The sequence below is a fragment of the Spiribacter pallidus genome (assembly GCF_040838495.1).
GTDB lineage: Bacteria > Pseudomonadota > Gammaproteobacteria > Nitrococcales > Nitrococcaceae > Spiribacter > Spiribacter pallidus.
The window spans coordinates 534806-578277 of sequence record NZ_JBAKFM010000001.1 but is presented as its reverse complement, the minus strand read 5'-3'; the positions used below and the strand labels follow the sequence as shown (position 1 = coordinate 578277).

Annotated in this window: 49 protein-coding genes, 5 tRNA genes and 2 rRNA genes (2 of these 56 running past the window's edge); 54 read left to right on the top strand and 2 right to left on the bottom strand. The window is 63.6% G+C overall.

Annotated elements, in window-relative coordinates; all coding sequences use genetic code 11:
- The 51 genes from V6X73_RS02915 to V6X73_RS02665 form a co-directional block, all read left to right on the top strand.
- Positions 1–2178: ribosomal RNA gene (locus V6X73_RS02915) — 23S ribosomal RNA — on the top strand; it begins 712 nt to the left of the window's first position.
- A 95-nt stretch (positions 2179–2273) separates the two neighbouring features.
- A 5S ribosomal RNA gene (gene rrf / locus V6X73_RS02910) occupies positions 2274–2390 on the top strand.
- 79 nt (positions 2391–2469) lie between these two features.
- A complete protein-coding gene (locus V6X73_RS02905; protein ID WP_367957823.1) occupies positions 2470–3276 on the top strand; it encodes a biotin--[acetyl-CoA-carboxylase] ligase in 807 nt (268 codons plus the stop codon).
- Positions 3273–4019 (top strand): type III pantothenate kinase, encoded by a 747-nt coding sequence (locus tag V6X73_RS02900; protein ID WP_367957824.1) that lies wholly within the window; start codon positions 3273–3275, stop codon positions 4017–4019. The genes V6X73_RS02905 and V6X73_RS02900 overlap by 4 nt, the downstream gene beginning before the upstream one ends.
- Positions 4020–4068: 49 nt before the next feature.
- Positions 4069–4144: transfer RNA gene (locus V6X73_RS02895), tRNA-Thr, on the top strand.
- 71 nt (positions 4145–4215) lie between these two features.
- Positions 4216–4300 (top strand) — tRNA-Tyr (locus V6X73_RS02890).
- A 69-nt stretch (positions 4301–4369) separates the two neighbouring features.
- A tRNA-Gly gene (locus V6X73_RS02885) sits at positions 4370–4443 on the top strand.
- A 9-nt stretch (positions 4444–4452) separates the two neighbouring features.
- A tRNA-Thr gene (locus tag V6X73_RS02880) sits at positions 4453–4527 on the top strand.
- 34 nt (positions 4528–4561) lie between these two features.
- Positions 4562–5752, top strand: a complete 1191-nt coding sequence (tuf, locus tag V6X73_RS02875) for an elongation factor Tu (RefSeq protein ID WP_367957825.1) — start codon at positions 4562–4564, stop codon at positions 5750–5752.
- A 101-nt stretch (positions 5753–5853) separates the two neighbouring features.
- Positions 5854–5929 (top strand) — tRNA-Trp (locus V6X73_RS02870).
- A 31-nt stretch (positions 5930–5960) separates the two neighbouring features.
- The gene (gene secE, locus V6X73_RS02865) at positions 5961–6338 is read left to right on the top strand and encodes a preprotein translocase subunit SecE (RefSeq protein ID WP_367957826.1); all 378 of its coding nucleotides are present in this window, start codon (positions 5961–5963) and stop codon (positions 6336–6338) included.
- Between the two features lie 6 nt (positions 6339–6344).
- Positions 6345–6878 (top strand): transcription termination/antitermination protein NusG, encoded by a 534-nt coding sequence (gene nusG / locus V6X73_RS02860; RefSeq protein ID WP_367957827.1) that lies wholly within the window; start codon positions 6345–6347, stop codon positions 6876–6878.
- Between the two features lie 73 nt (positions 6879–6951).
- On the top strand, positions 6952–7383 hold the full coding sequence (gene rplK, locus V6X73_RS02855; RefSeq protein ID WP_367957828.1) for a 50S ribosomal protein L11: 432 nt from the start codon (positions 6952–6954) through the stop codon (positions 7381–7383).
- Between the two features lie 3 nt (positions 7384–7386).
- Complete coding sequence (rplA, locus tag V6X73_RS02850) at positions 7387–8079, top strand: 50S ribosomal protein L1 (RefSeq protein ID WP_367957829.1); 693 nt, start codon at positions 7387–7389, stop codon at positions 8077–8079.
- A gap of 223 nt (positions 8080–8302) precedes the next feature.
- Positions 8303–8824, top strand: a complete 522-nt coding sequence (gene rplJ / locus V6X73_RS02845) for a 50S ribosomal protein L10 (protein ID WP_367957830.1) — start codon at positions 8303–8305, stop codon at positions 8822–8824.
- 64 nt (positions 8825–8888) lie between these two features.
- Positions 8889–9269, top strand: coding sequence for a 50S ribosomal protein L7/L12 (gene rplL, locus V6X73_RS02840; protein WP_367957831.1), 381 nt, complete (start codon positions 8889–8891; stop codon positions 9267–9269).
- A gap of 205 nt (positions 9270–9474) precedes the next feature.
- On the top strand, positions 9475–13542 hold the full coding sequence (rpoB, locus tag V6X73_RS02835; RefSeq protein ID WP_367957832.1) for a DNA-directed RNA polymerase subunit beta: 4068 nt from the start codon (positions 9475–9477) through the stop codon (positions 13540–13542).
- Positions 13543–13555: 13 nt separating this feature from the next.
- Positions 13556–17803 (top strand): DNA-directed RNA polymerase subunit beta', encoded by a 4248-nt coding sequence (rpoC, locus tag V6X73_RS02830; protein WP_367957833.1) that lies wholly within the window; start codon positions 13556–13558, stop codon positions 17801–17803.
- A gap of 111 nt (positions 17804–17914) precedes the next feature.
- Entirely contained in the window at positions 17915–18289 is a 375-nt protein-coding gene (gene rpsL, locus V6X73_RS02825) for a 30S ribosomal protein S12 (RefSeq protein ID WP_367957834.1), read from the top strand.
- A gap of 14 nt (positions 18290–18303) precedes the next feature.
- On the top strand, positions 18304–18774 hold the full coding sequence (gene rpsG / locus V6X73_RS02820) for a 30S ribosomal protein S7 (protein ID WP_367957835.1): 471 nt from the start codon (positions 18304–18306) through the stop codon (positions 18772–18774).
- A gap of 22 nt (positions 18775–18796) precedes the next feature.
- On the top strand, positions 18797–20890 hold the full coding sequence (gene fusA, locus V6X73_RS02815) for an elongation factor G (RefSeq protein WP_367957836.1): 2094 nt from the start codon (positions 18797–18799) through the stop codon (positions 20888–20890).
- A 50-nt stretch (positions 20891–20940) separates the two neighbouring features.
- Positions 20941–22131: an elongation factor Tu gene (gene tuf, locus V6X73_RS02810; RefSeq protein WP_367957825.1), complete on the top strand. Its 1191-nt coding sequence runs from the start codon at positions 20941–20943 to the stop codon at positions 22129–22131.
- A gap of 6 nt (positions 22132–22137) precedes the next feature.
- The gene (gene rpsJ, locus V6X73_RS02805) at positions 22138–22455 is read left to right on the top strand and encodes a 30S ribosomal protein S10 (RefSeq protein ID WP_367957837.1); all 318 of its coding nucleotides are present in this window, start codon (positions 22138–22140) and stop codon (positions 22453–22455) included.
- 190 nt (positions 22456–22645) lie between these two features.
- A complete protein-coding gene (rplC, locus tag V6X73_RS02800) occupies positions 22646–23299 on the top strand; it encodes a 50S ribosomal protein L3 (protein ID WP_367957838.1) in 654 nt (217 codons plus the stop codon).
- A complete protein-coding gene (rplD, locus tag V6X73_RS02795) occupies positions 23299–23907 on the top strand; it encodes a 50S ribosomal protein L4 (protein ID WP_367957839.1) in 609 nt (202 codons plus the stop codon). The genes rplC and rplD overlap by 1 nt, the downstream gene beginning before the upstream one ends.
- Entirely contained in the window at positions 23904–24203 is a 300-nt protein-coding gene (rplW, locus tag V6X73_RS02790) for a 50S ribosomal protein L23 (RefSeq protein ID WP_367957840.1), read from the top strand. The genes rplD and rplW overlap by 4 nt, the downstream gene beginning before the upstream one ends.
- Before the next feature lie 20 nt (positions 24204–24223).
- A complete protein-coding gene (rplB, locus tag V6X73_RS02785) occupies positions 24224–25048 on the top strand; it encodes a 50S ribosomal protein L2 (protein ID WP_367957841.1) in 825 nt (274 codons plus the stop codon).
- Positions 25049–25067: 19 nt separating this feature from the next.
- Complete coding sequence (gene rpsS, locus V6X73_RS02780; protein ID WP_367957842.1) at positions 25068–25343, top strand: 30S ribosomal protein S19; 276 nt, start codon at positions 25068–25070, stop codon at positions 25341–25343.
- Positions 25344–25346: 3 nt separating this feature from the next.
- Positions 25347–25679: a 50S ribosomal protein L22 gene (gene rplV, locus V6X73_RS02775; RefSeq protein ID WP_367957843.1), complete on the top strand. Its 333-nt coding sequence runs from the start codon at positions 25347–25349 to the stop codon at positions 25677–25679.
- 10 nt (positions 25680–25689) lie between these two features.
- Positions 25690–26355: a 30S ribosomal protein S3 gene (gene rpsC, locus V6X73_RS02770; protein ID WP_367957844.1), complete on the top strand. Its 666-nt coding sequence runs from the start codon at positions 25690–25692 to the stop codon at positions 26353–26355.
- A gap of 26 nt (positions 26356–26381) precedes the next feature.
- A complete protein-coding gene (gene rplP, locus V6X73_RS02765) occupies positions 26382–26795 on the top strand; it encodes a 50S ribosomal protein L16 (protein WP_367957845.1) in 414 nt (137 codons plus the stop codon).
- Complete coding sequence (gene rpmC, locus V6X73_RS02760; RefSeq protein WP_367957846.1) at positions 26795–26998, top strand: 50S ribosomal protein L29; 204 nt, start codon at positions 26795–26797, stop codon at positions 26996–26998. Before rplP ends, rpmC begins: the two co-directional genes overlap by 1 nt.
- The gene (gene rpsQ, locus V6X73_RS02755; protein WP_367957847.1) at positions 26995–27258 is read left to right on the top strand and encodes a 30S ribosomal protein S17; all 264 of its coding nucleotides are present in this window, start codon (positions 26995–26997) and stop codon (positions 27256–27258) included. Before rpmC ends, rpsQ begins: the two co-directional genes overlap by 4 nt.
- A 28-nt stretch (positions 27259–27286) precedes the next feature.
- Complete coding sequence (gene rplN, locus V6X73_RS02750) at positions 27287–27655, top strand: 50S ribosomal protein L14 (protein ID WP_367957848.1); 369 nt, start codon at positions 27287–27289, stop codon at positions 27653–27655.
- Positions 27656–27658: 3 nt separating this feature from the next.
- Positions 27659–27976 carry a 50S ribosomal protein L24 gene (gene rplX / locus V6X73_RS02745; protein ID WP_367957849.1) on the top strand — a complete coding sequence of 106 codons (318 nt, stop codon included), beginning with the start codon at positions 27659–27661 and terminating at the stop codon, positions 27974–27976.
- 9 nt (positions 27977–27985) lie between these two features.
- A complete protein-coding gene (gene rplE / locus V6X73_RS02740) occupies positions 27986–28525 on the top strand; it encodes a 50S ribosomal protein L5 (RefSeq protein ID WP_367957850.1) in 540 nt (179 codons plus the stop codon).
- A gap of 12 nt (positions 28526–28537) precedes the next feature.
- Positions 28538–28843 (top strand): 30S ribosomal protein S14, encoded by a 306-nt coding sequence (gene rpsN / locus V6X73_RS02735; RefSeq protein WP_367957851.1) that lies wholly within the window; start codon positions 28538–28540, stop codon positions 28841–28843.
- Positions 28844–28889: 46 nt separating this feature from the next.
- Positions 28890–29285, top strand: coding sequence for a 30S ribosomal protein S8 (gene rpsH, locus V6X73_RS02730; protein WP_367957852.1), 396 nt, complete (start codon positions 28890–28892; stop codon positions 29283–29285).
- 18 nt (positions 29286–29303) lie between these two features.
- Positions 29304–29840, top strand: coding sequence for a 50S ribosomal protein L6 (rplF, locus tag V6X73_RS02725; RefSeq protein ID WP_367957853.1), 537 nt, complete (start codon positions 29304–29306; stop codon positions 29838–29840).
- 5 nt (positions 29841–29845) lie between these two features.
- A complete protein-coding gene (gene rplR, locus V6X73_RS02720) occupies positions 29846–30199 on the top strand; it encodes a 50S ribosomal protein L18 (protein ID WP_367957854.1) in 354 nt (117 codons plus the stop codon).
- Between the two features lie 17 nt (positions 30200–30216).
- Positions 30217–30717: a 30S ribosomal protein S5 gene (gene rpsE / locus V6X73_RS02715; protein WP_367957855.1), complete on the top strand. Its 501-nt coding sequence runs from the start codon at positions 30217–30219 to the stop codon at positions 30715–30717.
- Positions 30718–30719: 2 nt separating this feature from the next.
- Positions 30720–30908: a 50S ribosomal protein L30 gene (gene rpmD / locus V6X73_RS02710; RefSeq protein WP_367957856.1), complete on the top strand. Its 189-nt coding sequence runs from the start codon at positions 30720–30722 to the stop codon at positions 30906–30908.
- A 3-nt stretch (positions 30909–30911) separates the two neighbouring features.
- Entirely contained in the window at positions 30912–31346 is a 435-nt protein-coding gene (gene rplO / locus V6X73_RS02705) for a 50S ribosomal protein L15 (protein WP_367957857.1), read from the top strand.
- 30 nt (positions 31347–31376) lie between these two features.
- Positions 31377–32690: a preprotein translocase subunit SecY gene (gene secY / locus V6X73_RS02700; protein WP_367957858.1), complete on the top strand. Its 1314-nt coding sequence runs from the start codon at positions 31377–31379 to the stop codon at positions 32688–32690.
- 87 nt (positions 32691–32777) lie between these two features.
- Entirely contained in the window at positions 32778–32891 is a 114-nt protein-coding gene (gene rpmJ / locus V6X73_RS02695; protein WP_367957859.1) for a 50S ribosomal protein L36, read from the top strand.
- 91 nt (positions 32892–32982) lie between these two features.
- Entirely contained in the window at positions 32983–33339 is a 357-nt protein-coding gene (gene rpsM, locus V6X73_RS02690) for a 30S ribosomal protein S13 (protein WP_367957860.1), read from the top strand.
- Positions 33340–33361: 22 nt separating this feature from the next.
- A complete protein-coding gene (rpsK, locus tag V6X73_RS02685; protein ID WP_367957861.1) occupies positions 33362–33751 on the top strand; it encodes a 30S ribosomal protein S11 in 390 nt (129 codons plus the stop codon).
- Positions 33752–33766: 15 nt separating this feature from the next.
- Positions 33767–34387 (top strand): 30S ribosomal protein S4, encoded by a 621-nt coding sequence (gene rpsD / locus V6X73_RS02680; RefSeq protein ID WP_367957862.1) that lies wholly within the window; start codon positions 33767–33769, stop codon positions 34385–34387.
- Positions 34388–34426: 39 nt separating this feature from the next.
- Positions 34427–35425: a DNA-directed RNA polymerase subunit alpha gene (locus tag V6X73_RS02675; protein ID WP_367957863.1), complete on the top strand. Its 999-nt coding sequence runs from the start codon at positions 34427–34429 to the stop codon at positions 35423–35425.
- 11 nt (positions 35426–35436) lie between these two features.
- Entirely contained in the window at positions 35437–35850 is a 414-nt protein-coding gene (gene rplQ, locus V6X73_RS02670; RefSeq protein WP_367957864.1) for a 50S ribosomal protein L17, read from the top strand.
- A 23-nt stretch (positions 35851–35873) separates the two neighbouring features.
- Positions 35874–36854, top strand: coding sequence for a malate dehydrogenase (locus V6X73_RS02665; RefSeq protein ID WP_367957865.1), 981 nt, complete (start codon positions 35874–35876; stop codon positions 36852–36854).
- A 41-nt stretch (positions 36855–36895) separates the two neighbouring features.
- Here V6X73_RS02665 and uvrA read toward each other — a convergent pair whose 3' ends face one another.
- Positions 36896–39733, bottom strand: a complete 2838-nt coding sequence (uvrA, locus tag V6X73_RS02660) for an excinuclease ABC subunit UvrA (RefSeq protein WP_367958375.1) — start codon at positions 39731–39733, stop codon at positions 36896–36898.
- A gap of 101 nt (positions 39734–39834) precedes the next feature.
- Between uvrA and V6X73_RS02655 the strand changes: the two genes are divergently transcribed.
- The 3 genes from V6X73_RS02655 (at position 39835) to ssb (ending at position 43318) form a co-directional block, all read left to right on the top strand.
- Positions 39835–41037, top strand: coding sequence for an MFS transporter (locus tag V6X73_RS02655; RefSeq protein WP_367957866.1), 1203 nt, complete (start codon positions 39835–39837; stop codon positions 41035–41037).
- Positions 41034–42758 carry a bifunctional sulfate adenylyltransferase/adenylylsulfate kinase gene (locus tag V6X73_RS02650; protein WP_367957867.1) on the top strand — a complete coding sequence of 575 codons (1725 nt, stop codon included), beginning with the start codon at positions 41034–41036 and terminating at the stop codon, positions 42756–42758. Before V6X73_RS02655 ends, V6X73_RS02650 begins: the two co-directional genes overlap by 4 nt.
- A 101-nt stretch (positions 42759–42859) precedes the next feature.
- Positions 42860–43318, top strand: a complete 459-nt coding sequence (gene ssb, locus V6X73_RS02645; protein ID WP_367957868.1) for a single-stranded DNA-binding protein — start codon at positions 42860–42862, stop codon at positions 43316–43318.
- On the opposite strand, the gene V6X73_RS02640 is transcribed toward ssb, so the two are convergent.
- Positions 43315–43472: the 3' portion of an AMP-binding protein gene (locus V6X73_RS02640; RefSeq protein ID WP_367957869.1), read on the bottom strand. It continues 2437 nt past the right edge of the window; only the last 158 of its 2595 coding nucleotides appear in the window; its start codon lies off the right edge, out of view; it ends in the stop codon at positions 43315–43317. The genes ssb and V6X73_RS02640 overlap by 4 nt on opposite strands.

Sequence of the window (43472 nt, the reverse complement as noted above, 5' to 3'; positions counted from 1 at the left end):
AGGCGCGAACCCACTAACGTTGAAAAGTTAGGGGATGAGCTGTGGATCGGAGTGAAAGGCTAAACAAGCCCGGAGATAGCTGGTTCTCCCCGAAAGCTATTTAGGTAGCGCCTCGTGTCTCACTCTCGGGGGTAGAGCACTGTTTCGGCTAGGGGGCTCCCAGGAGCTTACCAAACCGATGCAAACTCCGAATACCGAGAAGTGCAATCACGGGAGACAGACAGCGGGTGATAACGTTCGTTGTCAAGAGGGAAACAACCCAGACCGCCAGCTAAGGTCCCAAAATCATGGCTAAGTGGCAAACGATGTGGGAAGGCAGAGACAGCCAGGAGGTTGGCTTAGAAGCAGCCACCCTTTAAAGAAAGCGTAATAGCTCACTGGTCGAGTCGGCCTGCGCGGAAGATTCAACGGGGCTAAGTCATGTACCGAAGCTGCGGACGCAAGCTTGCTTGCGTGGTAGGGGAGCGTTCCGTACGTCAGTGAAGGCGGACCCGAGAGGGCCGCTGGAGATATCGGAAGTGCGAATGCTGACATGAGTAACGATAAAGGCGGTGAAAAACCGCCTCGCCGAAAGCCCAAGGTTTCCTGCGCAACGCTAATCGGCGCAGGGTTAGTCGGCCCCTAAGACGAGGGCGAAAGCCGTAGTCGATGGGAAACAGGTTAATATTCCTGTACCGCACACAACTGCGATGGGGGGACGGAGTAGGCTAGATGATCCGGGTGACGGATATCCCGGTTTAAGCGTGTAGGGAGTGTGTTTAGGCAAATCCGGACACACAATCCTGAGACGCGACGACGAGTGCCCACGGGCGCGAAGTCATTGATGCCATGCTTCCTGGAAAAGCCTCTAAGCTTCAGGTTGTGCGCGACCGTACCGTAAACCAACACAGGTAGGCAGGGTGAGAATCCCAAGGCGCTTGAGAGAACTCGGGTGAAGGAACTAGGCAAAATGGTACCGTAACTTCGGGAGAAGGTACGCCTGTATTAGGTGAAGCTCTTCGCGAGCGGAGCCGAGGCAGGCCGCAGTGACCAGGGGGCTGCGACTGTTTACTAAAAACACAGCACTCTGCTAACTCGTAAGAGGATGTATAGGGTGTGACGCCTGCCCGGTGCCGGAAGGTTAAGTGATGGGGTTAGCTCTTCGGAGCGAAGCTCTTGATCGAAGCCCCGGTAAACGGCGGCCGTAACTATAACGGTCCTAAGGTAGCGAAATTCCTTGTCGGGTAAGTTCCGACCTGCACGAATGGCGTAACGATGGCCCCGCTGTCTCCACCCGAGACTCAGTGAAATTGAAATCGCTGTGAAGATGCAGCGTTCCCGCGGCAAGACGGAAAGACCCCGTGAACCTTTACTACAGCTTCACACTGGACTTTGAATATGCTTGTGCAGGATAGGTAGGAGGCTTTGAAACCGGAGCGCCAGCTCGGGTGGAGCCATCCTTGAGATACTACCCTTGCATGTTTGAGGTTCTAACCTAGGCCCGTTATCCGGGTCAGGAACAGTGTGTGGTGGGTAGTTTGACTGGGGCGGTCTCCTCCCAAAGAGTAACGGAGGAGTGCGAAGGTACCCTCGGCGCGGTCGGAAATCGCGCTATGAGTATAAAAGCACAAGGGTGCCTGACTGCGAGACTGACAAGTCGAGCAGGGGCGAAAGCCGGCTTTAGTGATCCGGTGGTTCTGTATGGAAGGGCCATCGCTCAACGGATAAAAGGTACTCCGGGGATAACAGGCTGATTCCTCCCAAGAGTCCACATCGACGGAGGAGTTTGGCACCTCGATGTCGGCTCATCACATCCTGGGGCTGTAGCAGGTCCCAAGGGTATGGCTGTTCGCCATTTAAAGTGGTACGCGAGCTGGGTTTAGAACGTCGTGAGACAGTTCGGTCCCTATCTGCCGTGGGCGTCGGAGATTTGAGAGGATCTGCTCCTAGTACGAGAGGACCGGAGTGGACGAACCTCTGGTGTTCCGGTTGTCACGCCAGTGGCACTGCCGGGTAGCTACGTTCGGAAGGGATAACCGCTGAAAGCATCTAAGCGGGAAGTCCACCTCAAGATAAGATCTCCCCGAGGACTTGATCCTCCTGAAGGGCCGTGGAAGACGACCACGTTGATAGGCTGGGTGTGGAAGCGCAGTAATGCGTGAAGCTAACCAGTACTAATTGCCCGTGAGGCTTGGCCATATAACCCCAAGGGGGCTGTATGGCATCGGTTTGCATGCCAACGACAACGTTCCTGAAGCCGCCGGCGTGGTAAGCGCCGTCGGTTAACCGGTTTGCCTGGCGAGAATAGCGCGCGGGAACCACCCGACCCCATTCCGAACTCGGAAGTGAAACCGCGCAGCGCCGATGATAGTGCCGCCCCGCTGTGGTGCGAAAGTAGGTCATCGCCAGGTTCTTACACCCAAACCCCCGCGTTCTTCGGAGCGCGGGGGTTTTCTTTTATCTGCCCGCCGAACGCCGGATAATCCCCCAATGACGATGAATCCTCGATCGATCGCCGAGCAACTCGGGCCCCCGTGGGCCCATGTGGCGATCGAGTGCCTTGACCGGGTGGACAGCACCAGTGCGTGGCTGGCGCGGACCGAGTTAAAGCGCCCCACGCTGGTGGCCGCCAACGAGCAGACTCAGGGCCGTGGCCGGCGCGGACGCCCCTGGACGTCCCCACCGGGCGGTCTCTATGTGAGCGTGGGCTGGCAGATCCTGCCGGGCACATTGATCCCGCCCGCTCTGCCGTTGGTCGTGGGGATGGCTCTCTGTGACGGGCTGGAGGCATTGGGGATCACGGGGCCTGCGCTCAAATGGCCCAACGATCTTCTTGTCAACGGCGCCAAACTTGCCGGCATCCTCGTCGAAAACGTCGATAAAGCGACAGAAGGGCGAACCCTTGTGATCGGGATCGGCCTCAATCTCCAGACACCGTCGGAGACCGCAGACCTTCCTGAGGACCGCCATGCCATCGGGCTCGAGGATATCGCCGTCGTCCCGCCGCGCGAGCGCCTGGTTGCCGTCGCGGCAAAAGCGGCCCTGGAGGCCGGGGCCCTGGCGCCGGCCGCCGTCTCGGCCCGTTTGGCCGAGCAATGGCCGGTGCGGGATGCGCTCACCGGACGGGTGTGCACAATCGAGCACGCCAGCGGTGAAACCTGTCAGGGTGTCGTGCAAGGCGTCACCGACGAGGGCGCCCTTCGGCTGGAAACATCAGATGGCCTGCGCATCTTCTGGAGCGGTGAGTGCCGCGTGCGAGGCGGCTGGCCGCAGAATGAGAGCGAGGAGCGTTCATGAGCGAATTGTTAATCGATGTCGGGAACAGCCGAACCAAGTGGATTCTGGCCGAGGGTGGCCATGTCCGCGGCGCGGCCCGTGCCGTGGGTCATGACAATCCCACGGGCCTGTTCGAGGAATGGGGCGGGCTCCGATCACTCCCGCAGCGCGTTCGTGGGGTCCGTGTCGGCGGCGGCGAAGCGGTGGCCGCGATCGAGCGATGGGTCGCGGACCATTGGGGCATCACGCCGCGATGGATCGACACACCGGCGCTCGGCGGTGGCATACGTCTCGCCTATGATGACCCTGCCCAGCTCGGCGCCGATCGCTGGCTCGCCATGGTGGGCGCGCGGGCGGCCAATTACCTGCCCGCCTGTATCGTTGATTGCGGCAGTGCGATCACGCTGGATGGGGTGGACAGCCAGGGCCGGCATCAGGGCGGGATGATCCTCCCGGGGCTCGCGGCCCAGCAGGCGGGTCTTGCCAGCGTCGCGCCGAGCCTGCCCACCGCGGAGCTCGCCACGAAAACGCCGTTTCTCACCACCAACACCCGTGATGCGCTTGCCAGCGGTCATCTGCATGGCACGGCCATGGCGCTCCAGGGCCTCATCCGCCGCTGCGTGGCCGAGTCCGCCGAGCGCCTGACCCCGCTGTTGACAGGCGGTGATGCGACCCTTCTGGCTCGTTACCTCGACATGGATGTTCGTCTTCGCCCGGACCTCGTCCTCGAAGGTCTGGCCGCCGTGGACGTCCCCACCGGTTGAATTGCCTTTGAAGGTCCAGCACAGGTACCCTTTGACGTCCTGCAACAACGCTGGCGTAGCTCAGTTGGTAGAGCAGCTGATTTGTAATCAGCCGGTCGGGGGTTCGAATCCTCTCGCCAGCTCCAATCTCGATGGCAGCCACGGGCCCACCCTTGACGATGTCCCGTCAACGCAGCAAACTTACCGGCTTGTTTTTGGAGGGTTACCCAAGCGGTCAACGGGGGCAGACTGTAAATCTGCTGGCTTAGCCTTCGGAGGTTCGAATCCTCCACCCTCCACCAGGATTGAGGCGGTGATGGCCGGGCGAAGGCCCGCCCGTCACGCAGCCCGCGAACAGCGGGCGCGGGCATGCGGGTGTAGTTCAATGGTAGAACCTCAGCCTTCCAAGCTGATGATGTGGGTTCGATTCCCATCACCCGCTCCAAGGCAAAAGGCCCATGTAGCTCAGGGGTAGAGCACTCCCTTGGTAAGGGAGAGGCCGGCGGTTCAAATCCGCCCATGGGCTCCAGTTATTCACGACGAAGTGCAGGGGGAACACCACCGTGTCCAAGGAGAAGTTTGAGCGCACGAAGCCGCATGTGAACGTCGGCACGATTGGTCATGTTGACCATGGTAAGACGACGCTGACGGCGGCGATGACGAAGGTGCTGGCGTCTGAGTACGGTGGTGTGGCGCAGGATTTCAGTCAGATTGACAATGCGCCGGAGGAGCGTGAGCGGGGCATTACGATTGCCACCGCGCATGTGGAGTATGAGACGGACAAGCGTCACTATGCGCATGTGGACTGCCCGGGTCATGCCGACTATGTGAAGAACATGATCACCGGTGCCGCGCAGATGGACGGGGCGATTCTGGTGGTCTCGGCGGCGGACGGTCCGATGCCGCAGACGCGTGAGCACATTCTGCTGGCCCGTCAGGTGGGGGTGCCCTCGATTGTGGTGTTCCTGAACAAGGCGGACATGGTGGACGATGCCGAGCTGCTTGAGCTTGTGGAGATGGAGGTTCGCGAGCTGCTGTCGAGCTATGACTTCCCGGGGGATGATATTCCGATTCAGACCGGCTCGGCGCTGAAGGCGCTCGAGGGGGATACCTCGGAGATGGGCTCGCAGGCGATTGTGGGTCTGGTGCAGTCGATGGACGAGTACATTCCCGAGCCCGAGCGTGCGGTGGACGGGGCGTTTTTGATGCCCATCGAGGATGTGTTCTCGATCTCTGGCCGCGGCACGGTGGTGACCGGTCGTGTGGAGCGCGGCATTGTGAAGACCGGCGAAGAGGTGGAGATCGTTGGCATCAACGACACCACCAAGACGGTGGTCACGGGTGTGGAGATGTTCCGCAAGCTGCTCGATGAGGGGCGTGCGGGGGATAACATCGGTGCGCTTTTGCGTGGCACCAAGCGTGATGAGGTCGAGCGGGGTCAGGTGCTTTGCAAGCCTGGTTCGATCACGCCGCACACCAAGTTCGAGTGCGAGGTCTATGTCCTTGGCAAGGACGAGGGGGGTCGTCACACGCCGTTTTTTGATGGCTACCGGCCGCAGTTCTACTTCCGCACCACGGATGTTACCGGTGCCTGTGACCTGCCCTCGGGCACGGAGATGGTGATGCCCGGAGACAATGTGCAGATGACGGTCTCGCTGATTGCGCCGATCGCCATGGAAGAGGGGCTGCGCTTTGCGGTGCGCGAAGGCGGCCGCACCGTCGGCGCCGGCGTCGTCTCGAAGATCCTCGAGTAATCCCCGACCCATACGCGGTACCAGGACGCGGGGCTTCCATTGCCCCGCGTCTTTGCGTAGACTGCCGGGCTCGCCGTTTGACGGCCGGTCCGGCGGGGAATAGGCCAGTAGCTCAATTGGCAGAGCAACGGTCTCCAAAACCGTAGGTTGGGGGTTCGAGTCCCTCCTGGCCTGCCATTAAGCCGGCCACCAACAGCGTTACGGGTTCATGAGCGCAAACGAACAGGTCACAACCACCACCACCGACAAGGCCAAGCTGGCGCTGGCCGCCGGGACGTTCCTGGCCGGGGTCGTGGGCTTTTATCTGCTCGAGGGGCAGTCTGATCTGATCCGCGTGATTGGCATGGTGGCGGTGGCGGCGTTGGCGATTGCCATTGCCATGACCAGCCAGCCCGGCCGCAACGCCTGGGCGTTCGCCCAGGAGGCCCGTCAGGAGCTGCGGCGCGTCGTCTGGCCGACCCGGCAGGAGTCATTGCAAACCACACTGATCGTGTTGGTGATGGTGTTCATCGTGGCCATTCTGCTGTGGTTGATGGATATGTTTTTCATGTGGGGCGTCGGCGCCCTGGTACGCCCTGGAGGCTGATCACTCATGACGAAGCGCTGGTACGTGGTCCATGCGTATTCCGGTTTTGAGAACCAGGTCAAAAAGGCGCTGGAAGAGCGCGTTGCGCGTGCCGGCATGGAAGATGAGTTTGGCGAGATCCTCGTGCCCACTGAAGAAGTGGTGGAGATGAAAGAGGGTCAGCAAAAGCGCAGCGAGCGCAAGTTTTTTCCCGGTTATGTCCTGGTGCAGATGGACATGACCGATGACTCCTGGCACCTGGTCAAGGACGTACCCCGGGTGATGGGGTTCATCGGGGCCTCGCGGGGGCGGCCGACGCCCATCTCGGATGCCGAGGCCGATCAGATCCTCAACCGGGTGCAGGAGGGGGTCGAGAAGCCCCGTCCCAAGGTGTTGTTCGAGGTGGGCGAAGTCGTTCGCGTCACCGACGGACCGTTCAACGACTTCAACGGCGTGGTCGAAGAGGTCAACTACGAGAAAAGCCGGCTGCGTGTGGCCGTGCTGATCTTTGGTCGCTCCACACCGGTGGAGCTCGATTTCAGTCAGGTCGAGAAGGCCTAACGGCGGCGTCGGGCCGTCCGGGGAGCCAGGGTGAGAGTCCCTGGCGTTACCACCCACATCAGGAGTCCACTAGATGGCAAAGAAAGTCGAAGCCTATATCAAGCTGCAGGTCCCGGCCGGGGCCGCCAATCCCAGCCCGCCGGTGGGGCCGGCGCTGGGTCAGCATGGCCTGAACATCATGGAGTTCTGCAAGGCGTTCAACGCCCAGACCCAGGAGATGGAAAACGGCCTGCCCATTCCGGTGGTCATCACGGTCTACTCGGACCGCAGCTTTACCTTCATCACCAAAACGCCACCGGCGGCGGTGCTGCTGAAAAAGGCGGCCGGGCTGAAATCCGGCAGTGGCACGCCCAATACGCACAAGGTGGGCAGCGTCAATCGCGAGCAGCTCGAGGAGATCGCCAAGACCAAGTGGCCCGATCTCAACGCCGCTGATATGGATGCGGCGGTGAAAACCATCGCCGGTTCTGCCCGCAGCATGGGCCTCGAAGTGGAGGGGGTGTAAGCCATGGCCAAGCTGACCAAACGCCAGAAGGTGTTCGCCGAGAAGATCGACAGCGAGCGCCTCTACCCCGCTGAAGAGGCTTTTGCCCTGCTCAAGGCGCTCTCCACCGCCCGGTTCACCGAGTCGGTGGATGTGGCGGTGAACCTCGGCATCGACCCCCGCAAGGGCGATCAGATGGTGCGCGGTTCCACCGTGCTGCCCAACGGCACGGGCAAGACCGTGCGCGTGGCGGTGTTCGCTCAGGGCGCCAATGCCGAAGCGGCCCAGGCCGCCGGCGCCGATGCCGTGGGTATGGACGATCTGGCCGAGCGGATGCAGGGCGGCGAGCTCGACTATGACGTGGTCATCGCAAGCCCCGACGCCATGGGCGTGGTGGGCAAGCTCGGTCGGGTGCTGGGCCCGCGTGGCCTGATGCCCAACCCGCGGGTGGGGACGGTGACCGCCGAGGTGGGTGAAGCCGTGAACAATGCCAAGGCCGGTCAGGTGCGCTATCGCGCCGACAAGGGCGGGCTGATCCACTGCAGCCTGGGCAAGGCCGATTTCGAGCCCGGGGCGCTGGTGGAGAACCTGCAGGCGCTGATCAGCGATCTGCAGAAGGTTAAGCCGGCATCCTCGAAGGGGGTTTACCTCAAACGCGCCACGGTCTCGACGACCATGGGGCCGGGGGTGCCAGTGGATCTGAGCGCGCTGGCCTAGGCCGGTACGCTCGGGAATCGGCCGCCCGCGGGCGGCCGAGGCTGTCGTCAAGACGGCCGTCAAAGACCGTTTGGTGCGGGCAACCGCCGAAAGGCCCTCGGGCCGCCAGCGGTAGACGGTGTGACCGGGACAGGACGGGTTTCCTGCGCGGGTTCACCGTTAGGGGGTGTGTCGGCTTTCGGGCCGCATACCGTGACCAACCGCCGTTCCAGGAGGCATTTGGATGGGCGTAAGTCTGGAACAGAAAAAGCGGATGGTGCAGGAAGTCGCCGAAGTAGCCAACGGAGCGCACTCTGCCCTGGCGGCAGAGTACCGTGGCCTGAGTGCCGGCGAGATGGACGCCCTGCGTGTGCAGGCCCGCGATGCGGGTGTCTATGTGCGTGTGGTCAAGAACAGCCTGGCCAAACGCGCCGTAGAAGGCACGGACTTTGAGTGCATGAGCGATGAGCTCGAGGGTCCGCTGCTGCTGGCATTCTCGCAGGAAGATCCGGGCTCGGCGGCCCGTGTTCTCAAAGGCTTTGCCAAAGAACACGAGCAGCTTGTGGTCAAGATGCTGGCCGTGGGCGGGGAGAAGTTCCCCGGCTCGGAAATCGACCGGCTTGCCACACTGCCGACCTACGATGAGGCGATCAGTCGCCTGATGGCGACCATGCAGGCGCCGGTGCAAAAGCTTGCCACCACCCTCAACGAGGTGCCGGGCAAGCTGGTGCGCACCGTCTCTGCGGTCAAGGACGCCAAACAGTAGGCCGCGACCTCCGTCACTGCCGTAACGCATTTTTATTGAACCGAATCAGCCAGGAGAAAAGACGATGGCCGTTTCCAAGGAAGATATTCTCGAGACCATCTCCAACATGAGCGTCATGGAGGTCGTCGACCTCATCGAGGCCATGGAAGAGAAGTTTGGTGTCACTGCCGCGGCCGCCGTGGCCGCCGCGCCGGCTGCCGCCGGTGGGGGCGAGGCCGAGGCTGCCGAAGAGCAGACCGAGTTCGACGTCATCCTCGCCGGCTTTGGCGACAACAAGGTGGGCGTCATCAAGGCCGTTCGCGGCGCCACCGGCCTGGGCCTCAAGGAGGCCAAGGAGCTTGTCGAGGGTGCCCCGGCACCGGTCAAGGAAGGCGCCAGCAAGGAAGAGGCCGACGAGCTGAAGTCCCAGCTCGAAGAGGCCGGCGCCACTGTCGAGCTCAAGTAAGGGCTCGGTGGCGGCGACGCCGCAAGCCGGCGTTGGCAGGGCTGGTGGCCGTTATGGCCACCGGCCTTTTGCCGTTTACACACAATGCATGGACGACCGGCGGAATCCCCGCCCCGGCCGGCATGTCCAAGTCTGCGGGGGTTTGCACGCGGCAAGCACCCGAAGCCTTGCACATGGCGGAACCCAACCTGGTTGAGGAACCTCGATGGCCTACTCTTACACTGAAAAGAAGCGCATCCGCAACGATTTCGGCAAGCAGCCGAACATTCTGGATGTCCCCTATCTGCTGGCCTCGCAGATCGAATCCTATCGGGATTTTCTGCAGCTCGATCATGACCCGGACAGCCGCGAGGCCAAGGGCCTGCATGCGGCCTTCGATTCGGTCTTTCCGATCGAGAGCTACTCCGGCAGCGCGCGGCTTGAGTACGTGCGCTACCGCATCGGCGAGCCGGCCTTCGACGTCAAGGAGTGTCAGCTCCGCGGGTTGACTTACGCCGCGCCGCTGCGGGTGCTGGTCCGTCTGGTCATCAATGACAAGGACACCCGCACGGTCAAGGACATCCGCGAGCAAGAGGTCTACATGGGCGAGATGCCGCTCATGACCCGCAATGGCACCTTTGTGGTCAATGGCACCGAGCGGGTGATTGTCCAGCAGCTGCATCGCTCGCCTGGAGTGTTCTTTGACCACGACAAGGGCAAGACCCACAGCTCGGGCAAGCTGCTGTTCTCGGCCCGGGTGATCCCCTACCGCGGGTCATGGCTCGATTTCGAGTTCGATCCCAAGGACGCCATCTATGTGCGCATCGACCGGCGCCGCAAGCTGCCGGCGACGGTGCTGTTGCGGGCGCTGGGGTATGACAACCAGCAGATCCTCGATCTTTTCTTCGAGAAAAACACCTTCACCCTGCGCAAAAAGGGTGCCGACCTGGAACTGGTCCCGGAGCGTCTGCGCGGCGAGACGGCGACCTTCGATATCAAAGACGGCGAGGGCAATGTCATCGTCGAGTCGGGCCGGCGCATCACCGCCCGACACATCCGTCAGATGGACAAGGCCGGGCTGAAAAAGCTGCAGGTGCCGGATGACTATCTAGTCGGCTGCATGCTGGGTGAAGACCTCATCGACAAATCCACCGGCGAGGTGCTCGCTGCCGCCAACACCGAGATGACCGAAGAGCTGATCGGCACGCTGCGTGAGGCCGGCATCAAGAAGTTCCAGACGCTTTTCATCAACGATCTGGACCAGGGGCCGTATATGTCCAACACCCTGGCCATTGATACCACCACCACGCAGCTCGAGGCGCTGGTGGAGATCTATCGGATGATGCGCCCGGGCGAGCCGCCGACCAAGGACGCGGCCGAGACGCTTTTCGCCAACCTGTTCTTCAGCGAGGACCGGTATGATCTCTCCGCCGTGGGGCGGATGAAGTTCAACCTCCGCGTCGGTGGCGAAGAGGTGGAAGGCAGCGGCGTTTTGAGCAACGACGACATCCTCGCCGTGCTCAACGAGCTCATCAACATCCGCAATGGCAAAGGCACGGTCGATGACATCGACCACCTGGGCAACCGTCGGGTGCGCTGTGTCGGCGAGATGGCCGAGAACAACTTCCGCGTCGGGCTGGTCCGTGTCGAGCGGGCCGTGCGCGAGCGCTTGAGCCTGGCGGAAAGCGAGGGGTTGATGCCCCAGGAGCTCATCAACGCCAAGCCTGTGGCGGCGGCGATGAAAGAGTTCTTCGGCTCCTCGCAGCTCTCGCAGTTCATGGACCAGAACAACCCCCTCTCCGAGGTGACCCACAAGCGCCGGGTCTCGGCGCTGGGCCCGGGCGGGCTGACCCGCGAGCGGGCCGGCTTCGAGGTGCGCGACGTCCATCCCACCCATTACGGCCGGGTCTGCCCCATTGAGACCCCCGAGGGGCCCAACATCGGGCTGATCAGTTCGCTGGCCTGCTATGCGCGATTGAATAGCTACGGTTTTCTCGAGACCCCCTATCGCCGGGTCGAGGACGGCCGGGTCACCGATCAGGTGGAGTATCTCTCGGCCATCGAGGAGAGCCGCTACATCATCGCCCAGGCCAACGCCCGGGTGGATGAGAACGGCCACCTGGTGGACTCGCTGATCTCCATCCGCCACCAGAACGAATTCGGCATGTCCTCGCCGGACAAGGTCCAGTACATGGACGTCTCGCCGAAGCAGATCGTCTCGGTGGCCGCTTCGATGGTGCCCTTCCTCGAGCATGATGACGCCAACCGGGCGCTCATGGGCTCGAACATGCAGCGCCAGGCCGTCCCGACACTGCGGGCCGAAAAGCCCCTGGTGGGGACCGGCATGGAGCGGGCCGTGGCCATCGACTCCGGGGTCACCGTGGTGGCCGACCGCGGCGGTGTGGTCGACCAGGTCGACGCCGCCCGGGTGGTGGTGCGGGTCAATGATGACGAGACCCAGGCCGGTGAGCCGGGTGTCGATATCTACAACCTGACCAAGTACACCCGCTCCAACCAGAACACCTGTCAGAACCAGAAGCCGCTGGTCCAGCCGGGGGATACCGTCGCCCGGGGCGATGTGCTGGCGGACGGGCCGTCCACGGACATGGGCGAGCTGGCGCTGGGGCAGAACATGCGTGTGGCGTTCATGCCCTGGAACGGCTACAACTTCGAGGACTCCATTCTCATTTCCGAGAAAGTGGTCGAAGAGGATCGCTACACGACGATCCACATCGAAGAGCTCACCGCCGTGGCGCGGGATACCAAGCTCGGCCCGGAAGAAATCACCGGGGATATCCCCAATGTGGGCGAGAGCGCGCTCTCCAAACTGGATGAGTCGGGCATCGTCTATGTCGGCGCCGAGGTCAAGGCCGGCGACATCCTGGTGGGCAAGGTCACGCCCAAGGGCGAGACCCAGCTCACCCCCGAGGAAAAACTCCTGCGGGCGATCTTTGGCGAGAAGGCCTCGGATGTGAAGGACAGCTCGCAGCGGGTGCCTTCGGGCATGGACGGCACCGTGGTGGACGTCCAGGTCTTCACCCGGGATGGGGTCGAGAAGGACGCCCGGGCGCTTTCCATCGAGGCCGATGCCTTGGCCGACGTCAAAAAGGATCTGGACGATCAGTACCGGATCTTCGAGGACGACGCCTTTGCCCGGCTCGAGCAGGCGCTCATCGGCCAGGTCGCCGAGGGCGGTCCGGACAAGCTCAAGGCCGGCAGCAAGATTACCGCCGAGTATCTGCAGGGCGTGGATCGGCAACGCTGGTTCGAGATCCGGTTGCGCGACGAGGCGGCCATGAACCAGCTCGAAGCGGTCCAGGCCCAGCTCAAGGCCCAGCGCGAAGCCTTTGACGAGCGCTTTGAGGAGAAAAAGGCCAAGATCACCGCCGGTGACGATCTGGCACCGGGTGTGCTCAAGATGGTCAAGGTGTATCTGGCCGTCAAACGCCGCATCCAGGCCGGTGACAAGCTCGCCGGCCGCCACGGCAACAAGGGCGTGATCTCGCGGGTGGTGCCCGTCGAGGACATGCCCTATTCCGCCGATGGCGAGCCCATCGATGTGGTCCTCTCGCCGCTGGGTGTGCCATCTCGCATGAACGTCGGCCAGGTCCTCGAAGTGCATCTGGGCTGGGCGGCCAAGGGGCTGGGGCGGCGCATCGCCGAGATGCTCGATGCCCAGCACAAGGTCGCCGAGCTGCGGGACTTTCTGGCCAAGGTCTACAACTCCAGCGGCAAGCAGGAGGCACTGGATAGCTTGAGCGACCAGGAGGTCATCGAGCTCTGCGAGAACCTGCGCGAGGGTGTGCCGATGGCCACGCCGGTCTTTGACGGCGCCAACGAGGACGAAATCAAAAACATGCTTCGTCTGGCGGGACTGCCCGAGACCGGCCAGGCCCAGCTCTGGGACGGCCGCACCGGCGATGCCTTCGATCGGCCGGTGACCGTGGGCTATATGCACATCCTCAAGCTCAACCACCTGGTGGATGACAAGGTGCACGCCCGCTCCACCGGGCCTTACAGCCTGGTCACCCAGCAGCCGTTGGGCGGCAAGGCGCAGTTTGGCGGCCAGCGCTTCGGCGAAATGGAGGTCTGGGCCCTTCAGGCCTACGGCGCCGCCTACACGCTGCAGGAAATGCTCACGGTCAAGTCCGACGACGTGGCCGGGCGCACCAAGATGTACAAGAACATCGTCGACGGCGAGCACCAGATGGAAGCGGGCATGCCCGAATCCTTCAACGTGCTGGTCAAGGAGATTCGCTCCCTCGGTATTGATATCGAGCTCGAGCAGGACTGAACGGGTAGCCGATATGAGAGACCTACTGAATCTGTTCAAGCAGCCGGGCGCGCAGCTCGACGATTTCGACGCCATCCGTATCGGACTGGCTTCTCCGGAGAAGATCCGGTCGTGGTCGTTTGGCGAGGTGAAAAAGCCCGAGACCATTAACTACCGCACCTTCAAGCCGGAGCGGGACGGGCTTTTCTGCGCCAAGATCTTTGGCCCGGTCAAGGACTATGAGTGCCTTTGCGGCAAGTACAAGCGCCTCAAGCACCGGGGTGTGGTCTGCGAGAAATGCGGTGTCGAAGTCACCCTGGCCAAGGTCCGGCGCGAGCGCATGGGCCACATCGAGCTGGCCAGCCCGGCGGCCCATATCTGGTTTCTGAAGTCGCTGCCCTCGCGCATCGGCCTTTTGATGGATATGACGCTGCGCGATATCGAGCGCATCCTCTACTTCGAGGCGTTCGTGGTCATCGAGCCCAACATGACCCCGCTCAAGAAGGGGCAGCTGCTCACCGACGACCAGTATCTGGACGCCATGGAGCAGTACGGTGACGAGTTCGATGCCCGCATGGGCGCCGAGGCGGTCTATCACCTGCTCAAGAACCTGGATCTGCAGGAAGAGACGGACAAGCTGCGCGAGCAGATGGACGCCACTAACTCCGAGACCAAGATCAAGCGGTTGTCCAAGCGGCTCAAGCTGGTGGAGTCATTCCTCGAGTCGGGTAACCGCCCCGAGTGGATGATCATGACCGTGCTGCCGGTGTTGCCGCCGGATCTGCGGCCACTGGTGCCGCTGGATGGTGGCCGGTTTGCCACCTCCGATCTCAACGATCTCTACCGGCGGGTGATCAACCGCAACAACCGCCTGCGCCGGCTGCTGGATCTCTCGGCACCGGACATCATCGTGCGCAACGAAAAGCGCATGCTGCAGGAGTCGGTGGACGCCATGCTCGATAATGGCCGTCGCGGGCGGGCGATTACCGGCACCAACAAGCGGCCGCTGAAATCGCTGGCGGACATGATCAAGGGCAAGCAGGGCCGTTTCCGGCAGAACCTGCTTGGCAAGCGTGTGGACTACTCGGGCCGCTCGGTCATCGTCGTGGGGCCGACGCTCAGGTTGCACCAGTGCGGCTTGCCCAAGCGCATGGCCCTGGAGCTTTTCAAGCCGTTCATCTTCTCGCGGCTGCAGCGGCTCGGGCTTTCCACCACCATCAAGGCGGCCAAGAAGATGGTCGAGCGCGAAACCCCCGAGGTGTGGGATATCCTCGAGGAGGTCATCCGCGAGCATCCGGTGATGCTCAACCGCGCGCCGACGCTCCACCGGCTGGGCATCCAGGCCTTCGAGCCGGTGCTCATTGAGGGCAAGGCCATTCAGCTGCATCCGCTGGTCTGCCCGGCGTTTAACGCCGACTTTGACGGTGACCAGATGGCCGTCCACGTGCCGCTGTCGCTGGAGGCCCAGCTCGAGGCGCGGTCGCTGATGATGGCGACCAACAACGTCCTCTCGCCGGCCTCCGGCGAGCCGATCATCGGTGCCTCGCAGGATGTGGTGCTGGGGCTTTACTACATGTCCCTGGCGCTGGAGGCCCAGCGCGGCGAGGGCATGCATTTTGCCGACCTCAACGAGGTGCATCGGGCCTATGAAAGCGGTTCGGTGGATCTTCAGGCCCGGGCCAGCGTGCGCATCCACGAGGTCATCGTGGATGATCAGGGCAACCGCAGCGAGGCCACCAAACGGTTCGAGACCACGGTGGGCCGGGCGCTGCTCTACGGCGCCGTCCCCGAGGGGCTGCCCTTCGAGCTCGTCGACCGGGACATGACCAAAAAGGCCATCTCCGAGGTCATCGACCAGTGCTACCGGCGCCTGGGGCTGAAAGCAACGGTCATCTTTGCCGACCAGCTGATGTATCTGGGTTTTCGCATGTCCACCCGGGCGGCGGTGTCCATTGGCATGGAAGACATGGTGGTGCCCGGCGAGAAGGAGACCATCCTCACCGAGGCCGAGTCCGAGGTGAAGGACATCGAGGATCAGTACGCCTCGGGGCTTGTCACCAACGGCGAGCGCTACAACAAGGTAGTCGACATCTGGTCGCGGACCAACGATGAAGTGGCCACGGCCATGATGGATAAGCTCGGCAAGGAGACGGTGACCGACCGGGAAGGCAACGAGGTGGTGCAGAAGTCCACCAACTCCATCTTCATGATGGCCGACTCCGGCGCCCGTGGCTCGGCGGCGCAGATCCGTCAGCTCGCCGGCATGCGGGGGCTGATGGCCAAGCCGGACGGCTCGATCATCGAGACGCCGATTACCGCCAACTTCCGTGAAGGGTTGAACGTGCTGCAGTACTTCATCTCCACCCACGGGGCCCGTAAAGGTCTGGCGGATACGGCGCTGAAGACGGCCAACTCCGGTTATCTGACCCGTCGTCTGGTGGATGTCTCGCAGGATCTGGTGGTCACTACCGATGATTGCGGAACCCACCGCGGCCTGCGCATGACGCCGCTCATCGAAGGCGGCGATGTGGTCGAGGCCCTGGGCGAGCGGGTGCTCGGCCGGGTGGTCGCTCAGGACGTGGTGCGTCCCGGCACCGGCGAGGTCCTCGTCGAGCAGGGGACCTTGCTGGATGAGCGACTGATCGAAGGCATCGAAAGCGAGGGCGTCGACGAGATCTGGGTGCGCTCGCCGATTACCTGCGAGACCCGCCACGGCGTGTGCTCGGCCTGCTACGGCCGTGACCTGGCCCGCGGTCATCGGGTCAGCGTGGGCGAGTCGGTGGGTGTGATCGCCGCCCAGTCCATTGGCGAGCCGGGGACCCAGCTCACCATGCGGACCTTCCATATCGGCGGCGCGGCCTCGCGGGCCGCGGCGGTTAGCAACGTCCAGGTCAAATCGGCGGGGACGGTGCGGCTGCACAACCTCAAGACCGTGGCCCATCACTCGGGCAACCTGGTGGCGGTGTCGCGGTCTGGTGAAATCACCGTGATCGACGAGGCCGGCCGCGAGCGCGAGCGCTACAAGGTGCCCTACGGGGCGACCATCGCGGTGGCCGATGACGAGGCGGTGGAAGCCGGCCAGATCGTCGCCAACTGGGATCCGCACACCCACCCGATCATCACCGAGGTCAAGGGCCGGCTTAAGTTCTACGACTTTGTCGAGGGCGTGACGGTCAACCGCGAGACCGATGAGGTGACCGGGCTGAGCAGCCTGGTGGTGACCGATCCCAAGAGCCGCGGCAACGGCGAGCATGTCCGCGAGAACACCGGCGAGAAGGTCGCTTACAAGGACCTGCGGCCGATGGTCAAGCTGGTAGACGAGAAGGGCAACGACCTCAATCTGGCGGGCACCGATATCCCGGCGCATTATTCGCTGCCGGCGGGGGCCATCGTCAGTGTCGAGGACAACGCCGAGGTGGATGTGGGGGATGTCATCGCCCGGATTCCGCAGGAGTCGTCCAAGACCCGTGACATCACCGGCGGTCTGCCCCGGGTGGCGGATCTGTTCGAGGCCCGCAAGCCCAAGGAGCCGGCCATCCTGGCCGAGGTCTCCGGCACCGTGTCGTTTGGCAAGGACACCAAGGGCAAGCAGCGGCTGGTGATCACCACCACCGATGGCGAGCACTACGAGGAGCTCATCCCCAAGTGGCGTAACGTCACAGTGTTCGAGGGCGAGCATGTCGAGAAGGGCGAGGTCATCGCCGATGGCGAACCCAACCCCCATGACATCCTCCGGCTGCTTGGCATCACCGAGTTGGCGGCCTACATGGTCAAGGAAATCCAGGATGTCTACCGGCTGCAGGGTGTGAAGATCAACGACAAGCACATCGAGGTGATTTCGCGGCAGATGTTGCGCAAGGTCGAAATCCGCGATCCCGGCGATACCCGCTATCTGCGCGGCGAACAGGCGGACTGGGCCCGGGTCGAGGAAGAGAACGAGCTGCTCGTCGAGCAGGGCAAGGCGCCGGCGCGGTGGGAGCCCCAGCTGTTGGGCATCACCAAGGCATCGCTGGCGACCGACTCGTTCATCTCGGCGGCGTCGTTCCAGGAGACCACCCGTGTGTTGACCGAGGCGGCCACCCGTGGCGCCAAGGACGATCTGCGTGGGCTCAAGGAAAACGTCATCGTGGGTCGTCTGATCCCGGCGGGGACCGGCTATGCCTACCACCAGGATCGCCAGCGCCAGCGGCGCGAAGCCCCGGCGCCGATGATCCCCATGGCACCGCAGTTCGGGCTCAACGCCACCGCGGCGCCGGACCCGGCGGATCTGCCGGAAACCTAACGGGGATGGGGCGTTTGGTTGACACCCTTATGCCCCCATCCTAAACTGCTCGGCCCTCGTCAGGCCGGAGAACCCGGCCTGACGTCTGTTTAAGGACTGGAGTCAAACTCTATGGCCACGATCAACCAGCTGGTGCGCAAGCCTCGCAAGCGCCCGCACGAGAAAAGCAATGTGCCGGCGCTCGAGGCCTGTCCGCAGCGCCGCGGCGTTTGCGCCCGCGTCTACACCACAACGCCCAAAAAGCCGAACTCGGCGCTGCGTAAGGTCGCCCGTGTGCGGCTGACCAACGGTTATGAGGTCTCGAGCTACATCGGGGGCGAGGGCCATAACCTGCAGGAGCATTCCGTGGTGCTGATCCGCGGAGGCCGTGTTAAGGACTTGCCCGGTGTCCGCTACCACGTGGTGCGTGGGTCGCTGGATACCGCCGGCGTCAGCAATCGCCGCCAGGGCCGTTCCAAGTACGGCGCCAAGCGGCCCAAGGGATAAGCGGGTAGACGACAATGCCAAGAAGAAGAGAAGTCCCCAAGCGCAAGGTGCTCGCGGATCCGAAATACGACAGCGAGATGCTCACCCGCTTTGTGAACATGATCATGCGCGATGGCAAACGGGCCGTCGCCGAGAAGATCGTCTACGGTGCCCTGGACCGGATCGCCGAGAAAAACGCCGGCGACCCCATGGAAGTCCTGGAGACCGCGCTCGAGAACGTCCGGCCGGTGGTCGAGGTCAAGTCCCGCCGGGTGGGTGGTGCGACCTATCAGGTGCCGGTCGAGGTGCGCCCGCAGCGGCGTAATACGCTGGGCATGCGCTGGGTGATCGAAGCCGCCCGCAAGCGCAGCGAGGCCACCATGGGCAACCGACTCGGCAACGAACTGCTCGAGGCCGCCGAAGGCCGGGGCAGCGCCGTGAAAAAGCGCGAAGACACGCATCGTATGGCAGAGGCCAACAAGGCCTTTTCGCACTTCCGCTGGTAATAACCGCTTAGGGGTATACGTTTTGGCACGCAAGACACCGATCGAGCGCTACCGCAACATTGGCATCATGGCCCACATTGATGCCGGCAAGACGACAGTTACGGAGCGCATCCTGTTCTACACCGGTATCTCCCACAAGATGGGCGAGGTCCATGAGGGCGCCGCCGTCATGGACTGGATGGAGCAGGAGCAGGAGCGTGGCATTACGATCACCTCCGCTGCGACCACCACCTTCTGGCGCGGCATGGACCAGCAGTACCCGGAGACCCGGGTGAACATCATCGACACCCCGGGGCACGTTGACTTCACCATCGAGGTCGAGCGGTCGCTGCGGGTGCTCGACGGCGCCGTCTGCGTACTTGATGCCAACGCGGGTGTCGAGCCCCAGACCGAGACGGTCTGGCGTCAGGCCAACCGTTATGGCGTGCCGCGCATGGTCTTCGTCAACAAAATGGACAAAATGGGCGCGGACTTCTTCCGCTGTGTGGACATGGTCAAAGAGCGGCTGGGTTGTAACGCCGTGCCGGTCCAGCTGCCCATCGGTGCCGAGGATCAGTTTGCCGGGGTGGTCGATCTGATCCGCCAGAAGGCCATCTACTGGAACGAAAAGGACATGGGGGCCACCTACGATGAGGTGGATATCCCCGATGAGCTCGCCGATCAAGCGGCCAGCTATCGCGAGGCGCTGATCGAGGCCGCCGCCGAGGCCAGCGAAGCGCTCATGGACAAGTACATCGGCGGTGAAGAGCTCACCGTTGAAGAGATCAACCACGGGCTTCGGGTGCAGACCATCGCCAACGATGTCGTGCCGGTGCTCTGCGGCTCGGCGTTCAAGAACAAGGGCGTGCAGGCGATGCTCGATGCCGTGGTCGAGTACATGCCTTCGCCGGTGGATGTGCCGGCCATCGAGGGCGAGCTCGAGGACGGCAGCACGGCCACGCGCGGGCCGGATGATGACGAGCCCTTCGCGGCGCTGGCCTTCAAGATCGCCACCGACCCCTATGTAGGGACGCTGACCTTCTTCCGGGTCTACTCCGGCGTGGTCAAGTCAGGGGATACGGTCTTCAACCCGGTCAAGGGCAAGAAAGAGCGGCTCGGGCGCATCGTGCAGATGCACTCCAAGGAGCGCAAAGAGATCGACGAAGTCCGCGCCGGCGATATCGCCGCGGCGATCGGGCTCAAGGATGTCACCACCGGTGACACCATTTGCGATAACAGCAACAAGGTCACCCTCGAGCGCATGGAGTTCCCGGACCCGGTGATCTCGGTGGCCGTCGAGCCCAAGACCAAGAGCGACCAGGAGAAAATGGGCATTGCGCTGCAGAAGCTGGCGCAGGAGGACCCGTCGTTTCAGGTGCGCACCGATGAAGAGTCCGGCCAGACCATCATCTCGGGCATGGGCGAGCTTCATCTCGAGATCATCGTCGACCGGCTCAAGCGCGAGTTCAAGGTCGAGGCCAACGTGGGTCAGCCCCAGGTGGCCTACCGCGAGGCGATCCGCAAGCCGGTCGAGGTCGAAGGCAAGTTTGTCCGTCAGTCCGGGGGCCGTGGCCAGTACGGTCATGTCTGGATTCGCATGCGGCCGCGGGAGCGCGGCGAGGGTTACGAGTTCAACAACAAGATTGTTGGCGGTGTGGTGCCCAAGGAATATATCCCCTCGGTGGATAAGGGCATTCAGGAGCAGATGGAAAACGGCGTGCTTGCCGGCTTTCCGGTGGTCGACCTCGAAGTCGAGCTCTTCGACGGCTCCTACCACGATGTGGATTCCTCGGAGATGGCATTCAAGATCGCCGGCTCGATGGCCTTCAAGGATGGATTCATGCAGGGCGATCCGGTGCTGCTCGAGCCCATCATGAAGGTCGAGATCGTCACCCCCGAGGAGTTCATGGGGGATGTCATGGGTGACGTCAACCGGCGTCGCGGGACGGTCGCCGGCATGGAAGACGGCCCCGCCGGCAAGATCATCCGCGCCGAAGTCCCGCTGAAGGAAATGTTCGGGTATGCTACCGATCTGCGGTCGGCCACCCAGGGGCGCGCGGCTTACACCATGTTCTTCGATGGGTATGCCGAGGCACCGGCGAGCATCGCCGACGAGGTCATTAAGAAGGCCGGCTGATTCGTTTGCCGGGCATTGGTTTTTGGTATTTGACGGGTAAGAGGTGAATCGTGTCCAAGGAGAAGTTTGAGCGCACGAAGCCGCATGTGAACGTCGGCACGATTGGTCATGTTGACCATGGTAAGACGACGCTGACGGCGGCGATGACGAAGGTGCTGGCGTCTGAGTACGGTGGTGTGGCGCAGGATTTCAGTCAGATTGACAATGCGCCGGAGGAGCGTGAGCGGGGCATTACGATTGCCACCGCGCATGTGGAGTATGAGACGGACAAGCGTCACTATGCGCATGTGGACTGCCCGGGTCATGCCGACTATGTGAAGAACATGATCACCGGTGCCGCGCAGATGGACGGGGCGATTCTGGTGGTCTCGGCGGCGGACGGTCCGATGCCGCAGACGCGTGAGCACATTCTGCTGGCCCGTCAGGTGGGGGTGCCCTCGATTGTGGTGTTCCTGAACAAGGCGGACATGGTGGACGATGCCGAGCTGCTTGAGCTTGTGGAGATGGAGGTTCGCGAGCTGCTGTCGAGCTATGACTTCCCGGGGGATGATATTCCGATTCAGACCGGCTCGGCGCTGAAGGCGCTCGAGGGGGATACCTCGGAGATGGGCTCGCAGGCGATTGTGGGTCTGGTGCAGTCGATGGACGAGTACATTCCCGAGCCCGAGCGTGCGGTGGACGGGGCGTTTTTGATGCCCATCGAGGATGTGTTCTCGATCTCTGGCCGCGGCACGGTGGTGACCGGTCGTGTGGAGCGCGGCATTGTGAAGACCGGCGAAGAGGTGGAGATCGTTGGCATCAACGACACCACCAAGACGGTGGTCACGGGTGTGGAGATGTTCCGCAAGCTGCTCGATGAGGGGCGTGCGGGGGATAACATCGGTGCGCTTTTGCGTGGCACCAAGCGTGATGAGGTCGAGCGGGGTCAGGTGCTTTGCAAGCCTGGTTCGATCACGCCGCACACCAAGTTCGAGTGCGAGGTCTATGTCCTTGGCAAGGACGAGGGGGGTCGTCACACGCCGTTTTTTGATGGCTACCGGCCGCAGTTCTACTTCCGCACCACGGATGTTACCGGTGCCTGTGACCTGCCCTCGGGCACGGAGATGGTGATGCCCGGAGACAATGTGCAGATGACGGTCTCGCTGATTGCGCCGATCGCCATGGAAGAGGGGCTGCGCTTTGCGGTGCGCGAAGGTGGCCGCACCGTCGGCGCCGGCGTCGTCTCGAAGATCCTCGAGTAATCGGGAATGGCGGCAACTAACCAGAAAATCCGCATCCGGCTCAAGGCGTTCGACCACCGGCTGATCGACCAGTCGGCCCGGGAGATTGTCGAGACGGCGAAGCGTACCGGGGCCCAGGTCAAGGGCCCCGTCCCCTTGCCTACCAAAAAGGAAAGGTATACGCTTCTCATCTCGCCGCACGTCAACAAGGATGCGCGGGATCAGTACGAAATACGGACTCACAAGCGGTTGATGGACATCGTCGACCCCACGGATAAGACGGTCGACGCGCTTATGAAGCTCGACCTCGCCGCGGGTGTGGACGTACAGATCAAGCTCTCCTGAGTTTCGGGGAACTACCTCGGTTCTGGTGGTTGACCAGTCCGCCGGGGCGGGCCCTAAACAGCCGACGCCGCAGGCGTCGGCGTCATTGATGAAGAGACAATTCGGGTAAAAGTCCGCGTCGATCGGTGGGTCCGGTGGCAGCCGGCGCCGGTGGGCGAAGGCTTTTGTTCGTTAAAAGAGGAAGGCGACGATGGCAATCGGAATCGTCGGCCGCAAACGCGGCATGACGCGAATTTTTATGGAAGATGGCGCCTCCGTGCCGGTCACGGTGGTCGAGGCCACGCCCAATCGCGTCACTCAAATCAAAACGGCCGACAACGACGGCTACAGCGCCGTGCAGGTGACCGCCGGGACGCGGCGCCCCAATCGGGTGTCGAAAGCGGCCGCTGGGCACGTGGCGAAGGCAGGCGTCGAGATGGGCCGGGGGCTGTGGGAATTCCGCCTTGGTGATAACGATGCCGTCGAGCCCGGGGGTGAGCTGACAGTCGAGCAGTTCGAGGCCGGTGCGGTGGTGGATGTCACCGGCACCTCCAAAGGCAAGGGCTACGCGGGCACGGTCAAGCGCCACAACTTCCGCACCCAGGACAACAGCCACGGCAACTCCACCGCGCATCGGGCGCCGGGCTCGATTGGGCAGGCTCAGGATCCGGGGCGCGTGCTGCCGGGCAAGAAGATGTCGGGGCAGATGGGCAACGTGCGCACCACCACGCAGAACCTCGAAGTCGTCCGGGTGGATGCCGAACGCAACCTGCTGCTGATCCGGGGTGCGGTGCCCGGCAGTCGCAATGGCGATGTCATCATCCGGCCGGCGATCAAAGCCGCGGCCGTGGCGGGAGGTAACTGATGGAAGTCAAGATCACGGGCGGCCGCAGTAACGTCGAGGTCTCCGAGGCGATTTTCGCCACCGAGTACCGTGCGCCGCTGGTCCACCAGGTGGTGGTCTCGTATCTGGCTGGAGCCCGCGCGGGCACCAAGGCGCAGAAGACCCGCTCGGAAGTGCGCGGTGGCGGCAGCAAGCCGTGGCGGCAGAAGGGCACCGGGCGCGCCCGGGCCGGCACCATCCGTAGCCCATTGTGGCGCAGCGGTGGCCGGGCCTTCGCCGCCAAGCCGCGCAACCACGCGGTTAAGGTCAACCGCAAGATGTACCGCGGTGCGCTGCGCTCGATCCTTGCCGAGCTGCTGCGCCAGGATCGGTTGCACGTGGTGCGCTCGTTCGATGTCGACGCGCCCCGGACGAAGGACGCCAAGGCGAAGGTCGAGAAGCTGGTCAAAAGTGACGATGCACTGGTCGTCACGAAGTCGGTCAGCGAAAACCTCTACCTGGCAGCACGCAATCTGCCCCGGGTGGATGTGCGCGACACCGAGGGGCTCGACCCGGTGACATTGCTCACCCATGAGCATGTGATCGTCACCGTGGACGCCCTGGGGCAGATCGAGGAGTGGCTGGGATGAATCAGGAACGCGTCTATCAAGTGCTGCGCGGGCCGCATGTCTCGGAGAAGAGCACGGTCATTGCCGATGAGGCCAATCAGGTCGTCTTCAAGGTCGCCGTGGATGCGACCAAGCGAGAGGTCAAGGCCGCCGTTGAGCAGCTCTTCGAGGTCAGGGTCCGGGACGTGCGCGTTGCCAATGTCAGCGGTAAACGCAAGCGCTTTGGCCGACTCGAAGGCCGCCGGCCCGATTGGAAAAAGGCCTACGTGGCGCTGGAGCCGGGCAACGAGCTCGACTTCATCGGCGGCGTGGAATAAGCGAACAGGACTGAACGAACATGGCACTGCGTAAAGCAAAACCCACTTCCCCCGGCCGGCGGTTTGTCGTCCAGCCGACCAAGGAAGGGCTGTACAAAGGCGAGCCCCATGCGCCGCTGGTCCGCAAGCTGAGCAAAAGTGGCGGGCGCAACAACCATGGCCGCATTACCACGCGCCATATCGGCGGCGGGCACAAGCGTCGTTATCGCACCATCGATTTTCGGCGCAACAAAGACAGTGTGGCCGCCCGCGTGGAGCGGATCGAGTACGATCCCAACCGCAGCGCCAACATCGCGCTGGTGCTCTACCGGGACGGCGAGCGGCGCTACATTATCGCGCCCAAGAATCTGAAGGTGGGCCAGGAAATCCGCTCGGGGGTGGGTTCGCCGATCAAGCCCGGCAACAGCCTGCCGTTGCGCAATATCCCGCTGGGGACGCAGGTCCACTGCGTCGAGCTGCGGCCCGGCAAGGGCGCGCAGATGGCCCGGTCGGCCGGGGCAAGCGTCCAGCTGGTGGCCCGCGAGGGGGCCTACGCAACACTGCGGCTTCGCTCCGGCGAGATGCGCAAGGTGCTGAGCGACTGCCGGGCGACGGTGGGCGAGGTCAGCAATGCCGAGCATTCCCTGCGCTCGCTGGGCAAGGCCGGCGCTGGTCGCTGGGCCGGGCGTCGTCCCACCGTTCGCGGTGTGGTGATGAACCCGGTAGACCATCCGCACGGCGGTGGCGAGGGCCGGACCTCCGGTGGTCGTCACCCGGTCACGCCCTGGGGCGTGCCCACCAAGGGACACAAGACACGCAGCAACAAGCGCACGGACAAGCTCATCGTGCGCCGTCGCAAACGCTAAGAACAGGGGTGGATGAACTGTGCCACGCTCGATTCGTAAAGGCCCGTTTATTGATACCCACTTGCTGAAGAAGGTTCAGCAGGCGGCAGAGGCCAACAGCAAGCGTCCGATCAAGACCTGGTCGCGTCGCTCCATGGTGGTGCCGGAAATGGTCGGGCTGACCATTGCCGTGCACAACGGGCGCCAGCACGTGCCGGTGCTCGTCAACGAAAACATGGTCGGACACAAGCTCGGCGAGTTTGCGCCGACGCGGACCTTCAAGGGTCATGACGCCGACAAAAAGGCGAAGAGGTAAGCAATGGAGACCGCGGCCAAACTTCGATACGCCATCATCTCGCCGCAGAAAGTGCGGCTGGTGGCTGATCAGATCCGCGGGCTGCCTGTCGGCCGGGCGCTCGAAATCCTCGAGTTCAGTCCGCGCAAGGCGGCCGGCATTGTGCGCAAAGTTGTCGATTCGGCGATCGCCAACGCCGAGCACAACAACGGCGCCGACATTGATGAATTGCGCATCGCCCGTATCCAGGTGGATGAAGGGCCGATGTACAAGCGCATTCAGCCCCGGGCGAAGGGCCGGGCAAATCGTATTCTCAAGCGCACCAGCCACATCGTTGTGGCGGTAGCCGAGGACTAGGGGTCAAGGCATGGGTCATAAGGTTCATCCCACGGGTTTCCGGCTCGGTATCACCGAGGAGTGGCGATCCATGTGGTACGCCGACAGCAATCGGTTTGGCGATCAGCTGCATACCGATCACCGGATTCGCGAGTTCATTCGCGCCCGGCTGTCGCATGCATCGATCAGCCGGATCCGCATCGAGCGGCCGGCCAAGAACGCGCTGATCACCATTCACACGGCCCGGCCGGGCATTGTGATTGGCAAAAAGGGCGAGGACATCGACCGGCTGCGTCGGGAGCTGACCCAGCGCATGGGCATCCCGGTGCACGTCAACATCGAGGAAATCCGCAAGCCCGAGCTCGACGCCCAGCTGGTGGCCGAGAGCGTGGCCCAGCAGCTCGAGCGTCGGATTATGTTCCGGCGTGCCATGAAGCGGGCGGTGGGTAATGCCATGCGGCTCGGGTCCCAGGGCATCAAGATCCAGGTGGGTGGTCGGCTCAACGGCGCCGAGATCGCCCGGACCGAGCGCTACCACGAGGGCAGCGTGCCGTTGCATACCCTGCGTGCCGACATCGACTACGGGTTTGCCGAGGCAAAGACCACCTACGGCGTCATCGGGGTCAAGGTCTGGGTGTTCAAGGGCGAAATCCTCGATACAGACACCGCGCCCAATCAGCGGGCCGCGGCCGGCTGAGGCGGTAGCAAGGGAGTCAGACAGGCATGTTGCAGCCAAAACGCACCAAATTCCGCAAGCAGCAGAAAGGCCGGAATACCGGTCTCGCGAGCCGCGGCGACAAGGTCAACTTCGGCGAGTTCGGGCTCAAGTCGACGACGCGCGGGCCGGTGACCGCGCGGCAGATCGAGGCGGGGCGCCGGGCGATCAACCGTCACGTCAAGCGTGGCGGCAAGATCTGGATCCGGATCTTTCCGGACACGCCGGTGACCTCCAAGCCCCTGGAAGTCCGTCAGGGCAAGGGCAAGGGCAACGTCGATCACTGGGCCGCGAAGGTTCAGCCGGGTCGGGTGATTTACGAAATCGAAGGGGTTTCCGAAGAGGTGGCGCGCGAGGCGTTCCGCCGTGCTGCCGCCAAGCTTCCGGTGCAGACCCGCTTCGTTGAACGGACGGCGATGTGATGAAGGCAAGCGAGTTGCGCGATAAGGACATCAAGGCCCTGGAGGCCGAGCTGCTGGAGAAGCGCAAAGAGCAGTTCAACCTGCGCATGCAGCAGGCGACCGGGCAGCTGGCGCGGCCCGATCAGATGACACGGGTGCGGCGGGATATCGCCCGCATCAAGACCGTGATCAACGAGAAGATCAAGGCAGGCGAAACGGCATGAGCGAGACAAAAAGCGTCAAGCGCACGGTCAATGGTCGGGTGATCAGCACGGCCATGAACAAGACGATCACGGTGGCGGTCGAACGCCAGGTGCAGCACCCGCTGTATGGCAAGTACATCCGCCAGACCACCAAGGTCCAGGCCCACGACGAGGACAACAGTTGCCATAAGGGCGACTGGGTGGCTGTCGAAGAGTGCCGGCCGCTATCCAAGCGCAAGAGCTGGCGTCTGGTGGAAGTGCTGGTCCGGCAAGCGCAATAAGCAACGAACATACAGAGAGCTAATCGCCATGATTCAGATGCAGACGCTGCTTGGCGCGGCGGATAACAGCGGGGCGCGGGAGGTTCAGTGCATTAAGGTGCTGGGCGGCTCGAAGCGTCGCTACGCCGGCATCGGCGACATCATCAAGGTAAGCGTCAAGGATGCGATCCCCCGGGGGCGTGTCAAAAAAGGTGAGGTCTACTCGGCGGTCGTGGTTCGCACCCGGCGCGGTGTCCGCCGCCAGGACGGATCGCTGATCCGCTTTGACGGCAACGCAGCGGTGTTGTTGAACAACAACCTCCAGCCCATTGGCACCCGCGTGTTCGGGCCGGTGACACGGGAGCTGCGCACCGAGCGTTTCATGCGGATTATCTCGCTTGCTCCGGAGGTGCTGTAAGTCATGCGCAAGATCAGAACCGGTGACGAAGTGATGGTCATTGCCGGCAAGGACAAGGGCCGGCGCGGCCGCATCACCCGGGTCATCCCCGAGCGGGACCGCGTGGTGGTCGAGAATGCAAACATGGTGAAAAAGCACCGGCGGGCCAACCCCCAGGCGAACGACGCCGGCGGGATCATCGAAAAGGAAATGCCGCTGCACCGCTCGAACGTTGCCATCTACAACCCCAATACGGGCAAGGCCGACCGCGTCGGCGTCCGTGTCGAGGAAGACGGCAGCAAGGTGCGCTTTTTCAAATCCGACAACAATCCGATTGACTAGGGTGCCGTGATGGCCAGATTGCGGGAACAATACAACAGCGAAATCATCTCGGCGCTATCCCAGCGCTTCGAGTACGCCAATGCCATGCAGGTGCCGCGGCTCGAGAAGATCGTGATCAATATGGGTCTCGGTGAGGCGGTTCGCGACAAGAAGGTGATCGACAATGCGGCAGAGGACCTGGCGGCGCTCGCCGGCCAGAAGCCCATTGTCACCTACACGCGCAAGGCCGTAGCCGGATTCAAGATCCGCGAGAACTGGCCGATCGGTGTCAAGGTCACGCTGCGGCGGGAGCGGATGTACGAGTTCCTCGACCGGCTGATCAACATCGCCGCCCCGCGGATTCGGGACTTTCGGGGTTTTTCGCCGCGGTCGTTTGATGGGCGTGGCAACTACAACGTCGGGCTCAAGGAACAGTTGGTGTTCCCGGAGCTCGAATTCGACAAGATCGACGCCATTCGCGGCATGGATGTCTCGATTGGCACGACCGCAGAAACGGACGAGGAAGCCCAGGCCCTGCTCGAGGGTTTTGGCTTTCCTTTCCGGAAGTAAAGAGGGCAGGAAATGGCCAAGGTTTCCATGGTCCAGCGTGAGCTCAAGCGCGAGCGGCTTCGCAACAAATACGCGACCAAGCGCGCCGAGCTCAAGGAAATTATTCGCAGCCCCGGATCCTCGGACGAGGAGCGGGCGGCGGCCCAGGAGCAGTTGCAGAATCTGCCCCGGAACGCCAGCCCGGTGCGTGGGCGCAACCGGTGCAATGTCTCGGGACGGCCGCGGGGTTACTACCGCAAGTTCGGTCTCGCCCGGAACATGCTCCGCCAGGCCGCCATGCGCGGTGAGATCCCCGGCCTGAAGCTGTCCAGCTGGTGATTGGCATGGGCAAGGGTAATCAGGCAAGGAACCAGGTGACGCGAACATGAGCATGACCGATCCCATCGCGGATATGCTGACCCGCATTCGCAACGGTCAGTCCGCCGAGAAGACCGAGGTGACAATGCCGGCTTCCAAGTTGAAGACCGCTATCGCCCGGGTGCTGAAGGATGAAGGTTACATTCACGACTACCGCACCGAGGGCGACGAGAAAAAACCCTCGCTGGTGGTGTCGTTGAAGTACTACGAAGGGCGGCCCGTGATCGAGGAGATCCAACGGGTGAGCCGGCCGGGCCTGCGCCGCTTCGAGGGCAAGCGGTCACTGCCGCGGGTCCGCGGCGGACTCGGGACTGCCATTATTTCCACCTCGCAGGGGGTTATGACCGACAAGGCGGCACGTGATGCCGGCCATGGCGGCGAAGTCCTCTGCGTTGTGTTTTAACGACGGGGCGAGCACGTCATGTCGAGAGTAGCGAACAACCCAGTGACCATCCCGAGCGGTGTCGAGGTCAACCTTGGCGCCGATCGCGAGATCAAGGTCAAAGGCAGCAAGGGCGAGCTGGCCCATACCATCCACGATTGGGTGGATGTGGGGCAGCAAGAGCAGACGCTGACGTTTGCCGCCAACCAGAAGCGCCAGGATGCAGTGGCGCTGGCGGGGACCACCCGGGCACTGGTCAACAACATGGTCCGGGGTGTCAGCGAGGGGTTTGAAAAACGCCTCCAGCTGGTGGGTGTGGGCTATCGGGCCCAGGCCCAGGGCAATAAGCTCAATCTCACGCTCGGGTTTTCCCACCCGGTGGACTACTCGGTGCCCGAGGGCATCAGCGTCGAGACGCCCAGCAACACCGAGATCGTGATCAAGGGTATCGACAAGCAGCAGGTCGGCCAGGTGGCGGCGGAGATCCGCGCCTACCGTCCGCCGGAACCCTACAAGGGCAAGGGCGTTCGGTATGCCGATGAGCGAGTCATCATGAAAGAAGCCAAGAAGAAGTAATGGCGATGGAGAAGAAGGCAGCAAGACAGCGGCGGGCGCGCAAGGCGCGGGCCAAGATGCGGGAGCTGGGGACGGTTCGGTTGACCATCCACCGGACGCCGCGCCACACCTATGCTCAGGTGATTTCCAGCGATGCCAGTCGCACGCTGGTGGCCGCCTCGACGCTCGAGAAGGACGTCCGCGGCGAACTGAGCAATGGCGGCAATATCGAGGCAGCCAAAGCGGTTGGCCGCGTCATTGCCGAGCGGGCATCGGCGGCCGGGATCACCGAGGTGGCCTTCGACCGCTCGGGCTTCAAGTATCACGGGCGGGTGCAGGCGATTGCCGATGCGGCCCGCGAAGCCGGACTCAAATTCTGAACAGAGGCACGTAGGCGATGGCGACCAGTGATGTAAGCGGCGAGGGCCTTCGCGAGAAGCTCGTCACGATTAACCGCGTGGCCAAGGTGGTCAAGGGCGGACGGCAGTTCGGCTTTACCGCCCTGACCGTGGTCGGTGACGGAGAAGGCGCGGTTGGCTTTGGGTATGGCAAGGCGCGCGAAGTGCCGCTGGCCATCCAGAAAGCCATGGAAAAGGCACGGCAGAACATGCGCACCGTCAATCTCAGCGGGCCGACGCTGCAGTATCCGATCACCGCCAACCATGGCTCGAGCAAGGTATTCATGCAGCCGGCCTCCGAGGGCACGGGCATCATCGCCGGGGGCGCCATGCGCGCGGTCTTCGAGGTGGTCGGTGTGCAGGACGTGCTGGCCAAGGCCATCGGCTCGCGCAACCCGGTCAATGTGGTCCGGGCGACGATCAACGGACTGAGTGGCTACAGCTCGCCGGAGCTTGTCGCCGCCAAGCGGGGCAAGACCGTCGAAGAGGTGCAGGGCTGATCATGGCAAAGGCAAAGCAGTTACGCGTGACCCTGGTGCGCAGCCTGTCCGGGCGCCTGGCCGGGCACAAGGCCTGCGTCGCGGGGCTTGGGCTGCGTCGGATGCATCACAGCGTCGTCGTGGCGGATACACCGGAGAACCGGGGCATGATCAACAAGGTCAACTACATGCTCGCGGTCGAGGAGGTCTGAGGCATGCGACTGAACAAACTCCGCCCCGCCGAGGGGTCCCGGCCTGACGCCGAGCGCGTCGGACGCGGGGCCGGATCGGGCATGGGGAAGACTGCCCGGCGCGGTCACAAGGGCCAGAAAGCCCGCAGCGGCGGCTTCCACAAGGTGGGATTTGAGGGCGGTCAGATGCCGCTCCAGCGGCGGGTGCCCAAGGTCGGGTTTCGCTCGCGCAAAGGCCAGTACGTGGCCGAAATCCGGCTCTCGGAACTCGGCGCCGTTGAGGGGGACGTGGTCTCGATGGCGACCCTTCGGGCCGCCGGGCTGATCACTCGCAACGCACGCTCGGTCAAGATCATCGCCTCGGGCGAGGTGAGCCGCAGCCTGACCGTCGAGGGTGTGCGCACCACCGCCGGTGCGCGGGCCGCCATCGAGAAGGCCGGCGGCAAGGTCGAGGCCTAAGTGGCGGGACCCGGCGCAACGGCGGGAGCCATGGGCGGACTGGGTCGGCTGACCGAGGTCCGCCAGCGGCTGACGTTTGTCGTGCTGGCACTGGTGATCTATCGGCTGGGCGCCCATATCACCATTCCGGGGATTGACCAGGCCGCACTCGCCGAGATGTTCGAACAACAGGCCGGCACCATCCTGGATATGTTCAACATGTTCTCCGGTGGCGCGCTGGGTCGTTTGTCGATCTTCGCCCTCGGGGTGATGCCCTATATCTCGGCATCGATCATCATGCAGTTGATGACCGCGGTGATCCCCTCGCTGCAACAGCTCCGCAAGGAGGGTGAGCAGGGTCGCCGGCAGATCACCAAGTACACGCGCTACGGCACCCTGGGCCTGGCACTGGTTCAGGGGATCGGGATTACGGTGGCACTGCAGAATCAGGGCGTTGTCCTGAGCCCCGGGCCGAGCTTTGTGTTCATCGGCACAGTCACCCTTGTTACCGGCACCATGTTCCTGATGTGGCTTGGCGAGCAGATCACCGAGCGCGGCATCGGCAATGGCATCTCGTTGATCATCTTCGCCGGCATCGTCGCCGGGCTGCCGGCGGCGCTGGGGGGCACCCTCGAGCTTACGCGCACCGGCGAGCTGGGGATCCCGACGGTCTTGATCCTGCTGGCATTGGCGATGGGTGTGATCTGGTTCATCGTGTTCATGGAGCGCGGCCAGCGTCGCATCACGGTGAACTACGCCCGTCGTCAGCAGGGCCGCAAGATGTATGCCGGGCAGACCAGCCATCTGCCGCTCAAGATCAACATGGCCGGCGTCATCCCAGCGATTTTTGCCTCCAGCATCATCCTCTTTCCCGCCACCATCGGGCAGTGGTTCGGCGAGATGGAGGGGCTTAGTTGGATGCAGCGCCTGGGCCAGACCCTGAGCCCGGGGCAGCCGCTGTACATCGCCTTTTATGCCGCGGCGATCATCTTCTTTTGTTTTTTCTACACCGCGCTGGTGTTCAACTCGCGGGATACCGCCGATAATCTCAAGCGCTCCGGCGCGTTCATCCCGGGGGTTCGCCCGGGTGAGCAGACCTCGCGCTACATCGACAAGGTGATGACACGGCTCACCTTGGTCGGGGCGGGTTACATCACCGCGGTGTGTCTGCTGCCGGAGTTCCTCATTCTGTACTGGAACGTGCCGTTCTATTTTGGCGGGACATCCCTTTTGATCATCGTGGTGGTGGTTATGGATTTCATGTCCCAGCTCCAGGCCCATCTGGTTTCGCATCAGTACGAGCCGTTGATGAAAAAGGCCAACCTCCAGGCGCATGGGGGTGCCGGCGGCGGCATGCTGCGCTAGAGACAATGACCGACCGTGCATGGCGGCACGGTCTTTGCTAATATTCGCGCCCTTTTGCGGGGCGACAGAACACTCGGAGACAGGACGATGAAGGTAAGGGCATCGGTTAAGAAAATCTGCCGGAACTGCAAGGTCATCAAGCGGGGCGGCACCGTCCGTGTGATCTGCTCGGATGCCCGGCACAAGCAGCGTCAGGGCTGATCGTCCATCGCTTTCGGCTTGAACCCAATCGGATAACCCGGCTACACTAGCGGGTTTCCGCGAGAAAAGAACAAATTCGGAGTAACGGCTCATGGCCCGTATTGCTGGCGTCAATATCCCCGCCAACAAGCACACGGTAATCGCGCTGACCTCGATCTACGGGGTGGGGCGGACGCGTGCGGCGCAAATCTGTCAAACGGCATCGGTGGCTCCGGACCGCAAGGTCAGCGAGCTCAACGATGACGAGCTCGAAAAGATCCGCGCAGCGGTCAACGAATACGCCGTCGAAGGCGACCTGCGTCGTCAGGTGGCCATGGATATCAAGCGTTTGATGGACATGGGCTGCTACCGAGGCATCCGGCATCGGCGCGGCATGACGGTCCGGGGTCAGAGCACCCAGACCAACGCCCGCACCCGCAAGGGGCCGCGGCGCGCCGTTACCCGCTAACAACTAACAGGACTGAGCAGACATGGCCAAGCCGACCACCCGCACCCGCAAGCGCGTCAAGCGCACGGTTGTCGACGGGATCGCGCACGTCAACGCGACCTTTAACAACACCGTGATCACCATCACCGACCGTCAGGGCAACGCCCTCGCCTGGGCCAGTGCTGGCGGCAGTGGCTTCCGCGGTTCGCGCAAGAGCACGCCCTTTGCCGCCCAGGTGGCATCGGAGCGCGCCGGCGAGGCGGCCAAGGATTACGGGCTCAAGAACCTGGAGGTGCGCGTCAAGGGACCGGGCCCGGGGCGGGAGTCGGCGGTCCGCGCACTGAACAACGTGGGTTATCGGGTCACGAACATCGAGGACGTGACACCCATTCCGCACAACGGATGCCGGCCGCCTAAAAAGCGGCGCGTCTAAGCAGGGGTTTAATCAATGGCACGGTACATCGGACCGACTTGCAAGCTGGCCCGCCGTGAGGGCACTGACCTTTACCTGAAAAGCGGCGTCCGCCCGCTCGACAGCAAGTGCAAGCTCGACACACCGCCGGGGCAGCACGGCCAGCGCCGGGGCAAGATCTCCGACTATGGTCTGCAGCTGCGTGAAAAGCAGAAAGTCCGCCGGATGTACGGCGTGCTCGAGCGTCAGTTCCGCAAGTACTACAAAGAGGCGGACCGCCGGAAAGGCAATACCGGCGAGAACCTGCTGCAGCTGCTCGAGTCGCGGCTGGACAACGTGGTCTACCGGATGGGCTTTGCGGCGACCCGCGCCGAGGCGCGTCAGTTGGTCGCCCATCGCGCGGTGGAGCACAACGGGCGCGTGACCAACGTGGCCTCCGCGGAGGTCAAGCCCGGCCAGACGGTAAGCATCCGCGAGCGGGCGCAGAAACAGCTGCGCATCCAGGCGGCCATCGAGATGGCCCAGCAGAGCGGCATCCCCGAGTGGCTCGAGGTGGATACCAAGGCATTCAAGGGGACGTTCAAGCAGTTGCCGGATCGCGCGGATCTTGCCGCCGAGATCAACGAGCATCTGATCGTCGAGCTTTATTCCAAGTAAAGGCGCGATTGGCGTCTTTGCCGAGCAGGAGTGTTTTACATGCAGGGTCAGTTTAAGGATTTCCTTAAACCTCGGGTGGTCGATGTGGACGCGGTCAGCGACAAGCGCGCGCGGATCACGTTGGAGCCCCTGGAGCGCGGTTTCGGTCACACGCTGGGCAACGCGCTGCGGCGGGTGTTGCTCTCCTCGATGCCGGGTTATGCGGTCACCGAGGTCGAAATCGATGGCGTGCTCCATGAGTACACCGCCATCGAAGGGGTTCAGGAGGATGTCGTCGACATTCTGCTCAACCTCAAGAACCTGGCGGTGCGGCTGACCGGCCGCGATGAGGCCACCCTGCGGCTGCAGAAAAAAGGCCCCGGTGTGGTGACGGCCGCCGACATCGCCGCCGAGCAGAACGTCGAGGTCAAAAACCCCGAGCTGGTGATCTGTAATCTCACCCAGGAGGGCGAGATCAGCATGTCCATTACCATCGGCAGTGGCCGGGGCTACGAGCCGTCGACCGCCCGGGATCCAGAGGAAGAGCGCACCATTGGCCGTCTGGCGCTGGATGCGACCTACAGTCCGGTGCGTCGGGTGGCCTACAACGTAGAAAGCGCCCGTGTCGAGCAGCGGACCGATCTGGACAAACTGGTCATGGATATCGAGACCAGTGGGGTGATCGAGCCGGAAGAGGCGATTCGCCTGGCCGCGGGCGTGCTGCGGGACCAGCTTTCGGTATTCGTCGACCTGGAAGGCGGCGAGAGCGAGGTGGCGCCCAAGCGGCAAGAGCCCGAGGTGGATCCGGTGCTGCTTCGGCCCATCGATGATCTGGAGCTCACGGTACGTTCTGCCAACTGCCTCAAGGCCGAGGCCATCCACTATGTGGGTGATCTGGTGCAGAAGACCGAGGTCGAGCTGCTCAAAACACCGAACCTTGGCAAGAAATCACTCAACGAAATCAAGGAAGTCCTGGCACAGAACGGGCTTCAGCTGGGTATGCGTCTCGAGAACTGGCCGCCGGCCAGCCTCGCGGGTCGCGACCGGGCAACAGGTTAAGGGGTAGCGGCATGCGACATCGCAAGTCCGGAAGGAAACTCAACCGCAACAGCGCCCACCGTCAGGCGATGTTCCGTAACATGTCGGCATCGCTGATCGAGCACGAGGCGATCCGTACCACGCTGCCCAAGGCCAAGGAGCTTCGCCGGGTGGCAGAGCCGCTGATCACCCTCGGTCGCAAAGACACGGTGGCGAACCGGCGGCTGGCGTTTGCCCGGCTGCGCAACAAAGAAGCGGTCAGCAAGCTGTTTGATGAGCTGGGGCCGCGCTACCAGGAACGCCCCGGGGGCTATCTGCGTATCCTAAAGGCCGGGTTTCGGGCCGGGGATAACGCGCCCATGGCCTTCGTGGAGCTGGTGGATCGACCCGCTGCCGAGGCAGTCACCGACGAGCCGGACGACGAAGCGGTGGCCGAAGCCTCTTGATCAGGCTCTAGGGAGGGGATTGCATGAAAGCACCTGTTCGTGTCGCGGTCACCGGCGCAGCCGGCCAGATCGGTTACAGCCTTCTGTTTCGCATTGCCTCGGGCGATATGCTCGGCCCGGATCAGCCGGTTGTCCTTCAGCTACTCGAGGTGCCGCCGGCGATGGACGCCGTGCAGGGCGTGATGATGGAACTCGAGGATTGCGCGTTTCCGCTGGTCGCGGGGATGAGTGCCAGTGATCAGGCCGAAGAGGCGTTCAAGGACGCCGACTACATTCTGCTTGTGGGCGCCAAGCCCCGGGGGCCGGGCATGGAGCGCAAGGACCTGCTCGAGGCCAACGCCGCCATCTTCTCGGCGCAGGGCAAGGCCATCAACGATGTGGCAAGCCGGAACGTGCGCGTGCTGGCTGTGGGTAATCCGGCCAACACCAACGCCATGATCGCCCAGCGCAATGCGCCGGATCTGGATCCACGCTGCTTTACGGCCATGACCCGGCTCGACCACAACCGGGCGCTGGCGCAGCTTGGCAACAAGACCTCCAGCCATGTCACCGACATCAAGCGCATGACCATCTGGGGCAACCACTCGGCCACCCAGTATCCGGATATCAGCCACGCCACCGTGGCGGGCACACCGGCGGCTGATCAGGTCGACCAGAGCTGGCTGGAAGAGAGCTTCATCCCCACGGTGCAGCAGCGGGGCGCGGCCATCATCAAGGCCCGGGGGCAGTCCAGCGCGGCCTCGGCAGCCAGTGCCGCCATCGATCACATGCGCGACTGGACCCTGGGCACTCCTGCAGATGATTGGGTCAGCATGGCCATCCCGTCCGATGGCAGCTATGGCATCAGCGAGGGCATCATTTATTCTTTCCCGGTTCGCTGCGTGGATGGCCGTTACGAGATCGTCCAGGGGCTGGATGTGGATGATTTCTCGCGCGAGCGGATGAACGCCACCGAGCAGGAGCTCGTCGAGGAGCGCGACGCGGTGAAGCACCTCCTGCCCTGAATCCGTGGCGGTCAATCGTCCGCGCACACAGGCCGGCGCCGTTAACCCGGGGCCGGCCTTTTTGTATCCAGTACCTCAGCAAGGAACCGTCCGGTATGCGAATCCGGGCATCGGGCCACGGCCTCCGGGGTGCCGGTGGCCATGACCCGGCCGCCGCCACTGCCCCCCTCGGGGCCCAGGTCGATGAGGTGGTCGCAGCTTTTGATGACATCGAGGTTGTGCTCGATGACCACCAGGGTATTGCCCTCATCCCGAAGCCGTTGCAACACGCCCAACAGCTGGGCGATGTCCTGGAAATGCAGGCCGGTGGTGGGCTCATCCAGTATGTAGAGGGTCTGGCCGGTGCCGCGTCGGGAAAGCTCGCGAGCCAGCTTCACGCGCTGGGCCTCGCCGCCGGATAGCGTGGTGGCGCTCTGGCCGAGTTGCACATAACCCAGCCCCACCTCCATGAGGGTCTCGAGCTTGCGGGCCAGCACCGGGATGCTGGCGAAGACCTCGGCCGCCTCGCTGACACGCAGCGCCAGGACTTCGGCCATGTTGTAGCCCCGGTAACGGATCTCCAGGGTCTCGCGGTTATAGCGTCGGCCTTCGCAGATATCGCAAGGGACAAAGATATCCGGCAGAAAATGCATGGCCACCCGGGTGACCCCCTCACCCTGACAGGCCTCGCAGCGGCCGCCCTTGAGGTTGAAGCTGAATCGCCCGGGGCCGTATCCGCGCGAGCGGGCCTCGGCGGTGGCGGCAAAAAGCTCGCGGATGGGGGTGAACAATCCGGTATAGGTGGCCGGATTGGATCGTGGGGTCCGGCCGATCGGGCTCTGGTCGATATCCACCACCTTGTCCAGATGCTCGAGCCCCTCGACCGCATCGCAGTCCACCGATGCCGCTGCGGCCCCGTTGAGTCGGTGGGCGGCCACCGGATAGAGGGTGTCATTGATCAGCGTCGATTTGCCGGAGCCGGAAACGCCGGTGATCCCGATCATCAGCCCCAGTGGCAGGGTGACATCCAGCGACTGGAGGTTATGGCCATGGGCGCCACGCAGCGTAATGGCCTTCTCGCCGGGCGGAAAGCGCCGCGGGACGGGGATGGTGCGTCGGCCCGAGAGGAAATCGCCGGTCAGTGACCCTGGATGCGCCATGACCTCGTCCGGTGTGCCGGCGGCGACAATGGCACCCCCCTCGCGGCCGGCCCCGGGGCCCATGTCGAGGACGTAATCGGCGGCGCGGATCGCCTCCTCGTCATGCTCGACCACAATCACCGTATTATCCAGATCGCGCAGGTGGCGCAGGGTGTCGAGCAGGCGCTCATTATCCCGCTGGTGCAGCCCGATGGAGGGCTCATCGAGGACATACATCACCCCCACCAGCCCCGCGCCGATCTGACTGGCCAGCCGGATGCGCTGCGCCTCGCCGCCCGAGAGGGTCTCGGCGCTGCGATCGAGACTCAGATAGTCCAGCCCCACATTGTTGAGAAACCGCAGCCGCTGGCCGATTTCACCAATAATCCCCTCGGCAATGGTGGCCCGGGCGCCCGTGAGCCCCAGGTCGTCGAACACCTCGGCCGCCGCACCGACCGAAAGCCGGTTGATGGCGGGCAGATCCCACGCCCCGACCCGGACATGACGCGCCGCCTGGGTAAGCCGCGAGCCGCTGCAGGCCGGGCAGACGCGGCGGGTCAGAAAACGCCCGAGCTCCTCGCGGACCGCCGCCGAGTCGGTCTCGCGGTAGCGCCGGGCCATGTTGTTCACCACCCCTTCGAAGGGATGCTGGCTTACCGCCCGGCCGCCGCGGCTGCCGGCATAGTGGAAGTCGATGGCCTCTTCGCCGCTGCCATAGAGGATAATCTGGCGGATCGACTCGGGCAGTGACTGCCAGGGAGTGTCGACGTCAAAGCCGTAGTGGTTGGCGAGGTCATTGATGATCTGGCCGTAGTAGGCATTGCGTCGATCCCAGCCCCGGACCGCGCCACCGGCCAGCGACAGCGAGGGCTGGCGGACGATGCGCTCGGGGTCGAAGAACTGCTCCACCCCCAGGCCTTCGCAGTCGGGACAAGCCCCATGGGGGCTGTTGAACGAAAAAAGCCGGGGCTCGAGCGCATCCAGCGCATAGCCGCATTCCGGACAGGCATACCGGGCCGAGAAGACCCGTTCGGGCCAGGTCGGATCATCGATATCCGCTAGACAGGCCATGTCATCGCCCAGCGCCAGGCAGGTCTCGAGCGAATCGGCCAGGCGGGTGGCAATATCGCCACGCACCCGAAAGCGATCGACCACCGCTTCGATGCGATGGCTGCGCTGACCGTCGAGCCGCTCCAGCTCGTCGAGTTCGACTACCTCGCCGTCCACCCGGACCCGGATGAATCCCTGACGACGCAGCTCGGCGAGGGTCTCGCGGTGTTCGCCCCGGCGATCCCGGACCACCGGCGCCAGCAGCATGAGTCGCCGTTCGTCTTCCAGGCCCATGATCTGGTCGACCATCTCGCTGACACTCTGGGCTTCGAGGGCATGGCCATGATCCGGGCAGTAGGGTGTGCCGGCCCGGGCAAAGAGCAGACGCAGATAGTCGTGGATCTCGGTGACCGTGCCCACGGTCGAGCGCGGATTGTGCGAGGTGGATTTCTGCTCGATGGCGATGGCCGGTGAAAGGCCCTCGATGCGGTCGACATCGGGCTTTTCCATCATCGAGAGAAACTGCCGGGCGTAGGCCGAGAGGGACTCGACATACCGGCGCTGGCCCTCGGCATACAGGGTGTCGAAAGCCAGCGAGGACTTGCCCGAGCCGGACAGCCCGGTGATAACGATCAACCGACCGCGCGGCAGCTTGAGATGGAGGTCGCGCAGGTTATGGGTACGCGCCCCCTCAATGACGATGGCGTCCATGGGCTTTCCGGTCAAAACAATTTGTTAGTATACCGCCGTTGATCAAGACCGACCGAGCGGGAGCAGCAGTGCACGGGAAGAGCGGATCCGGCGCCGGGCCGATGACCACCGACGAACGCCGGGCCACCGCTGGATTGTCCATTATCTTTGGGCTGCGCATGCTGGGGCTGTTTTTGATCCTGCCGGTGTTCGCCCTCTACGGCCAGGACCTGGCGGGCGCGACGCCGACGCTCATTGGCCTTGCCATCGGCGCCTATGGCCTGACCCAGGCCGTGTTGCAGATCCCATTCGGCATGCTCTCCGATCGCATCGGCCGTCGTCCGGTCATCATGCTCGGCTTGCTGTTGTTTGCCGCCGGCAGTGGGGTGGCCGCCGAGGCCGAGAGCATTGTCGGCGTCATCGCGGGCCGGGCCCTGCAGGGTTGTGGCGCCATCGCCGCCGCGGTGATGGCGCTGGCCGCCGATCTCACCCGCGAGCAGCAGCGCACCAAGACCATGGCGCTGATCGGCATCAGTGTCGGGGCCGCTTTTCTGGCCGCGCTGCTGATCGCCCCGGCGGTTGCCGCCGGGCTGGGGCTGCCCGGGGTGTTCTGGACCACCGCCGGCTTTGCGGTGTTGGCGATGCTGCTTTTGTTTTTATTAGTGCCCGCCGGTGGCGAGGCCCGCTTTCGTCCCGAGGTCAACGCCCGGGCGGGTGGCTTGCCGGTGGTGCTCCGGCACCCGGATTTACTCAGGCTTGATCTCGGGGTGCTGGTGCTGCATCTAGTGCTCACCGCCAGCTTTGTCGTGCTGCCAATCATCCTCGAGCAGCGGCTGGGGATCGGCCGGGGTGATCACTGGATGGTCTATGTGCCGGTTCTGGTGCTGTCGGTCGGCGGGATGGGGCTTTTGATCAGCATCGGCGAGCGACGTCGCATCCTTCATCGCCTTCTCGCCGGCGTGGCCATTCTGGTGATCGCCGCCGATCTGCTCCTGGCCGGCTTTTCCCATCAGCTTTGGTTGGTGGTGCTGGCCCTTTTTGTGTTTTTTGTCGGGTTCAACACCCTCGAGGCCAGCCTGCCATCGCTTTTGACGCGCTTTTCGCCGGCGGGCCTGCGTGGGACGGCGCTGGGGGTGTATGCCACCGCGCAGTTCATGGGGGCATTCCTCGGTGGGCTGCTGGGCGGGATGATTCAGGGCGCCTTTGGCGTCTCCGGCGTGTTTGTTTTTTGTGCCATCGCCGCGGCGATATGGCTGGTAGTGGCCCTGGGACTGCGGCCACCGGCGGATTTCCGCGCCCAAGCGGATCAAATGGAGACCCCATGAGTGATTTGATACCGCCCTATGGCGGCACCCTCAAGGACCTGAGACTGGACGCGGCGGCTGCCGATGAGGCCCGGGGACGGGCACTCGAGCTGCCCGGCTGGGACCTCACCGAGCGACAGCTCTGCGACCTGGAGCTGCTGGCCAACGGCGGGTTTTCGCCGCTGGATGGTTTTATGAACCAGGCCGACTACGAGCGGGTCGTCACCGACATGCGGCTTGCCGACGGCACCCTCTGGCCCATGCCCATTACGCTGGATGTCAGCGAGGCGTTTGCCGGCCGCCTGGCCACCGGCGACCAGGTGGTCCTTCGCGATCCCGAGGGTGTGGCGCTTGCCATCCTCACCGTATCGGATACCTGGCGGCCGGACCGTGCGGCCGAGGCCGAGGCGGTTTTTGGCACCCGTGATACCGCGCACCCGGGCGCGGCCTACCTGCTGCAGCGCAGTCATCCGGTGTATCTGGGCGGCCGGGTCGAGGCGCTCGAGCTGCCGTCGCATTATGATTTCCCGCATCTGCGGCTTACCCCGGCCGAGACCCGGGCCCGCTTTGCACGCAGCGGATGGCGGCGGGTGGTGGCCTTTCAGACCCGCAACCCCATGCATCGCGCCCATGTCGAACTGACCTTTCTGGCGGCGCGACAGGCCGAGGCCAATCTGCTGATCCACCCGGTGGTGGGCATGACCAAGCCGGGTGATGTGGACCATTACTCACGGGTGCGCTGCTACGAGCATGTCCTCAAGAAATACCCCGAGCAGACCACCGCGCTGTCCCTTCTGCCGCTTGCCATGCGCATGGGAGGGCCGCGTGAAGCGGTCTGGCATGCCATCATCCGCCGCAACTACGGCTGTACGCATTTCATCGTGGGTCGCGATCATGCCGGCCCCGGCAAGGACAGTCAGGGCGACGAGATCTACGGCCCCTATGACGCCCAGGCGCTTGTCACCGAGCATGCCGCGGAGCTCGGCATCGAAATGGTGCCGTTTCGGATGATGGTCTACGTCCAGGAGCGGGCCGGGTATGCCCCCATCGACGAAGTGGACGAAGCACGCGAGACGGTGATGAACATCTCCGGGACCGAGTTTCGCCGCCGAATGCGGGAGGGGCTCGAGATCCCCGACTGGTTCGGCTACCCCGAGGTGGTGGCGGAGCTGCGGCGGACCTATCCGCCCCGCGCGCGCCAGGGGTTCACGCTTTTTTTCACCGGGCTTTCGGGCTCGGGCAAGTCCACCGTGGCCAATGCGGTCATGGTCAAGTTAATGGAGCGGGGCGGCCGGGCGGTCACCCTGCTGGATGGCGATGTGGTGCGCAAGCACCTCTCCAGCGAGCTGGGCTTTTCCAAGGAACACCGCGATCTCAACATTCGCCGCATCGGCTTTGTTGCCGCCGAGATCACCCGCAACGGCGGGGCGGCAATCTGCGCGCCGATCGCCCCCTATGCCTCGACACGCCGGGATGTGCGGGCGATGGTCGAGGCCGCCAACGGCGGGTTTATCGAAATCCACGTGGCCACGCCCATCGAGGAGTGCGAGCGTCGCGATCGCAAGGGGCTCTACGCCAAGGCGCGGGCGGGACAGATTACCGGGTTCACGGGGATTGATGACCCCTACGAGGCCCCGGTGGAACCGGAGCTGCGGATCGATACCACCGACTGCACGCCGGACGAGGCGGCCCAACAGGTGCTGCTCAAGCTCGAGTCGCTGGGCTACATCGATCTGCGTTAACCGTCCGTCGTAAGGCGTTTGGCTTTGTTCGCCGAACGGGTAGAGTGCAGAGGTCAAGCGGGCGGTCGAAATCGCCCGGTCATCCGTCAAGGGAGGTCAATATGGCTCGTGGAGTGAATAAGGTCATTCTCATTGGCAATCTGGGGGCCGATCCGGAGGTGCGCTATTCCGCCGCCGGCAGCGCCATCACCAATGCCCGGGTTGCCACCACCGATCAGTGGAAGGATCGTCAGACCGGTGAGCAGCAAGAGCGCACCGAATGGCACCGGCTCGTTTTCTTTGGCCGGCTTGCCGAAATCGCCGGCGAGTATCTGAAAAAGGGCTCGAAGGTGTATGCCGAGGGTCGGCTACAGACCCGCAAATGGCAGGGTCAGGATGGGCAGGATCGTTACACCACCGAGGTAGTGGTCAACGACATGCAGATGCTCGATGGTGCCGGCGGCGGTATGGGGGGCGCCCCCCAGAGCGGTGGCATGGATCAGTCGGCACCGGCGGCCAGTGCCGAGCCGGCGCCTCAGGCCGCACCGGCGGACGACTTCGACGACGACATCCCGTTTTAATCGGCACGCGCCGATGACGACAGCGAGCGCATGGCCTGCTCGATGCGGGCCACGATCGCTCGCTCATCGGCACCATCCTCACCCGGCTCGATGGGCGCGCCAATGCGGATCACCACCCGGCCACGTCGCGGCCAGAGTTGTCCGACCGGCAATA

What these genes read in the sequence shown, in the direction of transcription:
- rplJ (WP_367957830.1), top strand. Translation starts at nt 8,303, where the DNA reads ATGGGCGTAAGTCTGGAACAGAAAAAGCGGATGGTGCAGGAAGTCGCC.
- rpoB (WP_367957832.1), top strand. Translation starts at nt 9,475, where the DNA reads ATGGCCTACTCTTACACTGAAAAGAAGCGCATCCGCAACGATTTCGGC.
- rplV (WP_367957843.1), top strand. Translation starts at nt 25,347, where the DNA reads ATGGAGACCGCGGCCAAACTTCGATACGCCATCATCTCGCCGCAGAAA.
- rpsE (WP_367957855.1), top strand. Translation starts at nt 30,217, where the DNA reads ATGGCGACCAGTGATGTAAGCGGCGAGGGCCTTCGCGAGAAGCTCGTC.
- rpmD (WP_367957856.1), top strand. Translation starts at nt 30,720, where the DNA reads ATGGCAAAGGCAAAGCAGTTACGCGTGACCCTGGTGCGCAGCCTGTCC.
- V6X73_RS02900 (WP_367957824.1), top strand. Translation starts at nt 3,273, where the DNA reads ATGAGCGAATTGTTAATCGATGTCGGGAACAGCCGAACCAAGTGGATT.
- rpsG (WP_367957835.1), top strand. Translation starts at nt 18,304, where the DNA reads ATGCCAAGAAGAAGAGAAGTCCCCAAGCGCAAGGTGCTCGCGGATCCG.
- uvrA (WP_367958375.1), bottom strand. Translation starts at nt 39,733, where the DNA reads ATGGACGCCATCGTCATTGAGGGGGCGCGTACCCATAACCTGCGCGAC.
- rplL (WP_367957831.1), top strand. Translation starts at nt 8,889, where the DNA reads ATGGCCGTTTCCAAGGAAGATATTCTCGAGACCATCTCCAACATGAGC.
- rplX (WP_367957849.1), top strand. Translation starts at nt 27,659, where the DNA reads ATGCGCAAGATCAGAACCGGTGACGAAGTGATGGTCATTGCCGGCAAG.
- rplA (WP_367957829.1), top strand. Translation starts at nt 7,387, where the DNA reads ATGGCCAAGCTGACCAAACGCCAGAAGGTGTTCGCCGAGAAGATCGAC.
- rplD (WP_367957839.1), top strand. Translation starts at nt 23,299, where the DNA reads ATGGAAGTCAAGATCACGGGCGGCCGCAGTAACGTCGAGGTCTCCGAG.
- V6X73_RS02675 (WP_367957863.1), top strand. Translation starts at nt 34,427, where the DNA reads ATGCAGGGTCAGTTTAAGGATTTCCTTAAACCTCGGGTGGTCGATGTG.
- rplW (WP_367957840.1), top strand. Translation starts at nt 23,904, where the DNA reads ATGAATCAGGAACGCGTCTATCAAGTGCTGCGCGGGCCGCATGTCTCG.
- rpoC (WP_367957833.1), top strand. Translation starts at nt 13,556, where the DNA reads ATGAGAGACCTACTGAATCTGTTCAAGCAGCCGGGCGCGCAGCTCGAC.
- rplN (WP_367957848.1), top strand. Translation starts at nt 27,287, where the DNA reads ATGATTCAGATGCAGACGCTGCTTGGCGCGGCGGATAACAGCGGGGCG.
- rplC (WP_367957838.1), top strand. Translation starts at nt 22,646, where the DNA reads ATGGCAATCGGAATCGTCGGCCGCAAACGCGGCATGACGCGAATTTTT.
- rplE (WP_367957850.1), top strand. Translation starts at nt 27,986, where the DNA reads ATGGCCAGATTGCGGGAACAATACAACAGCGAAATCATCTCGGCGCTA.
- rplR (WP_367957854.1), top strand. Translation starts at nt 29,846, where the DNA reads ATGGAGAAGAAGGCAGCAAGACAGCGGCGGGCGCGCAAGGCGCGGGCC.
- rpmJ (WP_367957859.1), top strand. Translation starts at nt 32,778, where the DNA reads ATGAAGGTAAGGGCATCGGTTAAGAAAATCTGCCGGAACTGCAAGGTC.
- ssb (WP_367957868.1), top strand. Translation starts at nt 42,860, where the DNA reads ATGGCTCGTGGAGTGAATAAGGTCATTCTCATTGGCAATCTGGGGGCC.
- rplK (WP_367957828.1), top strand. Translation starts at nt 6,952, where the DNA reads ATGGCAAAGAAAGTCGAAGCCTATATCAAGCTGCAGGTCCCGGCCGGG.
- rplQ (WP_367957864.1), top strand. Translation starts at nt 35,437, where the DNA reads ATGCGACATCGCAAGTCCGGAAGGAAACTCAACCGCAACAGCGCCCAC.
- V6X73_RS02905 (WP_367957823.1), top strand. Translation starts at nt 2,470, where the DNA reads ATGACGATGAATCCTCGATCGATCGCCGAGCAACTCGGGCCCCCGTGG.
- V6X73_RS02650 (WP_367957867.1), top strand. Translation starts at nt 41,034, where the DNA reads ATGAGTGATTTGATACCGCCCTATGGCGGCACCCTCAAGGACCTGAGA.
- V6X73_RS02655 (WP_367957866.1), top strand. Translation starts at nt 39,835, where the DNA reads ATGACCACCGACGAACGCCGGGCCACCGCTGGATTGTCCATTATCTTT.
- rpsL (WP_367957834.1), top strand. Translation starts at nt 17,915, where the DNA reads ATGGCCACGATCAACCAGCTGGTGCGCAAGCCTCGCAAGCGCCCGCAC.
- rpsN (WP_367957851.1), top strand. Translation starts at nt 28,538, where the DNA reads ATGGCCAAGGTTTCCATGGTCCAGCGTGAGCTCAAGCGCGAGCGGCTT.
- rpsM (WP_367957860.1), top strand. Translation starts at nt 32,983, where the DNA reads ATGGCCCGTATTGCTGGCGTCAATATCCCCGCCAACAAGCACACGGTA.
- rpsH (WP_367957852.1), top strand. Translation starts at nt 28,890, where the DNA reads ATGAGCATGACCGATCCCATCGCGGATATGCTGACCCGCATTCGCAAC.
- rpsD (WP_367957862.1), top strand. Translation starts at nt 33,767, where the DNA reads ATGGCACGGTACATCGGACCGACTTGCAAGCTGGCCCGCCGTGAGGGC.
- rpsC (WP_367957844.1), top strand. Translation starts at nt 25,690, where the DNA reads ATGGGTCATAAGGTTCATCCCACGGGTTTCCGGCTCGGTATCACCGAG.
- secY (WP_367957858.1), top strand. Translation starts at nt 31,377, where the DNA reads ATGGGCGGACTGGGTCGGCTGACCGAGGTCCGCCAGCGGCTGACGTTT.
- rpsQ (WP_367957847.1), top strand. Translation starts at nt 26,995, where the DNA reads ATGAGCGAGACAAAAAGCGTCAAGCGCACGGTCAATGGTCGGGTGATC.
- rplF (WP_367957853.1), top strand. Translation starts at nt 29,304, where the DNA reads ATGTCGAGAGTAGCGAACAACCCAGTGACCATCCCGAGCGGTGTCGAG.
- rplP (WP_367957845.1), top strand. Translation starts at nt 26,382, where the DNA reads ATGTTGCAGCCAAAACGCACCAAATTCCGCAAGCAGCAGAAAGGCCGG.
- V6X73_RS02665 (WP_367957865.1), top strand. Translation starts at nt 35,874, where the DNA reads ATGAAAGCACCTGTTCGTGTCGCGGTCACCGGCGCAGCCGGCCAGATC.
- rpsK (WP_367957861.1), top strand. Translation starts at nt 33,362, where the DNA reads ATGGCCAAGCCGACCACCCGCACCCGCAAGCGCGTCAAGCGCACGGTT.
- rplO (WP_367957857.1), top strand. Translation starts at nt 30,912, where the DNA reads ATGCGACTGAACAAACTCCGCCCCGCCGAGGGGTCCCGGCCTGACGCC.
- secE (WP_367957826.1), top strand. Translation starts at nt 5,961, where the DNA reads ATGAGCGCAAACGAACAGGTCACAACCACCACCACCGACAAGGCCAAG.
- rpsJ (WP_367957837.1), top strand. Translation starts at nt 22,138, where the DNA reads ATGGCGGCAACTAACCAGAAAATCCGCATCCGGCTCAAGGCGTTCGAC.
- rplB (WP_367957841.1), top strand. Translation starts at nt 24,224, where the DNA reads ATGGCACTGCGTAAAGCAAAACCCACTTCCCCCGGCCGGCGGTTTGTC.
- rpmC (WP_367957846.1), top strand. Translation starts at nt 26,795, where the DNA reads ATGAAGGCAAGCGAGTTGCGCGATAAGGACATCAAGGCCCTGGAGGCC.
- nusG (WP_367957827.1), top strand. Translation starts at nt 6,345, where the DNA reads ATGACGAAGCGCTGGTACGTGGTCCATGCGTATTCCGGTTTTGAGAAC.